This is a genomic window from Burkholderia sp. Bp9015 (genome assembly GCF_003853505.1).
In the GTDB taxonomy this organism is placed as follows: Bacteria; Pseudomonadota; Gammaproteobacteria; order Burkholderiales; family Burkholderiaceae; genus Burkholderia.
Genome location: NZ_QTPZ01000007.1, coordinates 1 through 57,671 on the forward strand (window position 1 = coordinate 1; position 57,671 = coordinate 57,671).

General features: G+C 61.0%; 49 protein-coding genes and 1 pseudogene. 4 read left to right on the forward strand and 46 right to left on the reverse strand.

What is annotated here, in order from left to right; genetic code table 11:
- From DIE12_RS09770 to DIE12_RS09860, 19 genes and pseudogenes are all read right to left on the reverse strand, one after another.
- Positions 1-413, reverse strand: a pseudogene (locus DIE12_RS09770) (lipoyl synthase); the annotation flags it as partial.
- A gap of 299 nt (positions 414-712) precedes the next feature.
- The gene (locus DIE12_RS09775) at positions 713-1,606 is read right to left on the reverse strand and encodes a LysR family transcriptional regulator (RefSeq protein ID WP_124551116.1); all 894 of its coding nucleotides are present in this window, start codon (positions 1,604-1,606) and stop codon (positions 713-715) included.
- A 63-nt stretch (positions 1,607-1,669) separates the two neighbouring features.
- Entirely contained in the window at positions 1,670-2,143 is a 474-nt protein-coding gene (locus DIE12_RS09780; protein ID WP_124551117.1) for a RidA family protein, read from the reverse strand.
- Complete coding sequence (locus tag DIE12_RS09785) at positions 2,140-3,207, reverse strand: DUF4392 domain-containing protein (protein ID WP_124551118.1); 1,068 nt, start codon at positions 3,205-3,207, stop codon at positions 2,140-2,142. Before DIE12_RS09785 ends, DIE12_RS09780 begins: the two co-directional genes overlap by 4 nt.
- Positions 3,208-3,256: 49 nt before the next feature.
- Positions 3,257-4,243, reverse strand: coding sequence for a threonine/serine dehydratase (locus DIE12_RS09790; RefSeq protein WP_124551119.1), 987 nt, complete (start codon positions 4,241-4,243; stop codon positions 3,257-3,259).
- A 160-nt stretch (positions 4,244-4,403) separates the two neighbouring features.
- Positions 4,404-5,693, reverse strand: a complete 1,290-nt coding sequence (locus DIE12_RS09795) for an MFS transporter (RefSeq protein WP_221624276.1) — start codon at positions 5,691-5,693, stop codon at positions 4,404-4,406.
- A 54-nt stretch (positions 5,694-5,747) separates the two neighbouring features.
- Positions 5,748-7,199, reverse strand: coding sequence for an APC family permease (locus tag DIE12_RS09800; RefSeq protein WP_185641229.1), 1,452 nt, complete (start codon positions 7,197-7,199; stop codon positions 5,748-5,750).
- 375 nt (positions 7,200-7,574) lie between these two features.
- Positions 7,575-7,844 carry a hypothetical protein gene (locus DIE12_RS09805; protein WP_124551120.1) on the reverse strand — a complete coding sequence of 90 codons (270 nt, stop codon included), beginning with the start codon at positions 7,842-7,844 and terminating at the stop codon, positions 7,575-7,577.
- A 205-nt stretch (positions 7,845-8,049) separates the two neighbouring features.
- The gene (gene ptsP / locus DIE12_RS09810) at positions 8,050-10,026 is read right to left on the reverse strand and encodes a phosphoenolpyruvate--protein phosphotransferase (RefSeq protein ID WP_124551121.1); all 1,977 of its coding nucleotides are present in this window, start codon (positions 10,024-10,026) and stop codon (positions 8,050-8,052) included.
- Positions 10,027-10,077: 51 nt separating this feature from the next.
- The gene (locus DIE12_RS09815; protein WP_124474553.1) at positions 10,078-10,455 is read right to left on the reverse strand and encodes a PTS glucitol/sorbitol transporter subunit IIA; all 378 of its coding nucleotides are present in this window, start codon (positions 10,453-10,455) and stop codon (positions 10,078-10,080) included.
- Positions 10,456-10,474: 19 nt separating this feature from the next.
- A complete protein-coding gene (locus DIE12_RS09820) occupies positions 10,475-11,491 on the reverse strand; it encodes a PTS glucitol/sorbitol transporter subunit IIB (protein WP_124474554.1) in 1,017 nt (338 codons plus the stop codon).
- Between the two features lie 44 nt (positions 11,492-11,535).
- The gene (locus DIE12_RS09825; RefSeq protein ID WP_175761056.1) at positions 11,536-12,090 is read right to left on the reverse strand and encodes a PTS glucitol/sorbitol transporter subunit IIC; all 555 of its coding nucleotides are present in this window, start codon (positions 12,088-12,090) and stop codon (positions 11,536-11,538) included.
- Positions 12,091-12,173: 83 nt separating this feature from the next.
- Positions 12,174-12,590, reverse strand: coding sequence for a transcriptional regulator GutM (locus DIE12_RS09830; RefSeq protein WP_124474555.1), 417 nt, complete (start codon positions 12,588-12,590; stop codon positions 12,174-12,176).
- Positions 12,591-12,750: 160 nt separating this feature from the next.
- Positions 12,751-13,494 carry an SDR family NAD(P)-dependent oxidoreductase gene (locus DIE12_RS09835; protein WP_124551122.1) on the reverse strand — a complete coding sequence of 248 codons (744 nt, stop codon included), beginning with the start codon at positions 13,492-13,494 and terminating at the stop codon, positions 12,751-12,753.
- 12 nt (positions 13,495-13,506) lie between these two features.
- Positions 13,507-14,817, reverse strand: coding sequence for an acetoin dehydrogenase dihydrolipoyllysine-residue acetyltransferase subunit (locus DIE12_RS09840; protein WP_124551123.1), 1,311 nt, complete (start codon positions 14,815-14,817; stop codon positions 13,507-13,509).
- Between the two features lies 1 nt (position 14,818).
- Entirely contained in the window at positions 14,819-15,820 is a 1,002-nt protein-coding gene (locus DIE12_RS09845; RefSeq protein WP_269465695.1) for an alpha-ketoacid dehydrogenase subunit beta, read from the reverse strand.
- On the reverse strand, positions 15,807-16,868 hold the full coding sequence (locus DIE12_RS09850) for a thiamine pyrophosphate-dependent dehydrogenase E1 component subunit alpha (protein ID WP_239668617.1): 1,062 nt from the start codon (positions 16,866-16,868) through the stop codon (positions 15,807-15,809). The genes DIE12_RS09845 and DIE12_RS09850 overlap by 14 nt, the downstream gene beginning before the upstream one ends.
- Entirely contained in the window at positions 16,846-18,174 is a 1,329-nt protein-coding gene (locus DIE12_RS09855) for an NAD(P)H-dependent oxidoreductase (RefSeq protein ID WP_050011230.1), read from the reverse strand. The genes DIE12_RS09850 and DIE12_RS09855 overlap by 23 nt, the downstream gene beginning before the upstream one ends.
- Positions 18,175-18,561: 387 nt before the next feature.
- Positions 18,562-19,443 carry a sugar-binding transcriptional regulator gene (locus DIE12_RS09860; RefSeq protein ID WP_226238130.1) on the reverse strand — a complete coding sequence of 294 codons (882 nt, stop codon included), beginning with the start codon at positions 19,441-19,443 and terminating at the stop codon, positions 18,562-18,564.
- Between the two features lie 185 nt (positions 19,444-19,628).
- Between DIE12_RS09860 and DIE12_RS09865 the strand changes: the two genes are divergently transcribed.
- Together DIE12_RS09865 and DIE12_RS09870 are read left to right on the forward strand one after the other, a co-directional pair.
- Positions 19,629-20,474: a hypothetical protein gene (locus DIE12_RS09865; protein WP_124551124.1), complete on the forward strand. Its 846-nt coding sequence runs from the start codon at positions 19,629-19,631 to the stop codon at positions 20,472-20,474.
- 23 nt (positions 20,475-20,497) lie between these two features.
- Complete coding sequence (locus tag DIE12_RS09870; RefSeq protein WP_124551125.1) at positions 20,498-21,085, forward strand: hypothetical protein; 588 nt, start codon at positions 20,498-20,500, stop codon at positions 21,083-21,085.
- A gap of 178 nt (positions 21,086-21,263) precedes the next feature.
- Here the strand turns inward: DIE12_RS09870 and DIE12_RS09875 are convergent, their stop codons facing one another.
- The 24 genes from DIE12_RS09875 to DIE12_RS09995 all read right to left on the reverse strand — a co-directional run bounded on the left by DIE12_RS09875 (position 21,264) and on the right by DIE12_RS09995 (position 51,918).
- Positions 21,264-21,803, reverse strand: a complete 540-nt coding sequence (locus DIE12_RS09875; protein ID WP_124551126.1) for a gamma carbonic anhydrase family protein — start codon at positions 21,801-21,803, stop codon at positions 21,264-21,266.
- Between the two features lie 34 nt (positions 21,804-21,837).
- Positions 21,838-23,493, reverse strand: coding sequence for an MFS transporter (locus tag DIE12_RS09880; RefSeq protein WP_124551127.1), 1,656 nt, complete (start codon positions 23,491-23,493; stop codon positions 21,838-21,840).
- A 140-nt stretch (positions 23,494-23,633) separates the two neighbouring features.
- Positions 23,634-25,115 carry an NADP-dependent succinate-semialdehyde dehydrogenase gene (gene gabD / locus DIE12_RS09885; protein WP_124551128.1) on the reverse strand — a complete coding sequence of 494 codons (1,482 nt, stop codon included), beginning with the start codon at positions 25,113-25,115 and terminating at the stop codon, positions 23,634-23,636.
- Positions 25,116-25,150: 35 nt separating this feature from the next.
- A complete protein-coding gene (locus DIE12_RS09890) occupies positions 25,151-26,695 on the reverse strand; it encodes a class I adenylate-forming enzyme family protein (protein ID WP_260429004.1) in 1,545 nt (514 codons plus the stop codon).
- A 104-nt stretch (positions 26,696-26,799) separates the two neighbouring features.
- Positions 26,800-27,552 (reverse strand): SDR family NAD(P)-dependent oxidoreductase, encoded by a 753-nt coding sequence (locus tag DIE12_RS09895; RefSeq protein ID WP_124551130.1) that lies wholly within the window; start codon positions 27,550-27,552, stop codon positions 26,800-26,802.
- Complete coding sequence (locus DIE12_RS09900) at positions 27,536-29,980, reverse strand: xanthine dehydrogenase family protein molybdopterin-binding subunit (protein ID WP_124551131.1); 2,445 nt, start codon at positions 29,978-29,980, stop codon at positions 27,536-27,538. The genes DIE12_RS09895 and DIE12_RS09900 overlap by 17 nt, the downstream gene beginning before the upstream one ends.
- The gene (locus DIE12_RS09905; RefSeq protein ID WP_124551132.1) at positions 29,973-30,734 is read right to left on the reverse strand and encodes an N-acyl homoserine lactonase family protein; all 762 of its coding nucleotides are present in this window, start codon (positions 30,732-30,734) and stop codon (positions 29,973-29,975) included. The genes DIE12_RS09900 and DIE12_RS09905 overlap by 8 nt, the downstream gene beginning before the upstream one ends.
- The gene (locus DIE12_RS09910; RefSeq protein WP_124551133.1) at positions 30,731-31,264 is read right to left on the reverse strand and encodes a (2Fe-2S)-binding protein; all 534 of its coding nucleotides are present in this window, start codon (positions 31,262-31,264) and stop codon (positions 30,731-30,733) included. Before DIE12_RS09910 ends, DIE12_RS09905 begins: the two co-directional genes overlap by 4 nt.
- On the reverse strand, positions 31,261-32,139 hold the full coding sequence (locus DIE12_RS09915) for a xanthine dehydrogenase family protein subunit M (protein WP_124551134.1): 879 nt from the start codon (positions 32,137-32,139) through the stop codon (positions 31,261-31,263). The genes DIE12_RS09910 and DIE12_RS09915 overlap by 4 nt, the downstream gene beginning before the upstream one ends.
- An 11-nt stretch (positions 32,140-32,150) precedes the next feature.
- Positions 32,151-33,692, reverse strand: coding sequence for an enoyl-CoA hydratase-related protein (locus DIE12_RS38375; RefSeq protein ID WP_221624277.1), 1,542 nt, complete (start codon positions 33,690-33,692; stop codon positions 32,151-32,153).
- 38 nt (positions 33,693-33,730) lie between these two features.
- Complete coding sequence (locus tag DIE12_RS09930; protein ID WP_124551196.1) at positions 33,731-34,153, reverse strand: thioesterase family protein; 423 nt, start codon at positions 34,151-34,153, stop codon at positions 33,731-33,733.
- 11 nt (positions 34,154-34,164) lie between these two features.
- Complete coding sequence (locus tag DIE12_RS09935; RefSeq protein WP_124551135.1) at positions 34,165-35,316, reverse strand: iron-containing alcohol dehydrogenase; 1,152 nt, start codon at positions 35,314-35,316, stop codon at positions 34,165-34,167.
- A 587-nt stretch (positions 35,317-35,903) separates the two neighbouring features.
- Positions 35,904-36,911, reverse strand: a complete 1,008-nt coding sequence (locus DIE12_RS38935; protein WP_050011244.1) for a helix-turn-helix domain-containing protein — start codon at positions 36,909-36,911, stop codon at positions 35,904-35,906.
- Between the two features lie 58 nt (positions 36,912-36,969).
- A complete protein-coding gene (locus DIE12_RS09945) occupies positions 36,970-37,959 on the reverse strand; it encodes an XdhC family protein (protein WP_260429005.1) in 990 nt (329 codons plus the stop codon).
- 640 nt (positions 37,960-38,599) lie between these two features.
- A complete protein-coding gene (locus tag DIE12_RS09950; protein ID WP_124551137.1) occupies positions 38,600-39,907 on the reverse strand; it encodes a hypothetical protein in 1,308 nt (435 codons plus the stop codon).
- 244 nt (positions 39,908-40,151) lie between these two features.
- The gene (locus DIE12_RS09955) at positions 40,152-42,356 is read right to left on the reverse strand and encodes a phosphoribosyltransferase (protein ID WP_124551138.1); all 2,205 of its coding nucleotides are present in this window, start codon (positions 42,354-42,356) and stop codon (positions 40,152-40,154) included.
- 14 nt (positions 42,357-42,370) lie between these two features.
- Positions 42,371-43,501 (reverse strand): hypothetical protein, encoded by a 1,131-nt coding sequence (locus DIE12_RS09960; protein WP_124551139.1) that lies wholly within the window; start codon positions 43,499-43,501, stop codon positions 42,371-42,373.
- A 222-nt stretch (positions 43,502-43,723) separates the two neighbouring features.
- A complete protein-coding gene (locus tag DIE12_RS09965) occupies positions 43,724-45,742 on the reverse strand; it encodes an ATP-binding protein (RefSeq protein ID WP_185641230.1) in 2,019 nt (672 codons plus the stop codon).
- A gap of 330 nt (positions 45,743-46,072) precedes the next feature.
- Complete coding sequence (locus DIE12_RS09970; protein ID WP_260429006.1) at positions 46,073-46,246, reverse strand: hypothetical protein; 174 nt, start codon at positions 46,244-46,246, stop codon at positions 46,073-46,075.
- 57 nt (positions 46,247-46,303) lie between these two features.
- Positions 46,304-46,591 (reverse strand): HU family DNA-binding protein, encoded by a 288-nt coding sequence (locus DIE12_RS39040; protein WP_124551142.1) that lies wholly within the window; start codon positions 46,589-46,591, stop codon positions 46,304-46,306.
- Between the two features lie 632 nt (positions 46,592-47,223).
- Positions 47,224-47,697 carry an RES family NAD+ phosphorylase gene (locus tag DIE12_RS09980; protein WP_124519119.1) on the reverse strand — a complete coding sequence of 158 codons (474 nt, stop codon included), beginning with the start codon at positions 47,695-47,697 and terminating at the stop codon, positions 47,224-47,226.
- Positions 47,694-48,122, reverse strand: coding sequence for an antitoxin Xre/MbcA/ParS toxin-binding domain-containing protein (locus tag DIE12_RS09985; protein WP_089483142.1), 429 nt, complete (start codon positions 48,120-48,122; stop codon positions 47,694-47,696). The genes DIE12_RS09980 and DIE12_RS09985 overlap by 4 nt, the downstream gene beginning before the upstream one ends.
- 318 nt (positions 48,123-48,440) lie before the next feature.
- Positions 48,441-51,077 carry an AAA family ATPase gene (locus DIE12_RS09990; protein WP_124551143.1) on the reverse strand — a complete coding sequence of 879 codons (2,637 nt, stop codon included), beginning with the start codon at positions 51,075-51,077 and terminating at the stop codon, positions 48,441-48,443.
- Between the two features lie 562 nt (positions 51,078-51,639).
- Positions 51,640-51,918: an HU family DNA-binding protein gene (locus DIE12_RS09995; RefSeq protein WP_124551144.1), complete on the reverse strand. Its 279-nt coding sequence runs from the start codon at positions 51,916-51,918 to the stop codon at positions 51,640-51,642.
- A gap of 450 nt (positions 51,919-52,368) precedes the next feature.
- Between DIE12_RS09995 and DIE12_RS10000 the strand changes: the two genes are divergently transcribed.
- Together DIE12_RS10000 and DIE12_RS10005 are read left to right on the forward strand one after the other, a co-directional pair.
- A complete protein-coding gene (locus tag DIE12_RS10000) occupies positions 52,369-53,202 on the forward strand; it encodes a DUF932 domain-containing protein (RefSeq protein ID WP_124551145.1) in 834 nt (277 codons plus the stop codon).
- 129 nt (positions 53,203-53,331) lie between these two features.
- Complete coding sequence (locus DIE12_RS10005) at positions 53,332-55,536, forward strand: ParB/Srx family N-terminal domain-containing protein (protein ID WP_124551146.1); 2,205 nt, start codon at positions 53,332-53,334, stop codon at positions 55,534-55,536.
- A gap of 47 nt (positions 55,537-55,583) precedes the next feature.
- Here DIE12_RS10005 and DIE12_RS10010 read toward each other — a convergent pair whose 3' ends face one another.
- Genes DIE12_RS10010 through DIE12_RS10020 form a run of 3 tightly spaced genes read right to left on the reverse strand, consistent with a single transcriptional unit; the run spans position 55,584 to position 57,486 of the window.
- A complete protein-coding gene (locus DIE12_RS10010) occupies positions 55,584-56,315 on the reverse strand; it encodes a hypothetical protein (RefSeq protein ID WP_185641231.1) in 732 nt (243 codons plus the stop codon).
- A complete protein-coding gene (locus tag DIE12_RS10015; RefSeq protein WP_124551147.1) occupies positions 56,305-57,012 on the reverse strand; it encodes a P-loop NTPase in 708 nt (235 codons plus the stop codon). The genes DIE12_RS10010 and DIE12_RS10015 overlap by 11 nt, the downstream gene beginning before the upstream one ends.
- Positions 57,013-57,021: 9 nt before the next feature.
- The gene (locus DIE12_RS10020) at positions 57,022-57,486 is read right to left on the reverse strand and encodes a hypothetical protein (protein ID WP_124551148.1); all 465 of its coding nucleotides are present in this window, start codon (positions 57,484-57,486) and stop codon (positions 57,022-57,024) included.
- Between the last annotated feature and the right edge of the window lie 185 nt (positions 57,487-57,671).

A 57,671-nucleotide genomic window follows, 5' to 3' on the forward strand; every position in this document is an offset into this window, starting at 1 on the left:
TACTTGAGCTTGAGCGCGGCGATCGTGCGCGCGAGGTTCTTCGGTTCGTCCGCGTCGAGCGGATCGGGACGGCCGTGACCGACGTCGCAGAACGGGCATCGGCGCGTGCACTTGTCGCCCATGATCATGAACGTCGCGGTGCCCTTGCCGAAGCATTCGCCGATGTTCGGGCAGCTCGCTTCCTCGCACACCGTGTGAAGGTTGTGCTCGCGCAGGATCGTCTTGATCTCGAAAAAGCGCGTGTTGGGCGTCGCGACTTTGGCTCGGATCCATCGCGGCTTGCGAAGCGGCTCGATCGGGACGATCTTGATCGGAATGCGCGCCGTCTTCGCGTACGCCTTCTGCTTTTCCGATGCGTCGTAGCGCACCGCCGGGTTTGTCGAGGCCACCCGCTTCTCGCTCGCATCGGTCATTTGCGCCCTCCTGTCCGGCGCTCTTGCGAAAACCGGTGGTCAACAGCCTGTTTGTCGGTCGAAATGATCGCCATGCCGCGCTTCCCTGAAGCCCTGTCGAAAGGCGCGCAACGCGCGCATCGCGTCAAGCCGGACGGTGATATCGCGTGTGCCGGCAATTGATTTCATTCTAGAAATGACGTGTGCATCCCTCGTCCACCCAAAGGATGATAAAAATCTCCAAACCTCGTCAGGCAACGGGCTGCGCGTTGATACAACCCCATTAATCGCGACGCGCTGTCGCACGTCGGAACATGCGTCTAGCGACGCGTCGACGCGGCCGCGTCGTGGGCCAATCCGGTCAGGATTTCGTGGATGCGTACGTCGAGCCCGCGCGCGTACGCCGCGCTGAATACGAAATCGTCCAGCGCGAGCGTCGATTCCTTGACGACGAGTACTCCCGTCTCGATTTCGCGCCGCGCAACCGCACCCGGCATCACGGCGATGCCGATCCTGTCGATCGCCATCTTCACGATCGTCGACAGCGACCCGTTCGAGAAGATGCGCGGAGACGGCTTGTCCCGCGTCGCAATGGCGTCTCTCAGCCTGATGTACGGATGGGTCCGCTTCGGCAGCGTGATAATCGGGAAGCGCGCCAGGGTGTCCGGCGTCAACGGGCTGTCGCCGACATCGAGATCAGGGGAAACGAGGAAGTCGACCGGATATCGGCACAGCTGCACTTCGACGAAATCGGGATCCACCACGGGCCCGGCCAGCAGAAACGCCATGTCGATCTCGCCGGACTTTAGCGCGTCGCGAAGCGTCGGCGTGATGTCGACCACGATGTCAATGACGATCCCCGGATGTTCGCGATGCGCACGCTCGATGAACTCGGTGAGCCACATATGGACGATCGTTTCGGCGACACCCAGCCGAACCACGCCGCACAGCGTCCGAGGGCTCGCGATCGCCGCGATCAGTTCGGACTCAAGCGCGAGGAACCGCTCTGCGTACTCCAGCAGCGTCCGGCCGCGCGGTGTCAATCGGATGGTACGCGCCGCGCGCTCGAACAGCAGCACGCCCAGATCGTCCTCCAGGCCGGAAATCCGGTGCGACACCGCGGACTGCGTCGTGTGCAGCTTGGTCGCCGCCTTGTGAAAGCTGTTGAGCGTTGCGACCCAGTAGAAGGTTTCCAGGCTTCTCAGATTGATCATCGATTCCTTCAGGTTTCGTGCCGCGGTGATTCCGTCGCGCCCGGCAATCCGCGCATGCGGGCATCAAGCGACTTCGACGGTCGCCTCCACCTCCACCGCCATGCCGGACGGCAGGGAATTGGCGCCGGTCGCGATGCGGGCATGCCGCCCCGCTTCGCCCAGCACGGCGAAGAACAGATCGGAAGCGCCATTCAGCACCTGCGCATGCTCGGTAAAGTCGGCATCGCACTGCACGACGCCGGCCACGCGAACGATGCGGACGACGCGCGAAAAATCGCCGCCCAGCATGCGCCCGATGTGGCTCAGGATATTCAGTGCACAGAGCCGAGCGGCACGCTGCCCGTCTTCCACGCTGAGGTCGGTGCCGACCTTTCCCGCATACAGCAGCTCACCGCCCAGACGCGGGCCCTGCCCGGCTATCTGAAGGTAGTTCCCCGACCGCACCGCGGGCAGATAACTGCCGCGCGGCACGCTCGCCGGCGGCAGTTCGAGGCCCAGTTCGGCGAGGCGCGCATCGATCGTGGTTTTCTCCGTCATTTCAGTTGCCTCCAGTCGCCGCGTTCGCCCTGCCAGTTGATCGAGTCCCCAAGCGTGCGTCGAACACTTGCGCGAAGTGTACGAAGCAATCCCTCCCATTCGAGCGCACTGATGCCGTCCACGGCAGGCTCGGGCGCCATGAACATGCCGTCCACGCCTCCCGAATTGACACAGCATTCGATGCAGCGGATCTCGAGTTCGGGATCGTGAAACACGACAGGGTTCTCCAGCAGCGCCGAAAGCGCCGCGATGATGCCCGTCGCGCCCCAGTTCGATACGTTCGCGACGACCAGGTGATCGGCCGCATTGACCGCCGCCACGCCGCCACGCCCCGCAACGCCGGTCGACGCAGCCTTCGGCGAAAACGCGGGCAGATCGGCCGCAATGACACCCATGCCGAGTTCGTTCCCGCCGTCGCCCACGCCGATATGCAGGATGCCGCGCGCCTTGCCCTGATAAAACAGGTAGTCGAGATCGGCGACGAGCCCGTCGAGCGGACGACCGCCCAAGCCGTGGTAGAGCCCCAGCGCATTGCAACCAGGGCGCTCGATCGAAATCATCACGCTGGGCCGGGTGCGCTCGAGCAGGTCGTCCGACACGCGATGACTGCCTTCCTTGTCCTTGGGGACGGTCCGGATGTAGACGGGCCGCAGGTACTCGATTCCTTTGACCACGCCATTGTCCGGGAACGGCATCGGCGCCAGCCCCGCGCCTCGGCAGGTCTGCACCATCATCTCCTCCCAGTCCTCGTCGATCACGATGACGGTCGGCACCCCCAGGCCCAGGAAGAATGCGCGTGCCATCAGCGCGGCGCCCACCGGTCCATCGGTTTCGGGCGCACCGCCGCCCTCCGGGAATCCCGTGGCGATGAGCACCGGCCCCCCTTGTCGCCTTACCGCCTCGACGATTCGTTCGGCCGCGCCCATGCATGCGAAGCCGGGTTGCCGCTTCTGCAGCGCCGCGTAGATGTTGCCGATCAGTCCGACGCCCGTGTAGTCGAGCGTCATGAATGCGTCGATCGTGTGCGCGACGCGTCGATACTGTTTGCTGTCTGGCTGCAGCATGGCAATTGCCTCCTGGCAGGAATGCGCTCTGGGTAGACGTGCGGGATGATCAAACCAGCGCACTGACGAACACGTCGTGGTCCACGTTACCGCCGCTCAGCACCAGCACGACGGTCTTTCCGGCTACGTCGAGCTTGCCGGCAAGGACCGCCGCGAGCGGCACCGCGCCACCGGGTTCCACGACGAGCTTCAGCGTCTCGAACGCCGCTCGCATCGCCCGACGCACCTCGTCATCGTCGACGACGAGACTCCCGGCCAGCAGCCGCTTGTTGACCGGAAACGTCAGCTTGCCGGGAGACGCGACCTGCAGCGAATCACAGATGGATCTGGTGCCCGCGGCATTGGCGACCTGCTCGCCCTTCGCCAGCGATCGTGCGTGATCGTCGAACCCCTTCGGCTCGACAGCGTAGATGCGCGCTTGCCGGCAGTACGCGTTGATCGCTGTCGCGACCCCGGCGACCAGCCCGCCGCCGCTGGCTGCCGCAAGCACCACATCCGGGACCACGGAGATGGCTTGCGTCTGCTGCACGATCTCGAGACCAACGGTGCCCTGGCCGGCCATCACCTGGCGATCGTCGTAGGGGGGAACGGTCACCGCGCCGGTGCGCTCCGCGATATCCCGGCCGATTGCTTCCCGGTCGTCCGTTTGTCGGTCATAGAGACGTACGGTCGCACCGTAGGCCCGCGCGCCTTCGATTTTTGCCTTTGGTGCGTCCGCCGGCATGATGATCGTGGCCGGCATGCCGAACCGCGCGCAAACCGCCGAGATCGCCAGCGCGTGATTTCCCGACGAGAAGGCGACAACGCCGCGCGGCCGCAGGGCTGCCGGAATTTGCAGCACGCGATTGCATGCGCCCCGGAACTTGAAGGACCCCGTCTTCTGAAGGCTTTCCGCCTTGACGAGTACACGGGCGCCCGCCGCACGGTTGAGCGCCTCGCTCTCGAGCAGAGGCGTTCGCACGACGAACGGCAGGATGCGCACGGAGGCGGCTTCGATGTCGGCGACCGAGAAATCGCCGGATGAGAGATCGGTCATGGCATTCGCTCACGATGAAAGACGTCAGCGCATTACATCAACCTGGACCGATTCAATCCAATGAAGAACAAAAATGCTCGCTGATCGAAATTCGTAATCAATCGACAACGCATGCCTGACGTTCGATCGCGTGCCGCGACTCATTCGCGGCGCGCATACGTCACGACTCGATCTTCCGGCCGCCGAACGCGGCGAGCAGCAGCAACCCGGCGAGCAACGCAAATGCTAGATGCAGACCGATCGCATGCGCGAAGAAGCCGACAATCGCCGGTCCGACCAGATTGCCGCCATAGCCCAATGTCGTGATCGATGAAATCGCGGCGGATGGATCCATGGCCGTTTGCCGCCCGGCAGCGGCAAACAGGATAGGTACGATGTTCGCGCACCCGGCTCCGCATACGGCAAACCCGACGATCGCGCCCATGCCCGACGGCGAAGCAATCGCGATGCACATCCCGACTGCGCCGAGGGTCCCGCCCGAGACGATCACCGTGCGCGAGCCGAACCGGGTAATCAACATGTCGCCGAAGAGTCGACCGATCGCCATCGTCATCGCGAACGCGGTATAGCCGAAGCCTGCGCGATCCTGCGCGTAAGACTTCACGGATGTCAGAAACAATGCGCTCCAGTCGAGCATCGCGCCTTCGACGAGAAAGCATCCGATTGCAATGGCGCCCATCAGGACCACGATCCCCTGCGGCAGGATCAACGCCGACGCCGTGCGCTCGCCGGGCCCTGCCGACTCCAGGTATCGCGCGTAGCGAAACATGAGCACGGCGATGACGGCGACCATCGCACCCGCTACCCCAAGCGGATTCGCGCCGGCCGACAGCAGTGATCCGCCGACCAGCGAGCCCGCGATTCCGCCGACGCTGAACAGGCCGTGGAAGCCGGACATGAGTTGCTCGCCGCTTTGCCGCTCGATGAGCGTGGCCTGAATATTCATCGCGACGTCGACGAATCCCAGGCCGGCGCCGAAGATCAACAGCGTGATCGCCATCGCGGGCATGCCGGACAGCGTCGCCAGGAGCGGAAGCGATGCGCAGATCATCGCGGCGCCCGCGCCGATGACCTTGCGGCAACCGAATCGCTCGACCGCGCGCTGACAGAGCGGCATGCATCCGACGGCGCCGATTCCCAGGAACAGCAGCAGGAAGCCGAATTTCGCTTCGTCGACGTCAAGCCGCGCCTTCGCATACGGCACCAGCGGCGCCCACGTCGCGACGCTTATTCCAGCGAGAAAGAATGATGCGCGTGTTGCAGCCCGTTTGTTGTTTTCGCTTGCAGTCTCGACGACCATGGTTTGGGATGCGTCCGACAAATCGGACATCTTCTGGATGAACGGATGATCCGGTCGTGACGTTTCCGCACCGGCCGTGACTGGCAGCCGGGCGCATCTGATGCAACGAGCCGGAAAATAAAAAAAGATCCCGAAATTGCTCGGGATCAAAGGAGAAACGACCCGGGATGAGGCAGAACGTGTCCGCCCCGGTCGTTCAACGATTCAGTCCTTGTGGCTGCGGCCGAGTCTTTCGAAAATTTCCGGGCGCAGGTACTTGAAGTATTGCGCCAGTGCGATGCCGACGAGCAGCACACCAATCAGGCAATAGAACATCCACACGTACTGCCCCGGATCGCCACCTGCCAGAACATCGAAGTGCTGCGCGATCAGCACGACGAGCGCGATGAAGAACACCGACGAAATGGCGGGCGCGACCGCCGACTTGAAGAAGCTGACGCCCTGGTGCCTACCGCTCCGGCCATACCACACCAGCGACGAGATGCTGACGATGGCCATCAGAACGACGATCCCCGACGTACCGACTCCGGAGAGTTGCCCGTAGAGCAGATCGGGCTTGGCGCCCATCGCGATGAAGGGGATCAGCACGCAGAGCACCATCACCGACACCGTGATCGACGCGAGATAAGGCGACTCGTGCTTCGGATGAACCTTGCCGAGGAATCGCGGCAGCGCGCCGTCGGTGCCGAGGTTGTGCATGTAGCGAGCCAGCACGTTCTGCGTGGACAGCGCCGATGCGAACGCCGACGTCAGCACCAGCAGCGAGATCACGACATGGAGACGGCCGCTGACGAACTTCGAGAATGCGTCGGGAAACATTGCGGCAGGGGTCTTGGTAGCGATGTCCTGGACATGCGACCCATAGGCCATGATCAGCGCATACGCACAAATGGTATAGACGACGCCGATGAAGATGACCGCACCATACGTGGCTACCGGAATCGTCCGGTCGGGCATCCGGACTTCATCCCGGAACAGCGCGGTCGCCTCGAATCCCATGAAGAAACCGACGATGAACAGCACCGAGAACGGCACGCTCGCGCTCTTCGACAGCTGGCTCGGCGCAAACGGCGCGGTTGCCGAGATGTCCGCCGCCCCGCCCTTCGCCAGCACGAAGAACGAGAAGATGAGACATACCGCGATCTCGAGCAGCATGATCCACGTCAGCACCTTCGCCGACAACTCGACATGCAGGTAGCTGAGGATCCCGCACGCCATCCAGCATGCGATCGTCGGGATGTACCACGGGAGCACGGCGCCAGTCGTTTCATGAAGGAGATCGGAACAGGACACGCCGAAGAACGACGTCACCCCGGCGAGCAGCAGAAAATACGACACCGCCGCGAGGATGCCTGAACCGAGGCCAGTCGACTTCCCGATGCCGAAACTGACGAACGCGTAGAAGTCGCCCGGGCGCTTGACGATGTTGTTGAGCGTCACGTAGCCGACGGAAAAGAACAGCAGAACGATCGTGACGACGACGAACAGGATCGGACTGCTGACGCCTCCGAACATCAGCGCGAACGGGATGTAACCGGATACCGTTGTCAAAGGTGCCGAGAACGCGAGCACCATCAGCGCCAGGCCGATCGGCCCCATGTTTCCGGACAACTTTTTGGGTGCAGATTCGCTTATGCGAATCTCTTGCATGTTCATCTCCATCTCCGTCCCACCTCCGTCATTATGTGAATCTTCGCCGTACGAAAACACCTGGAAATGCAGCAACGACTGGTATTTGTCGGTTTATTTCGCTACATTTGTCTCACGATTTCGCCTCTAGAAGCTTTTTGTTCACGGCAAGTGAAACGATCGTCCACCTCCAAATTGAAGCGGTCCAATTGCGATTCGCGATTTGCACTGATCGCCAAAATTTATCAGTGCGACAGTAGGCCTGCCCTGCGTCCGAAACTTGGCCGCGCCGTTCGTCGCAATCGCCGCGAATCTGTTACGCATGCCGTCACCCGCTGTCAGACAGGGCTGTAGCGATAGCAACCGTCCGGCAGGTAATACAAGGCAAATGATGATCAGGGATCACGCGGACATCGCCCGGTATGCCTGGGTGAAACGCAGCTGGGGTGAGACCGCACGCGCCGGACGCTGCAAAACCGATTCAGCGCGACGAGCAGCCTCGCTGCAGGTGGGTGCGGCCTGACGTTTCACCTCGCGGTTCATCACGCGTTCTTGATGCAGACGCCCGACTGGACGAGCCGTGGAAGGAAACCAGGCAATTTTTGGGAAAGCTCGAACGGCTTTCGGGTGTGAAGGCTGCGCGTGTTCGAGAAGACCGGACGGCAGTTCCATCCGGCAAAATCGCCTCCTCGAATCGCGCGGTGTCGGCCGGTAAGCAGCTCGGGAGGCATAGTGAAATAGCCCGACAAGACCGGATACCTGCGCGGCGAGACAGGTCGCCCGCCCCTCCGTGTATCAAACCGGGCCCGCGAAGCAGTGGCAAATACGAATCTTGTGGATCGTCGATGCCACGCCTCTGTCGTTTCCCGATCGGAAGTCAGATTTCCGTCACGAGTTTCTTTGCGCGCAGTACCGAGCTGGGGCTCATACTGAGTTCGTCGACCCCGAGGTTCACGAACACCGGAATCATGTTTGGCCGTGACGCAGCTTCACCGCACACGCCGACACTGATGTGCGCCCGCTTCGCCGCGTCGCATACCATCTTGATCGCCTGAATGACAGCCGGGTGCTCGGTCCTGTAGAGCGAGGCAAGGCTGGGATTCATGCGATCGACGGCCATGATGTATTGCGTAAGGTCGTTGGTGCCGATCGAGAAGAACTCGACTTCCTGCGCCAGCAGATCGGCCGTGAGAACTGCAGCCGGCGTCTCGATCATGATGCCGAGCTTCGGAACCGCAAACGGCACCCCCGCTTCGGTCAGTTCCACAGCGATGCGCTCGATGATCGCCTTCGTGCGGCGAACCTCGTCGACATCGTCGACCATTGGCAGCATCACGCAGATGTTTCCGTGGGCAGCAGCACGCAGTAGCGCCCGCAGTTGCGGCTCGAACACTTCGGGGCAGTCGAGACACATCCGGATGCCTCGCCACCCCAGAAATGGATTCTCCTCCTTCGGGAAGCGAATGCCCGGCAGCGGCTTGTCGCCGCCAGCATCGAGCGTCCGAATGATGACAGGCCACGGGTGAAAGCGCTGTGCGAGCGTGGCATAAACTTCGTATTGCTCGTCCTCCGTAGGCACGCGCTGATGGTCCATGAACAAAAGCTCGGTACGGAATAGTCCCACGCCCATCGCGCCGGCTTGCAGGGCCGAGTCAAGTTCCGACAGAGAACCCATGTTCGCGGCGATCAGTATCTTGCGTCCGTCGCGCGTGGAGGGCTCGACGTCCCGGTAAGCAAGGAGCGCCGATTGCTGTTCGCGCTGCGCGTCGATACGGCGCGACAGTTCCTTTTCATGCGCGTCGGAATGGTCGAGCCAGACCTCCCCGGTCGTACCGTCAATCGATACACGTGCGACCGATCGCAGTCTGTCCTTGTCGATCGGCAGACCCAGAACTGCCGGAATGCCATGCGAGCGTGCGATGATCGCAACATGAGACGTCGCGCTGCCGGATGTGCAGACGATTCCGAGGATATTGGCGAGGTTCGCGCGCGCGAGATCCGGCGCGGACAGTTCTTCGGCAAGGATAATGCTCGGCACCTCCAGTTCCCGCAGCGACTTCTGCTGCTTGCCAAGAAGCACGGCCACGATCTCGCGCGTCAGGCCGCGAATGTCGTCGGCGCGGCTGCGAAGATACTCGTCCGTCATCGATTCGAACGCGAACGCCAGATCCTGCCCGCATTTCAGCGTAGCCGCCGCCGCGCTCCACCGCGTTGCGATGAGCTCGCGAATCGTGCCCGCATAGTCGTCGCTCCTTGCGACATCGGCGATCGCCTCGATGATCTCGTTTCCCATCGTCCCGTCGCCCGGCTCGAGCATCGCAGCCAAAGTGGACTCGAGCGTCGCGGTGAATCGCGCGGCCTCGTCTGTTACCTCGTGTTCCGACACGAACTGGCGATCGACCACGAGCTCGTCACGAACATACGCGAGCGCACTGCCGAACGCCAGGCCTTCACTCGCCGGAACACCTATCAATGCGCCCGAAGAATCGGCATCGTCAGCGGATCGCGCCGCGGCCGTGTGCTCGAACGCTCGCGGAGCCGTCGCTGAGCCGTCGGACCCTTGATGGCCGTCCGGCGCGGTGGCGCCCTGCACGATTGCGCTGACATTCGACAGAAATTGCGTCAACCTGTCGAGCGCCTCGCATTCATCTTCGCCGTCCGCTCGGAGAAGTATCTGCTCGTCCTGCTTCACACCTAGCAACATGAGCTTCACAGCGCTCTTCGCGTCCGCCCATGCATCGCCTCTCCCGATTTTCAGCGCGCTATTGAACTCCTTCGCAAGCTTGGCGAATTGCGTCGCGGGGCGCGCGTGCAGACCCTCGTGTACCTTGACAACAACCTGAGTTTCCAACATGACGATGCCTTTTCGTATTCCGTGGGTGACGACGATTGACGTCGGCGCGATTCAGGCGTCAACGATCTCGATGACGGTCCCTTTCTGCATGCTCTTGAAGAGCCGTTCACAATCGACCGTCGATGCGCAGATCTCGCCGGGGCGCTCTGCCGAATGGGCTCCATTGAACGTGATGACGACATGGCCCAGTTCGCTCACCTTGTTCCAGGCCGTCGGTCCCACAGCGGTCACGACCGCGGAAATTTCGCCGATGCGCAGCACGGAACCGATACGCGGCGCGTGGCTGTGCGCCTGCTCTACGCGGTGAAGGACCGACACCTCTGCCAGTTCGGGAGGCGCTCCATCCGAATACAAAATCAGCACGCCACCTTCGAGAAGGGACTCCACCTCTTCGCCGATACTGGAAATGATTGTCTTGTAGTAATGCATGCGTGACCTCAAGATGTTTTTAGAGAGCAAAACTGACCACCCAGGCGATCAACACCGAGATCGGCCCCATGATCTGTCGACTGATCAGTACGGCCGGCACGCCGACGCGAATCGTCTCCGGTTTCGCTTCGCCGAGTGCCATCCCGACTGGCACGAAATCACAACCGACCTGGGTGTCATACGCGAACAGCGCCGGCAGCGCCATATGCGGCGGAATCGTGCCATTGCCGATGGCCGGCCCGATGATTGCCGCGCCGATGACCTGCGCGATCACGGCACCCGGTCCGAGTACGGGCGACAGGAACGGAAGACCGCAGATCGCCGACAGGATCACGAGCCCGACGATATTACCGGCCAGCGGCGAAAGCAGATGGGCGAGCCCGGTCCCCACCCCGGTCGAATTGATCACGCCGATCAGCATCGTCACGAACGCCATGAAAGGCAGCACGTTGCGAATGACGGTGTCGATCGACTTGCGCCCACTCGTGAACAGCACATTCACGACGCCGCCCATGCCGCGGCCAACCGACGTGATCATCCCAACGAAGCCGCCGTGGCTTGCCCCGGTTCGCGGTTGCGCCGGCGACGGCGTTGCGGCGGATGATGTGTCGCCGTTCGTCAAGGCGGCGCGATGCGCGTCGACGTTCGACGCGTCGTCGTCGACCGACCGCAAGCTGTTCAATTCGACACCGGACACGTAGATATCCTCGGTAATGAACTGCGCAAGCGGGCCCGACTGCCCGACCGGACTCAGATTGACTGTCGGGATGCGCTTTCGCGGATATACGCCGCACCGCGCGGTTCCCCCACAATCGATGACGACAGCCGCGATTTCCGATTCGAGCGGCGGATTGCGAAAGCCGTCCACAACCGTTGCTCCGGTCAGATCGGCCAACCGCTGTGCCACCTTCGGAATATCTCCTCCGGTCACGGCTACGATCTTGTTGCGCTCCACCGTCGGTGCGATGACGAGTGGGCCGCCCCAGCCGTTGGCCCCCTTTCGAACCTCAACCGCCTTGTACGTACGCGCATCCATTTCCTTCTCCTCCAGATGATTTCTCGTGTTTTATCGTGTCGAGTTCAGAGCGTCAGACCTTCGCGCTTCGCGAGCATGCGGGTGATCGCTTCGGTCAGTACCCCTTTCAGGAGATTGACGAAAAGGCCGACGCCCAGGTAGAAGAGCGCGAGTTTCGGCAATGAAAACGGTGCGGCATGGGTTTCAGCAAGCTTCGTGATACCTGCTGCCACACCAAGCCAGACGAAAAGCTCGCCGGGATTGCAGTGCGGAAACAAGCCCGTAATCGGATGACACAAGGACACTGCTGAATCGTAGAACGCGGGTTTGTGACGCTCTTCAAGGAAGACGCCGAACGTGTAGGCCATCGGATTGGTCAGAAAGAACATCGCGAGCAACGGCAACAGCGAATATCGCGTCACGATGTTCTTCGAAAGGAAACGAGCCAATCCCTGAATCCGCTGCTCGCCCACCAGCGCGATGATCGTGTAGACCGCGGTGAGCAGCACGATCAGTGTCGGCAAAATACCTGTAACAAAGCCGACGAACGTCTTTCCGCCTGCGTTGAATACACCGATAAATGCCTCGGCGGCATGAGTAAGAAAATCCAGCGGATTCATGGTTGTCTCCTGATGAAGTTGTGATGTGCGACAGATGCGTCAATCAAAACAGTGCTGCGACCTGCGTGCTGTACGGCGTTCGTCTACTCAATCACGGCACCGATAGGACGGTTAGCGTTCGCGGTTCTGCAAGCCATGTCGAGTGCGTTGTGAAGCGCGTGCCTAAGACGAGGTGCAAGCGCCAAGGACTCCAAATTGTGTTGAAACTCGCCGATCGACCCGCCATTGAATCCGGAAAGCGCCTCGAAACGAGCGAACACAGTCAGTCCAGACATGGCCAATACTTGTCTGACAATGCAATCGTCACCGATGACGACGATCGCAACTGCGCCGCGCCCGATCCGCGGCTTGAACGTCCCCACGCCGAGAAAGCCGTCGCCCCACGTTCGCGCAGTTTTTCTGAGCGTGTCCCGGTAGTAGCGCATATGGGCCCACCCGGCGATGAGCTGCAGCGCCCACGTAACAGCCAATGCCAGTAAACCGAACCGAACGAGTTCCATTGCATGTCTCCTGCCTCGCACGAACTGCTTTAACAAACGAGACGAATCCGGCGGTTATTTCGTGCCGCCATTTTGAACAAATGTTTATCACAATAATACAATTGTTCATTTTCAGGTAAATACGGGAAAACGCGACACGAAGCCCGCAGCAACGATTCTTCTAACAAAAACCCGAATTGACCTCAATCGGGAACACGAGACCCGAAATGTAGTGTGACGCCTCCGAAGCCAGGAATAGAGCGGCACGCACTGCGGCGGACATGCCGTCATCTCGCCTCGGGATCGACGGCAGCGGGGTCGGCTGCAGCGTCACACCATGTGAGGCGCGGCGAAACTCGTCATATGAGGGTACCGTTGGACAGACGGCATTGACACGGATCCCGTCACCTTTCAATCGTTGCCCCATTGCTTGGGACAGCTGACAGAGCGCCGCGGCACAGGCGCTCTGCCACGGCACGCACCAGGAATCTGCTTCGGCAGTTGGCGCGATATTGACGATCACGCCTCGCTTGACTCGCCGATACTGCAAAGCTGCGGCATGGGCGATGTAAAACGCAGCCTTGACGCACTCGGCGTACGCGTGATCGATCTCTCGTTCGTGAATCTCGAAATCGTTTCCCGCATCCAGGCGCGCGCAGCCGTTATGGACGACGATATCGAGTCTCCCGAATTCAAGCACGGTGCGTTCAACCAGTTCAACCGCACGTCGCGCCGTGAAGATTTCCGCCGGCGTACTGTCGACATTGGCTTGACCGTCTCCCGTTTCACCCACCAGTTCGAGAACGCGTGCCCGCTGCGTAAGCACCGTTGCGCCGGCGGTACGCAACGCACGGACCACCTCGTCGCCGACGGGGGACGATAGCCCCGTTACCAGCGCGATCTTGCCGTCAAGCTCCAGGTTCATGAATGGCTCCGCCTACCGTGACAGTTGCTCGCCGACGATACCGACCACATCAGCCAGCGCTTCGACGTGCGGCAAATGACCGACGTCTGCGAAGCGGTGCTGCGCAATCCGGCCAGGCAGGCCGTTCGCGTGCGTAATCGGAATGATCTTATCCGACGCCCCCCAGACGACGCGAACAGGCATCGTCAGCGACGCGATGGCTTCTCGCAGATCGATCTTCTGCCGGCCGCCCGGAAAGAACGTCTCCGCGATTGACGCAAGCGTCACACGTTTTGCCTCACTCAACAATTGCTGCTCCGCCGTCGCGATGAACGCTTCGTCGATCACACCGGGACGCGCGACCAATTCCCGCAGCCATGGCGTAAGACTGATTCGATCGGCAGCTTGCGTCAGCCCGCGCAAGAACGCACCGTTGCATTCGGTACCCAGCCCGGCCGGTGCGGCCAGCGTCAACGACGACACACGCACCTGGCGCGACGCGCTCAACGCGATCGCGACAGCCGCGCCGAAAGAATGCCCGACGAGATGGCAGTTTGCGACATCTTCGGCCGCCAGCGTAGCGCCGATCGCGTCGACGATTTTCTCCAGTGATGCGGCAGCGTCAGCCGGCGATTTTCCATGTCCGGGCAAATCGATCGACAGGACACCGAGATTCTTGGCAAGGCCGGCGTCGCGCAATGCATTGAAGAACGGGCGCCAGCTGTTCGCCTCGGCCCCGAATCCATGCAGAAGCACCAGCGTCGCCGGACCGCCGCGCTGCAGCCAGACCCGATTGAGCGCGCCTTGCTGGCTCGCGCCGGCCGGCACTTCACGTGAACCACCGTTGCCGATGGCGACGGCGCGCACGTCATTCTCGACGATCCGGCCATGCGGACCGGATCCGTGCAGGCTGCCCAGGTCGATTTCGCTTTCGCGAGCAGCCCGACGAGCGGCGGGCGTTGCACGAATCCGGCTATCGCCGATATCGCCCGACGATGCCGCGGCTGCGACGTCCGCGCGACGATGGACCGAGGGTGCAGCCTCGGCGTCAAGCTCGGCAACGCCTGATGCGGTTGTGCCGGCGTCCTGCTCGATGACGGTCTCGCCATTGGCATAGATCCATGCGATCACGGTTCCGACGGGGACCGTATCGCCGACGCTGGCGGTAATCTGCCGGACCGTGCCACTCGCCGGGGCCTCCACTTCCATCGTGGCCTTGCTGGTCTCGATGTCGAAGATCGGCTCGCCCTGCCTGATCGTGTCGCCATCCTTGACATACCAGGCGGTAATCGTGCCCTCGGTCATGTCCATGTCGACGCGGGGAAGGATCACTTCGGTCGCCATCTCAGCCCCTCCGACCGACAATATGCCGAACCGCCTCGACGATGTCGGGCACCTGCGGCACGGCAGCCTTCTCGAGCTGCGGGTTGTAAGGCAGCGGACAATCCGAGCCGCCCAGCCGGACGATCGGTGCGTCCAGATAATCGAAGGCGTCGCTTTCGCATACGATCGACGCGATCTCGGCGCCTATGCCCAGTTGCTGAACACCTTCGTACACACATACCAGACGCGAAGTCTTGCGTACGCTGGCGATGATCGCCTCGCGGTCGATCGGCCGGATGCTGCGCAGATCGATCACTTCCACGTCGATGCCTTCCTGCTGCAGCGCGTCTGCCGCTTCCAGCGAACGCACGGTCATGATCGAAGTCGCGACGATCGTGACATCCCGCCCCTCGCGGCGAACGACGGCCTTGCCGATCGGCTCGACATAGTATCCCTCCGGCACGATGCCCTTGCTCTTGTACAGGAGCTTGTGTTCGAAGATCATCACCGGATCGGGATCCTCGAGCGCAGCAAGCAGTAATCCCTTCGCGTCATGGGGCGTACTGGGTTGCACCACCTTCAACCCAGGAACGTGCGCGAACCAAGCCTCGAGGCTCTGGCTGTGCTGGGCTGCAGCACCTGTCCCCGAACCGGCCGGAAAGCGCATCACAACCGGCACCGAGACTTCTCCGCCCAGCATGTAACGCATCTTCGCGGCCTGGTTCACGATTTGTTCCATCGCAAGCGTTGCGAAGTCCGAAAACTGGAATTCGTAGATCGGCCGGCAGCCGGTCATGGCCGCGCCGACCGCAATGCCGGCGCCTGCCAGCTCCGCGATGGGCGTGTCCATGACACGTTCCGCACCAAAGCGCTGAAACAGGTCACCGGTCACCTGGAACGCACCGCCGTAGACTCCGATATCCTCGCCCATCAGGAACACGCGCTCGTCTCGCTCCATTGCGATGCCCATTGCCTCATGAATCGCCTGAGCATAAGTCAGTTCGCGCTGGTCACTCATGGTCATTCCCCCCGTTCTCCGTATATACATAGCGCGTCAACTCGGCGATGTCCGGTGCCGGGCTGTTCTGCGCGTAGTCCAGCCCCGCCTTGATTTCTTCCTCGACTTCCGCGTGGATTGCTTGCACCGCTGCGGCGTCGATCAGTCCAAGCTCCACCAACTGCCGCTCGAATTTCGCAATGGGATCCCTTGCGCCCCAGGACTCGATCTCTTCGCGGGTGCGATAGCGGTTCCGGTCGCTCTTGGAGTGGCCGCGAATGCGGTATGTCTCGCACTCGATGAGTGTCGGCCCCTCGCCTTTTCGCGCACGCTCGATCGCGCCTTCAGCCGCCGTCAGCACGTCGCCGAAGCTGTTGCCGTCGACAGTTACGCCGGGCATGTCATACGCAGCCGCGCGCTGCGAGATCCGACTGACGGCCGTCGAACGTTCGACCGACATCGACATGCCGTACCGGTTATTTTCACAGACGAAAATCACCGGCAGCTTCCAGATCGCGGCGAAATTCAGCGATTCATGGAACGCACCTTCATTGTTCGCGCCATCGCCGAAAAAACACACGACAACCGAGTCCTTGCGCCGCTTCTTGATCGACAGCGCCGCGCCGACCGCGATAGGCAAGCCCCCGCCCACGATACCGTTGGCGCCGAGATTTCCGCGGCTCACATCCGCGATGTGCATCGAACCGCCCCGCCCCCGGCAATACCCCGTCTCCTTACCGAAGAATTCGGCGAACATGCGTTTCGGATCCGCACCTTTGCCGATACAGTGGCCGTGTCCCCGATGCGTCGACGTGATGTAGTCCTCATCGGTGAGGAGCATCGTCATCGCGATCGCGGAGGCTTCCTGCCCGATGGACAGGTGCATCGTGCCGTGAATCAGGCCGCGCATGTACGCCTGTTCCGCACTCTCCTCGAATCGACGCACGAGTTGCATCTTTTTCAGCGCGTCACGCAACGCTTGCGCGGAGACGTGCCGATAGACTTCGGGCATTCCTTCGATCTTCTCTGCAACGAATCCCATCATCCTCTCCTCAAGCGGCGGCACGCGCGCCACGGACCATCTCGTCCTGACGCTGGCGCAGTTTGACAATCGGTGCGTTCGCGTCGACCGCGGCGTTCTGGTACGTCAGCAATTCGCCCTTTCGGATTGCTTGGGTGACGATGCCGCCTTCCAGCAAGCCGCATGGAACCGCGCGCTCCGCAAGCGCGTCGTCCGCCGCGATGGCCCACGCGCGGTACGTGAATTCGCCGATCGCGTCGAGGCGGTCACCGACTTTCAGGTCTCGCTTCGCCACCGCGCAAACCTCGACCACCGGAACGGGGAGCGGCCGCATGTCGGCTTTGCCGTACAGGACAGCGCGCGCGCAGCTGAGCGGTACTTCGAGGCTCGTCAGGTGATACGGGCGATAGAACGTGTAATACGGCCCCTTGCCGAGCTTGAGGTCTGCCATGCGCTCGCGCAGGCGAGGATGTGCAAGTTCGGCAACGACGAACACCCCGGGCGCGACGCCCTTTCCGATGGTGTAATCGACTACGCCCTTTTGGGTGAGGATCCCGCCGTCCGCCACCGGACAAAGCACCTCATGCAGTTGGTCGAGCGTGGCCGCGGGACCGTGCATGCCTGCCACATCCGGAATCAGCCCGGTCGCATTTCCGATCGCCGCCATTTCGACCGCGGTCTTCGAACCGTCGACAAACTCCACCAGCATGCGCGGATTCATGTTGCGCGCCTTGGCTTCCGCCATGTAGTCGTCCGGTGTCGCGTCGATATTCAGCGGGTTGTTCTTGCCCTTACCCGCGGCGACGATCGGATAACCGAGCGCGCTGACGAAATCGATCAACTCGATCGTCGAGCTCGGCTCGTCGCCGGCGCCGAGCGTGTACACCACGCCCAGCCGCTCCGCTTCACGACGCAGGTATGCGCCGATGGTCACATCGGCTTCGACGTTCATCATCACGAGATGCTTGCCATGCTCCATGGCCAGCAGCCCGATCTGCGCGCCCACCGCCGGTTTGCCGGTCGCATCGATAACCACGTCGATTTGATCGTTGGTACAGATCGCATTCGAGTCTTGCGTGATGGCGATCGATCCGGCCTCGATCGCCTGCGAAATCCCCGAGCCAGTCTCGACGACGCGATAGCCGTCGTCCGCCTGATTGGCGACTCGAACCGCTTCGCATGCGGCGTCGACACGGAGGTCCGCGATCGCGCCGATCTCGAGACCTTCCATTTGCCGGACCTGGGTCACGATGTCCGTGCCCATTTCGCCGGAGCCGATCAAGCCGATTCGGATAGGTCTGCCCGATTGGGCGCGGGCTTTGAGGTCGGCCGCCAGGCCGCTGGGAATGATGTTGAGCATCGACGATGTCTCCTGGGTAGTGACGCGCGCTTGCGCAGGCATGTGCCCTTAACCCGCGTCTGCAACCTGGATCGCCGCGACGTTAAGTGCACATTTGTTTTTTACAGTATCACTTTGTTCACCAAAGGTACAAGCAACCGAGCGGCAAAAAGAGCGCATCTAGGGTTATTCCTAGCGCATGGAAATTTGGGGACGGAAAGAGGAGGAGCCGCGCCAAGGGCTCGTTGACGCGAGCGACAACCCAGCGGCGGGCACGGATACAGAAATTGATGCGACGCAGCATCACTGCCGTCGCTGCGAATGGGGGAGGTGCGAGAGCGCGCTTCTCTCGGCAGCGGGGTCGAGCGCGGAGTACGGAAAGGTGACGGGGACCTTTCCGCGCGAAGGTCAGTCCGCTAGTTTCAGCAAGTCCGCTGCGGCGTATTGATCGGTGATCAATACGGACGGTCGCAATAACCTCAGAGCGCCCCCAAGCGCCGGCACCTTGCTGACGCCGCCCGCTGCAAGCACGCGCACCGGTACTTGCTTGACGATGTCGAGCGGCACGGACATCACACGCTCGTTAATGGGATGGTCAACAAGTTGTCCGTTGGCGTCGAAAAAGTTGAAGAGCAGATCGCCCACGGCACCCGCCTTGATCACTGATTCGCGATCAGCATCGCTGATGAACCGCGATCGGTGCGCCGTTGCCTCCGGGCCAGTGCCCGCAGCGCCGAGCACGACCGCATCCAGGGATCTCGCGAGATCGAAAATATCCCGGAGGCCGCAGCGCTCGATGAGCGTGCGCCGGGTCTCCGGGCTGTCGACCACCAACGGCGCGGTCATCAGGTAGCAGTCCGCCTGATACAACGTCGCGAAACGCCAAGCGAACTCCGCCGGGTTGAAATGTCGGGCTTTCATGATGCCGCCCAGCAGTGAAACCACCGAGACGTTTTCGACGGGACGCTCACCCATGTACGACAGCGAACTGACAAGGGTGCGCCCCCAACCGACGCCGATTTTCATGTTCGACCGCACCATCGACGACACATATTCGCCAGCGGCGGCGCTCACTGGCGCGGTGGCATCCGCGTCTCGCGCTGACAGCGGGACGACGATCGCTTCCGCGATCCCGAATCGCTCCTCGAGTTGCCGTTCGAGATCCACGCATTCGACCAGGCGATCCCCAATCGAAATTTTTACCTCGTTTCGCTCGCGCGCAGCGGCCAGCAGGCGCACGACCGTCACCCGACCGATGCCGAGTTTCTGTGCGATCTCGTGTTGCGTCATCTCCTCCACGAAGTACATCCACGCCGCGCGCAGCCGCAGTCTGCGCGCTGGGCTTCGTTCGTCGATGGCCTCTTCTCGGTGCTTGGTTCGGGCTCTCGGCACGCTTCCTCCCCTAAATTAACGTGATCAATGACACTGAACAAATGTGCTATCTTAACTTCAAATGTTTCAGTCTCGAGGCAGCCATGGAACCCAAGTCATTGACGCCATCGCACATCGTCCAGGATCTCAGTCAGGTTCGCCTTGCATTGATGGATTGTGCGCGGCAACTTCGATACGCGGCGCGAAACGTCCCCGGCTCTGGGTCCGATTCTCAGCGAACCGCTGCCCGCCGCGCGAACTTGCCGCCGTTGCCGCAATTTCTTGGCTCCGTCGGCCATATCGCGGACACACTGCTCGAAACGGCCGAAACGTATGCAGGTCATGCGATTCCCCCACTGCAGGATCATTGGAAAGCCCCTGTCAGCTTCGACGGCGGCCTGGAACGCATCATTCGCGAATCCGCGGATACAAAGCTGATCCGCCACTGCTCGACACTTTATTACGCAGCCGCGAAGCGATTCATCCTGCACGCGGGTGCGACGGACGTCCTTATATTTGAACACCGCATCAATGACGCATTCAGCAGCCTGCGCGGCGCGCACAACATGTTGAAAGGCATATCGGAAATCCAGGCCGAGGCGTCGCTGGATGAATTTTCCGACGATATCTGTCGCGCGTATTCCCGGCTCACGTTATCGCTCATCGACCGCCATCCGATCCGAAGCGCACGATTCGATGAATTGCCTGATGTCGTCGCGCCGTGGTGGCTGGTATCCGAGCCGAACGTATATGTTTTTCTATTACTCGGTATCACCGGGTGCGCAAGAATTGTTCAGCCTGCAGCGCTTCCGTCCAATCCCGACACGCTGCTTCGCTTCGCGGCCGATCTCGTAGGCGCGTCCGAGTCGCGAATTCGAGCGGCATTGCGATCGAAAAATCCGGACGACGCGATGCAGCGCGAGTTTTCCAGAATTGTCAGCTACCTGTGAAGTCAATGCGCCGGAGAAGCATCTTGGTAGACGAACACGAACCGATCGCAAGGTCCATACATCGCGTATGGCCGGCTCTCACCAAACTGTCATCTTGCAGACTGCTTCTTCAGCAGTATTGCAACGACTACTCAAAAAATTCCGGCGTGTTGCTCGAGCTCGATAATCGACAGTTCACACAAGCGTTCGTCGCGTGGACTCAAATCCTCGAAGATAGCGAGTTTTACCTACACAAGAACGCGGCTGACTATTTCCAGTTCTGCATCGGCGCGCTGCTCGCCGAACTATTGAAACTCAAAGCCGTCCGAGACACATCGGTGACCGTCATTCCACATAAGAAACCGAGCAGCGAAATTGCAGACTGGTGGCCGACCGGATTCGCACTGACTCATTTTTGCGTTGAGCTCGTCAAAAAAGTATCACGGCAGGAATGTGGAAAAGTCGTCGAACCGTCCGAAAAAATCGGACAGCTCAAGATCTGGCAATCGTATCGCGAGAATTTGCTCGAAGAACCGATGCTGGCCATTGCATATTTCGACGACTTCATGGGCATAACGCCAAACTGGCGCACCCCGTACTATGCTGGTCACCGCACGGCAGGGATCAATTGATTCGTATGTGAATCGTGCAGTGCGCGCACGTCTACGGCGCACTGCACGGCTACGTCGGTAGTGCCGACAATGAACGATTGCGGCGCTCCGCCGCAAAAGCCGATCGCGACAATCGTCGATCGCCGTATTCCATTCGCGACGGTCGGGGGTCTGTCGAATTCCGGCAATATCACTCGGCTCAGCCACCGATCGACATATCGATCCGGCGTATCGTTGCCAAACTCGCTGCCGCGAGTTCGCAGTATCGGTTCGTCGCTTCGACCTTCTCACGCAGTTCTGCGTCGGTCAGTACGCGGACGATACGGGCCGGCACGCCCATGACCAGCGTTTGTGCCGGCACTTGCATCCCTGACTTGACGAAAGCGCACGCCGCCACGATGGCGGAACCTCCGACTATAGCGTCGTCCATCACGATGGCGTTCATCCCGATCAGCGCATTGTGCTCCAGACGTGCGCCGTGTACCACGGCGCCGTGGCCGACATGAGACCGTTCGCCAAGCAAACATGTCATTCCGTGCCCGACATGCAACGTACAGTTGTCCTGTACGTTGCTGCCCTCGCCGACACGAATAGCGCCAAAATCCCCACGTAGCGAGGCTCCGGGCCCAATATAGCAACCGGCGCCGACGATCACGTCACCGATGATGCTCGCACTCGGGTGTACGTAAGCGGTCGCATGAACGCGCGGGGCCACGCCTCGATATTCGTATAACGCCATGATCCGCTCGACTCCGTATCGATATGTTGTCTGGTCAATTTGCGCAGATATCGGTGCCGCGCGTCTCGCGCACGCACAAGATCCCGACGATCAGCGAAGCGGTCGCAATGACGATCGGATACCAGAGGCCGGAATAGATGTTCCCGTTTGCCGCGACGATCGCGAATGCGGAAGCCGGCAGGAATCCACCGAACCATCCGTTGCCGATGTGATATGGCAACGACATCGACGTGTAGCGGATCCGTGTCGGAAAATACTCGACGAGCATGGCCGCTATCGGACCGTAGGCCATCGTGCCGTAGATCATCAGGATCGCCAGCAGAAGGATCGCCATCGGCCAATTGATCTTGCCCGGATCGGCCTTCGCCGGATAGCCGTTATCATGCAGCGCACGCTGCAGCGCCCGATCGAAATCACGCCCTTGCATGGCTGCGTCGGCGGATTTTCCATCGTATGACGAAATGACGCTGCCGCCGACGACGATCGCTGCCCTCTCGCCCGGCGCCGCCGGTTCGTTACGGTAGCTCAGCCCAGCTTTCGAGAGCGCACTCTTGGCGATATCGCATGAACTGGTAAAGGTCGCCGTACCGACGGGATTAAACTGGAACGAACACTCGCGAGGAAATGCCTTCACCACAATCGGCGCATTCCGTTGTGCCGTCTCCAGCGCGGGATTGATAAAGTGCGTGAGCCCCTTGAACAGCGGAAAATACGTGGCGGCCGCCAGCGCGAAACCGATCAGGATGATCGGCTTGCGTCCGATTCGGTCGGACAATGAACCGAACACGACATAGAACGGCGCCGAGATCACGAGTGCGATGGCAAGGATCACATTCGACGTCGAACCCTCGAGCTTGAGCGTCTGCGTCAGAAAGAACAGCGTGTAGAACTGCCCCGTGTACCAGACCACTGCCTGCCCCGCCGTCAGCCCGAACAACACGACCAACACCAGTTTGAGGTTCTTCCATTGCCCGAATGCCTCGGCTACGGGTGCCTTCGAGCGACTGCCCTCCGCCTTCATGCGCTCGAATGCCGGCGACTCGTGCAACTGAAGGCGGATCCACACCGATATCCCGAGCAGGACGATGGACATCAGGAATGGCACTCGCCATCCCCACGATGCGAACGGACCTTCGCCTGTCGTGGTTCGCACACCCAGAATGACCACCAGCGACAGGAACAGCCCGAGCGTCGCGGTCATCTGAATCCAGGCGGTCCATGCACCGCGCCGGTCATTCGGCGCATGCTCCGCGACATAGGTCGCCGCGCCGCCATATTCGCCGCCAAGCGCGAGCCCTTGAATCATCCGCATCGCGACAAACAGGATCGGCGAAGCGATCCCGATAGTGGCAAAGCCCGGCAGCAACCCGATGAGAAACGTCGAGCCGCCCATCAGGACGATCGTCACGAGAAACGTGTACTTGCGGCCTACCAGGTCGCCCAGACGTCCAAATACGATCGCCCCGAGAGGTCGCACCGCGAAACCCGCAGCAAAGCTCAGCAGCGTAAAGATGAATCCCGCGGTCGGGTTGACACCGGAGAAAATGTGCCTGCCAATGAACGTCGCCAGCGAGCCAGCGAGAAAGAAGTCGTACCACTCGAACACCGTACCTAATGAAGATGCGAAAACCACCCGTTTTTCGTCACGGGACATCCGCGACGCAGGCACTGCCACATTGACCGTTGACATGTCTAGCTCCTCCAAACCAATGGATTCATCGTTGTTGTTTAACTTTCATTACTGGACTTTATTGCGCGAGATACCTCCATCGAAGAATTCACGATAACCCGGCACCGAAGCGTCGATGCACACAGGTGCCGCCCCGAGTGTCAGGCGATTCCGCCCACGCACAGATACTTGAGCTCGAGGTAGTCCTCGATGCCGTACTTCGATCCCTCGCGTCCGAGCCCGCTCTCCTTGACACCGCCGAACGGTGCGACTTCGGTCGAGATCAGGCCTTCGTTGATGCCTACGATGCCGTACTCGAGCGCCTCGGCCACTTTGAGCACGCGGCCGATATCTCGGCTGTAGAAATAAGAAGCGAGACCAAATTCGGTGTCGTTCGCGAGCGCGATTGCCTCGTCATCGGTACTGAACCGGAAAATGGGGGCGACGGGACCGAATGTCTCCTCGCGAAAGATCCGCATCGACGGAGTCACATCGGCAAGAATCGTCGGCTCGTAGTAGTTGCCGCCCTTCTGATGCCGCTTTCCGCCGACTACGACACGCGCGCCCTTCGATATCGCGTCGTCGACGTGCTCCATAACCTTCGCGACGGCATGCTCATCGATCAGAGGACCAATCGCGACACCTTCCTCGAATCCGTCGCCGACACGCATGGATTGCACGGCCACCGACAGTTTTTCGATGAATGTGTCATACACGCTGTCCTGAACCAGCAGCCGGTTCGCACATACGCAGGTCTGTCCGGCATTGCGATACTTCGATGCGATGGCACCTTTCACCGCCGCGTCGAGATCGGCATCGTCGAATACGATGAACGGCGCGTTGCCGCCCAGTTCCATCGATGCCTTCTTGACGGTCGACGCGCATTGCGCCAGCAGAACCTTGCCGATTTCCGTCGATCCGGTGAACGAGACCTTGCGGACGATCGGGCTGGCCGTCAACGTTTCGCCGATCTCCGCCGCCGCGCCAGTCACGCACGAGATCACCCCCTTTGGTACGCCGGCACGCTCCGCCAGCACGCAGAGCGCAAGCGCGGAGAATGGCGTCTGGCTCGCCGGTTTCAATACTATCGTGCAACCAGCGGCGAGCGCCGGCCCGATCTTGCGCGTCAACATCGCCGCCGGGAAATTCCACGGCGTGATCGCAGCGCACACGCCGATGGGTTGCTTCAGCACGACGATGCGCTTGTCGCGCGCATGCCCCGGAATCGTATCGCCATAGACGCGCTTGGCTTCCTCGCCGAACCATTCCAGAAACGACGCGGCATAGCCGATCTCCGCGCGGCTTTCCGCAAGCGGCTTGCCCTGCTCAGCCGTCATGATCGCCGCCAGATCATCCTGATTCTCGATCATCAATTCATACCAGCGACGCAAAACCACCGCACGTTCCTTCCCAGTACGCGCGCGCCATTCGGCCAGCGCGGCATTGGCGCCGTCGATCGCGCGCAATGTTTCATCTCGCCCCATGCGCGGCACGGTCCCAAGCGACTGCCCCGTCGACGGATTGCGCACGTCGATAGTTCCCCCTTGGTCAGCGTGAATCCATTCACCTGCGATGAGGCACACATGCCTTAGCAGTTCAGGATTCCGAATCGTTACCTGCCCGTTCAATGAAATTGTCGACATCAATACTTCTCCAGTCAGAGGATAGGCGTAACGTGTCAGACGTCACCGTGCTCGGCCGGTTGTACGGCTTCGCGCAATTTGAACCGCATGACCTTCCCAGATCCGGTCCGCGGAATTTCCGTCGTCACATGAATCGCGAACGGTACCTTGTAAGCCGACAGATGGAGACTGCAGTGCGCGAGCAGCGCCGCGACATCCACAGCGCCCTCGGCTCGCTCGACGACGAACACCACCGGCACCTCGCCGAGATGCGCATGCGGCATGCCGACGACTGCGCAATCGTGAACGCCGTCGTACTCGCAGACCACCTCTTCGATTTCGGCCGGTGAGATGTTCTGGCCGCCCCGAATGATTACTTCCTTGAGGCGCCCCGTGATGGTGATATAGCCGTTCGCATCAAAGCGTGCCAAGTCGCCCGTGCGATACCAGCCGTTGATCAATGCCGCATCGGTTTCCGTTGGCTTGTTCAGGTATCCCTTCATCACATTGGGGCCGCGGACGAGTAACTCGCCTTCTTCCCCGACCCGAACATCGCGCAGCGCAACAGGATCGACGACGCGCGCCGCTACGCCCGGCAGCGGCAGGCCGCACGAGCCGAATACGCGCGCACCGGTCGGCCAGTTCATCGTGACCATCGTCGAGGTTTCGGTAATGCCGTAGCCATCGAGCAGCTTCAGGCCGAACATGTTTTCGAATTCGCGATTCGTCGTGCCCGGCAGTATCGCGCCGGCCGACACGCATAATCGCAGCCCGGGCAGCGAGCCGCGCCCGTTCGCCCGCGCAGATTCGAGCAGGTAGTGGAACATCGTCGGCACGCCCGGCATGACCGTGAAGCGCCCGTCCGACAGCAGCCGCGGGATTTCGCTCGACGAATACTTCTCCATCAGATACGCGGTCGCACCAACTGCAAGCACGCTCAGCACGGAGAAGTTCAGCGCATACGAGTGATACAGCGGAAGTGCGCTCAGCACGCGATCGCTGCCCGTCAGGCCGGCAATCGGGGCCCAGCATGCGGCGGCGACCCACAGCATGCCGTGCGTCGACAGTAGCACGCCTTTGGGCTTGCCGGTCGTTCCCGACGTGTAGATCACGAATGCGGGATCGTCGATCGCGTCCGGATCCAACGGCTCGCTCGGGACACCGCGCGCCGTCGCGACCGCAAACGGCGTCCCGACAACGGGCTGCGACGACCACGACACGGTCACGTATTCCCTGACCGTGCCGACTGAAGCACCGACCGCACGCAATTCCCGCTCGCGCGCGTCGCTCGTCACGAGTGCCGTGCAGCTTGCATCATCGAGCCGATACTCGATCTCCGGCGAGGTGGCCTCGTGGCTGATCGGCACGGCAATCGCGCCCGCGCGAACACAGGCTAGGCAGCTCACGGCCCACTCGATCGAATTCGGCAGCACGACGGCGACGCGATCGCCGACTTGTACGCCAGCCCGCTGGAAGTGCGTCGCCAGGCGCGCCGTCATCGCCTCCAGTTCCGCATAGGTGATGGACGTCCGTGCGTCCTCGAATGCCGCCTTGTCCGGATTGCACTCCTTATGGCGCTTGAGCAATTCGTGGACAGGCACAATAAGCTCCGTATGAATCACGTTTGTCTCCTGGAGCGCTGCCGTCGGATTCGGTCGGCGGCGCTGATATGTCAGTTGTCGGAAGGAAGCCGTGGGTTGCGCCGTCAGACCATACTGAAGCCGCCGCTGATGCTGATCACCTGACCGGTAATCCAGCTTCCCTTTTCCGATGCAAGCAGGACCGCCATGGGCGCAACATCATGCGGCTGACCGAGGCGTCGAAGCGGATAGAGCTTGACCAGCCGTTCCAGATTCGCCTCGAGAAATTCCGGATCGTGTGCAGTCTCGATCAGCCCGAGCGCGAGCGCATTTGCTGTCGTGCCCGAGCGGGTTTCCCGTGCGATCGACTTCATCAGCGCAATATTGGCCGCGCGGGCGGCCGCGCCGATCGCCAGGCCGGATTCACCTACCCGCGACGAATCTCCTGTGATTGTGATGATTCGGCCGCTGCCTTTCTGCCGTTCGAGATGAGGCAGCGCCGCATGCGTGCAGTTCAGCGTGCCGTAGAGGCAGACGTCGATCTGCTTGCGCCATTCGTCCGGCTGGGAATCGAGAAAGCGCTTGCGGATGACGAGCCCGGCGTTGTTGACAAGGATGTTGAGACCGCCAAAAACCTCGACGGTCTCGTCAATCATCTGATCCACGGCCCGACGGTCCGAGATGTCACAGCCGATCGCCATCCCTCGCCCGCCTTGCACGCGGATCTCGTCCACGACAGCTTCGGCCGCGGCCTTCGATCCGTGATAGTTGACGACAACGCTCGCGCCCTCGGCAGCCAGGCCCAGTGCGATTTCACGCCCGACGTCCCGGGCGCCGCCGGTGACGAGCGCGACCTTTCCGTCAAGTCTGAATTCCATCTTGTTGCTCCTTGATTGATTCAATGAGGGATGACTGAATGAGGCGATACAGACGTTCGGGCGTCACCGGCAGCTCCGATATGTCGACGTTCAACGGCGACAGGGCATCGGCAATCGCATTCGCGATGGCCGCGGGCGAGCCGATCGTCCCGCCCTCGCCCATGCCGCGAAAGCCGCCCAGCGTGTTGGGTGCCAGTTTCTCGAGGTGCACGAGATCCAACGTCGGGACTTCCGATGCCGAAGGCAGCAGGTAATCGACCAGGCTCGCGGTCAGCAGTTGGCCGTCGGCGTCGTACACGACTTCTTCGAGCAGTGCCGCACCGATGCCCTGCGCCACGGCGCCACGCGTCTGCCCCGCGACGATCAACGGATTGATCACCCGTCCGCAGTCCTCCGCGATCACATATCGCTGAACATGAACGCCATACGTGTCGGGATCGATTTCCACCTGAACGAGATGCGTCGACGAACTGGTCGTGCCTACCACCGGGTCGTACACCCGACTGACGCAAAGGTCCTCCCGGAACTCCAGCGGTACGCGTCCCATTTGCGAATAGAGCGCCTTTGCCAGCTCAGCGAACGTGAGACGGGCGTCGCGCCAGCGCACGCGAATGACGCTCTCGACCACGTCGAGATCGTCCGGCGAAACGTCGAGCAGGTGGCCTGCGACGCGCAGCATCCGTGCACGCAGCTCGCGCGCTGCCAGCATTCCCGCCCCGCTGCTGATGACGGCCGTCCGGCTGGCATAACTGCCGGTACCGTGCGGTACGGCGGCACTATTGCCGGTGATCACGCGCAGATCTTCGATGCGCGCGCCGAGTTCGTCGGCCAGCACCTGAGCGAGTGTCGTCTCGTGCCCCTGACCATGCGATGCGCAGCCGAACGATGCCGTGACCGCTCCGGTCGAATCGAGCTGGATCACGCACGTATCGGTGCCGGTGTTGATCGGCATGCCTGGTGATGCCGAAATGCGCGAACCGATGCCGGACAGTTCCGCATAGCAGGCGACGCCGATACCGACCCAGCGCCCTTCGGCACGCGCCTGCGCCTGTGCCTGCCTCGCGGCGGAGTAGTCGAACCGCTCCTTGGCTGCCTCGAGTCCCTCGATGAACGCCGATTGATCCCACACGATGCCGACTGGCGTCCGATACGGGAACTCCTCGGGACGCACAAGGTTGCGCAACCGCAACTCCGTCGGGTCCACTCCGAGACGCTTTGCCGCCAGATCCATCAGGCGCTCCATCGCGAATGTCGAGGTCGGGCGTCCGACGCCGCGATAGGGTCCGGTCGGCGCCTTGGGTGTCGTCACCCCGCGAACGTGTCCTTGATACGCGGGGACCCGGTACGGCCCGGGCAGAAAACTGATGACCTGTACCGGCTCGATGCCGGCGGTCCATGGATAGATCGAATACGCGCCCACGTCGCCGATCACTTCGGCACGCAGCCCCAGAATCCGGCCATCGCTATCCAGTGCGAGTTCGGCATCGACCCGTTCGTCGAAGGCCTGGCTCGTCGACAGCATGTCCTCGAGCCGATCACCGCTCCAGCGCACCGGGCGCCCGACCTTTCGCGCGAGCACGCATACGAGCATCTCCTCCTGATAGACCGAGGTCTTGCCGCCGAATCCGCCCCCGACATCGGGCGCGATGACCGTCAGCCGGTTGCCCGGCATGTCGAGCAGATCCGCCATCGCGTCGCGCACGATGCCCGGTATCTGGCTCGACGTGTAGAGCGTCAGGGCGTCCCGGCCCGGATCCACTTCCGCGATATAGGTGCGCGGCTCCATCGCGGTCGGCATCTTCCGGTGAAACCGGAACCGGCCGCCAACGGTGACGGGCGCGTTCGCGAATGCTTCGTCGATCTCACCGCGCACGAACCGTCGTTCGACCAGCACGTTGCTCGTCAACCCGTCGTGCAGCAGTGGCGCGCCGGGCTGTGCCGCCGCCTCGGCATCGGTCTCGACCGGCAGCGGTTCGTATTCGATCTCGATCGCATCCCGCGCATCCTCGGCGAGATAGCGGCTCTCAGCGAGCACCGCGATGACCGGTTCGCCAACGAAGTGCACGACACCGTCCGCCAGCGCATGAATCGGCGTGGGTTGATAATCCGCCATGCGCGATACCGCGACAGCCGGCTTGACGAGGCCAGCCAGATCGGCCCACGCATAGATGCCGAATACACCTTCCATGCCGCGTGCAGCGTCGGCACGCACGGCGCGGATGCGCGCATGCGCCTGGTCGCTGCGCACGATCGCGAGATGAAGTGCATTTCCGGCCGGCCGATCGTCGACATAACGGCCTAGTCCGGTGAGCAGTCTCGCGTCCTCGAATCGGCGCACCGGCTGCCCGACAAAACCGCCGCGCGGCTGTTCGTCGATGCCGACATCGGCGTCCGGCGGCGCGCCAGGATCACGACGCGGCTTACTCATACGCGTGAGCCCCCTTGCGAAGCGTCTCCCACTGTTGCGGATCGTGGCCGAAGATCACGCTCGCGCCATCTCGTTCGAGCCTCCGGACTTCGTTGAGAGATGACAACGCGGCATCCGAGTCCCACGTGTTGCGCGGCATCACTTCGCGCGTCAGATTCTCGCGCAGCGCAACGGCGTCGGCAGCAAGCAGGAAGGCGCCGTCACGCTCCAGCGTCGCGAGCATGCCCATGCTCCCTGGCGTATGCCCCGGCAACGGGACCAGCAGCATCTTTCCATCGCCGAAGACGTCGCGCTCCCCGTCGATGAGTTCGGTCGGCATCGGATGCTGCCAGTCGGCGGGAATATAGCCGCGTTGCAGTGCCTCCTCTCCCTGGGCGGCCGCCAGCTCCTTTGCATGACAGAAGAACGTCGCTCTCTTGAAGAACGCATTGCAGCCGCAATGATCGGAGTGCAGATGGGAGTTGACGACTACATCGACATCGTCCGGCCCGAGCCCGAGCGTTTTCAACTCCGAGATGACGTTGTCTTCCGGTCCGGCGATCGGCGTCATGGCCTTCGCCATCGCCCCCCAGCGAGCGGCGGCATCGTCGACGACCTGCGGATGGCATCCGGTGTCGAACAATACGTTTCCCTGACCATGCCGAAACAGCATGCATGCCACCGGCAGATCGATCGTTTCGCTTCGCTCGGCTTGCGGCAGATAGACACTCTTGCGCATCCGGAGCCGGCCGCCATTCAGAACATGCATTTTCATCGTTGGTTATCCTCGGTTGGCTCGGATCCGGCGGCCTGCCGCAATGCGTCGCGCGCCGTTACGCAAACACGGACGGCTTCGACGATGCCCTGGTAGCCGGTACAGCGGCAAAGATTTCCGGACAGCGCGTCGCGAATCTCGTCATCGCTGTCGAGCGGGTATTTCTGCAACGCATCGGTGCAGGTCGCCAGCATGCCGGGCGTACAGAACCCGCACTGAAGGCCATGATGTTCACGGAACGCCTCCTGCAGCGGGCTCAGCGAATCGGGCGTGCCCATGCTCTCCACGGTACTCACGTCGCAACCGTCGGCCGAAATCGCCAGCATCAGGCAGGACCGCACGCTATCGCCGTCGACGATCACCGTGCAAGCCCCGCATACGCCGTGCTCGCAACCGACGTGCGTGCCGGTCAGCGACAGGTCGTGTCGCAAGAAATCGGACAGAAGCAGGCGCGGTTCGACGCTGCGCTCGACGACCGTGCCATTGACGATCATCCAGACGGGCTTGCGGGCAATGTCACGTTCGGTCATTGCGCGACTCCTGAAGCACGGCACCATGCGCTGCGTATCGCGCGCCGCGCCAGCACGCCCGCGAGATGGCGGCGGTACGCCGGCGAAGCATGCAGATCCATGGCGGGAGACAGTCCGTCACACGCGATTTCCGCCGCCTCCTCCACGAGCGCGTCGGACAACGGCTTGCCGCGCAGGATCGCTTCCGAGTCACTGCGCCGCAACGGCGTGTCGCCTACTCCCATCATCGCGACGCGCGCATCGTGAATGACGCCGTCGCGGACATCTAGCAGCACGCCCACGGCGGCCAGCGCAAAGTCGCCTGCGCGACGCGAGAATTCCTCGAAACACCAGCCGGTCCCGGGCTTCACGCCCGGAAAATCGACGCGAACGACCATCTCGTCATCGTCGAGCCTCGTCGTGAGTGGCGCGATGAAGAAATCGGCCGCCGCAATCCTGCGCTCGCCGCGGGGCGAACGCGTGACGATCGTCGCATCCAGCAATCGCACCAGCATCGGCAACTCCGCAGCCGGATCGGCATGCGACAGGCTTCCGCCGATCGTGCCGCGATTCCGGATCGCGAGGTGGGCGACATGGCGCATCGTGTCAGGAATGATCGGAAAACGTCGGGCGACCTGGCGCGACGTCTCGAGCACGCGGTGACGCGTCAGCGCACCCACCGCGAGTCCGCCGTCATCACGCTCGCGCACGTAGTCGAGTTCAACCAGTTTGCGGATGTCGACGATCATCGCGGGACGAACGACCCGAAAATTCAGCATCGGCATCAGGCTTTGGCCGCCGGCCATCAATTTCGCATCGCCGCGGCAGGCCACCAACACGGCGATCGCCTCGTCGACGGAGTCCGGGCAACAATAGTCAAACGGTGCCGGTTTCATCGTTTCCTCCGTCAACGTCCCTGGAATTTCGCTGAGCGCTTTTCCGCGAACGCGGCCCGGCCTTCCCGATAGTCGTCGCTGCTGGCTGCCGCCGCGATCATTGCTTCGGCTCTATCGAGATCCAGCGCGCCCGTGCCCATTGCCATCCCGTTCAGCTGGTATTTCGCTCCCGCCAGGCTCAGCGGCGCGTTGGCCGCCATCGTTCTCGCGAACGCGCGCGCATCGGCCATCGGATCGCTCGTCCTTGCGCGCGACTTGCCGCCGGTCACACGCTGCCACCACGAGAGCGGCGCGACCTGCGCGTCGTCTCCGGCAATCCGGTCCACGAATCCGATGTCGCGTGCCGCACGCGCATCAAATCGCTCTGCGCCGTAGAGAATCTTCTTTGCTTGCGACACCCCCACCAGCGACAACAGCTTGCGCGTCCCACGCACGCCGTAGATGATGGACAGGCGCGCCGCAGGAATGCCGAACGTGGCGTCGGGAGCCGCGAAGCGGAAGTCGCACGACATCGCCAGATGCGCGCCTCCGCCCAGGCAGTAGCCCCGCAATACGGCGATGGTCGGCTTCGAGATGTTCGCGATCGCATCGCAGCACGCATCCACCGCAATCTCGTACGCGTTCGCCTGGCCAGCGTCGGCGCGCACTTTCTCGAACTCGGAAATGTCGGCGCCGGCACAGAAGTCGTCGCCCGCGCCTGTCAGCAACACAGCCCGCACCTCGGGATTTCGTTCGAGCGCGGCCATAATCGACGGCATCGCAAGCCACATCCCGTATGTCATCGCGTTGCGACTGCGCGGCCGGTTCAAGATGACGACCGCAATCTGATCGGAGATCCACACCTTGATCTTCTCGGTCATCAACGCATCCGTCACCTCCGCCTGAAGATCGGCCAACGAGACCGCGGGTGCGCCGTCCGACCCAGAGGAGCGAGCCTGCGGCGCAGCGCTGCCGACGGATTCCACGCGTTGCCGCGCCGCCGCGGGTTCGGCGGCGACGGCCAATTCCGCGTGAGCCGGCGCAACGAGCGGACGCTCGATCGACACAGCCGCCATCAGTGCATCGACGCTCATGGTTGATGACGACGTCTCCTGTTCGCCATTGGCCATTTTCGTGCCGACCTGCCTCGCGAACAGATCGAAGAAATCGTCCGCCGACTTGCGCGCCGCCGCATCGATCATTCGCGAGCCCAACTGCGCCAGCTTGCCGCCGACGTTTGCCTTGACGCCGTATCGAAGCAGCGTGACATCCTGCTCCAGCGCTTCGAGCGCCACGTCGATGTCCGCACGCGCGAAGCCTGCCGCGCCGCCAGACCCTTCACCCGTCAGCGTGTAACTGACGGGCGCAGTGATATTCGACAACGTCACCTTGCCGGCGAACCGCGCCTTGATCGGCCCGACCTTCGACACCACCGTCGCGGTAAATTCGTTGTCGGCGCTCTTCTCGAGCACTTCGCACCCTGGGATGCTGGCCTGCAGCACCGCCGGATCGTTGAGCGCGTTCCACACGGTCTCGCGGGATGCCTGCAACCGTGCCTCTCCTGCCATTTCCATTTGTTCTCTCCTCCAGGACACCTGTCGTGACCGGCGCATCAGGCCATCAACGACCGCAAGACTTGCCGGACATCGTGCGGAATCGACACCGGACCGTTCGTTGCCCGATCGACATAGACGTGTACGAACTCGCCGATCGCCGAAGCCGTATCAGCATCGTTGCGAAACAGCGCGACCTCGTAGCGCACGCTACTGTTGCCGAGATGCACGACCTTCATGCCGACGTGGACGACGTCGGGAAAGCCGATCGACGAGAAGTACGTGCAACGCGTGTCGACCACGAGCCCGATGACGGGACTGGTTGCAATATCGAGCACGCCACGTTCGATCAAATGCCGATTGACCGCCGTATCGAAGTACGCGTAGTAGACGACGTTGTTCACGTGCCCGTAGGAATCGTTGTCTGACCAGCGCGTCTGGATAGCGCTGAAGTGCGGATATTGGGCGCGACTCGACGGCATTTTTTTCTGGGTCACAGAACCTCCTCGTAGAGCGCAGCCGCATCCTGAAGGGAAATCTCGCGCGGGTTGTTCACGAGCAGACGGGTTTGACGCATCGCGTCTTCCGCCAGTGTCGCGATATCGCCGCGGCTGATACCGACGTCCGACAGCCGCGTCGGCAAGCCGAGCGCCTTCGGCAGTGCAGTCAATCGCTCGACCAGTGCGTTCGCACGCGCACCGGTATTTCCCGTGACGTCGGGCATCAGAACGGCGGAAAGCTCCGCATACCGGTCGGCCGCAGCATCGAGATTGAAACGCATGACCGCCGGCAGAACGAGCGAGTTCGACAGCCCGTGCGGAACATGAAAACGTGCGCCCACCGGATAGGCCAGCGCGTGCACCCCTGCTACGGGCGCATTGGCGAACGCCAGGCCGGCCAGCATTGCGCCGAGCAGCATTGCCTGGCGTGCGTCGCGATTGGTGCCGTTGGCACAAGCCTCGCCGATGTTGGCGCCGAGCAAGCGAAGCGCTTCCTTCGCGAGGCAATCGGAGACCGGATTCTTCAGGCGCTTGCTGGTATACGCCTCGATCGCATGAACCATCGCGTCGATGCCCGTCGCCGCTGTGACGGCGGGCGGCAGGCTCAACGTCAGATCCGCATCGAGCACGGCGATGTCCGGCAGCAGAACGGGCGAGACAACGCCCTTCTTTTCTCCGTCTCCGGTCGTCACGATAGAAATCGGCGTGACCTCGGATCCCGTTCCCGCAGTCGTGGGCAGCAATACCAGCGGGAGCCGCGGCCCCTTCGCGACGCCCACGCCGTAGACGGCGTCGAGCTTTTCCGTCCGGTGCGCGAGAAGCGCCACCAGTTTCGCGACGTCGAGTGAGCTGCCGCCGCCGATACCGACCACGCAGTCAGCCCGGGCGGACACCGCCGCATCGGCCGCACTGTTCACAACGTCAGCCGGCGGATCGGCCTGCACGTCCGCATACACCGTAACGGCCGTGCCGGCTGCCTCGAGGCTATCAAGAGCCGGTTTCAGCAGACCGTTATCGACGATACCGCGATCGGTCACGAGAAAGACCGCGCGACAGCCCAGCCGGCCGACGATTTCTCCAAGGCGGGCCGAGGCGCCGGCCTCGACGATCGTAGACCTGTTCGACTGAAACTCAAATGCGTTCAATTTTGCTCCTCCACCCGATCACGGAATCACGGAATCGACGACGATGTCGTGACGACAAACTAACTTGCATAAATGGACTATAGTGAGCGAAATTCTGATTTGCAAGTCCCTTGTTCGACAACTTGTCATGTAGACGCCGCGCGGCTATCCAGCCGCGATTTACCGATTTATTGAAGCATTCCGCGCGGATGCGGCCGTCGCTTTCGTGGGGAGCGCAGCCGTTCCAATATGAAATCGCGAACGTAGAGATCGCTTGCATTTCCGATACGTTCCCAGTTGTTGCGTACCGGACATGCCTACACGGTTAACGTCCGCTGAGAGGTCGAATCGGGATGCGGCAAGTCCGCGCGGGCGACTGGATGCACGTGGCGACACGTGCAGTCGATCCGGCGCACCAAACCATGAGGAAGGGGAAAAAAGGAGATGCCGAGGCAAATCGTCACGCGCGCGGTCCGCCTGCGCGATTTGAACGAGACGCCCAGCCGGCCGCCAGGCCCACCGGGCGAGAAGACAGCCGCCGCCATCCTGATGAATCGATCTGCCGCCGTACGCGCGCTCGGGCGCCACGCGGCACCAAGAAGCGCGAGTCAGGCGACGTCGAGCTCTACCGGCAACGCATACCGCAGCACGTATGACATTTCACGCGGATCGAGTTCGGTGCCGCATTTGTCGCATACGACGATTGCATGAAAATCGTGGTCACACTCTCGGTGCCGGAGTTTCAACGGTGCTTTTCCCCCAGACAGCCACTTGTCACCCCAGGCCATCATCACCAGCAGCGGCCCATACAAGTCGCGGCCCATTTCGGTCAGCCGGTACTCGTAACGCTTCGGCTTCTCCTGATACAGCCGCTTCTCCGCGATACCCTGCTCGACGAGTCGCTGCAGTCGGTCCGACAGGATGTTGGTAGCGATACCCAGGCGCGACTGAAACTCGTCGAAGCGTCGAACACCGTAAAAGAATTCCCGGATCACGAGGAAACTCCAGCGGTCACCGATGATCTGCAACGTTCGCGCGACCGAGCATGGGCGAATGCGCTCGAGAACGCTCACGTCCGAATTCCGGCGCGAGCGCTTGCGTTCGACGCTACGCTCCTCGCCACCCGCCCCCGGCCCGTCGCGATAGTGGACGGACCTCGGGTCAATGCCGGCGTGGCAGTGTGAGCATGCGACGCGGGGCGTGCAATCGCATTTGCAGGTCTTGTGAATCAGTTTCAACGGAGGCTGCGCGCCGCCCGCAAGCCAACGGTCGCCAAAGGCGAGCAACGCAATCATCGTCGCGTATAAGTCGCGACCCTGCTCCGTGAAACGGTACTCGTAGCGGGCACCGCCCGTCGACGGAAGCTGTTTCCTCAGTATGCCCAGAGTCGTGAATTTCTTGAGCCGCTCCACCAGCGTGGTACGCGGCACCTGCAGGATGCTCTGGAACTGCTCGAATCGCCGGACGCCAAAAAAGCACTCTCGCAGCACCAAAAATCCCCACGCATCCGACAGTATCTCGACTGTTCTCGCAACTGATGAATAGCGCTCGATCGATGCAAAACGTGCATCCGACGCACTGTGGCTCGACGATTCGAGCATGGTGGGTTTAGCCATAAGTTCATCGAAAAATTTTATCTGCCATTCACACAACGCCACACAGGTATGCGCGTGCCTATTCGCTCCGTTGCGGCACCGACGGCGCATCGCGCAGCGCGTGCGACTGCACGACCGGCACACCGTACCGGTGCGAAGTCATCTCCGCCATGATAGCCACCGCGATCTCCGGCGGCGTTCTGGCACCGACGTGAAGCCCGATCGGACCATGAAGCGCTGCAACCTGTGTGTCGGTCAAGTCAAACAGCTTGAGCCGTTCCCGACGCTTCGCGTTATTCGCACGCGAGCCGACCGCTCCCACATAGAATGCCGGGGATTTGAGCGCCTCTATCAACGCCAGGTCGTCGATCTTCGGATCATGCGTCAGCGCAACCACGGCCGTGTTCGGATCCAGGCCGACTCGCTCGATCAGGTCGTCGGGCATTTCGCGAAATACTTCGGTATGAGCCACAGACCATTCCCCGAGGTACTCTTCACGCGGTTCGCAAACGATGACGCGATAGCCCAGCGCCACCGCTATCCGCGCAACATATTCGGACAGTTGCCCCGCACCGATGATCAGCAGGCGATGGCTCGGTCCGTAACATGCGCGCAACGACACGCCGTCGAACGAGGTCGGGGCCGCCGAATCGGTCGGCCTCACGTCGGCTTCGCCGGTATTGGCATTCACGTTGCGGATCACTACCCGGCCACGCCTGACCCATTCCAGCGCCTCGTCAAGGCGCGACGATACCCGGACCGGTTCCACGAGAATCATCAGCGTGCCGCCGCACGGAAGGCCGAAGCGATGCGCGTCGTCCGCCGAGAGGCCGTAGGTTACGACAGTCGGCGTCGAGCCCGAAAATCCGACGCGCCACACGCGCTCGATCAGATCGTCCTCGAGACACCCGCCCGATACGGAACCCTTCACTGCACCGTCGTCACGCAGCACGACCATCGCGCCGATCGGGCGAGGCGCCGAGCCCCACGTCTTCAGAACCGTGCCGAGCATCACCGCGCGCCCGGCGCGATGCCACATGACGGCAGTTTCCAGTACGTCTCGATCCATGCTATCCAACGCAGTTTCCCTCCACGGCCCTTCCACAGTACGCCAATTAGTTCATTTATGCAAGTAACTCACGCCTGACACACGTGAGAAGGTTTGCCGCTGGTTTCGACTTTGATAGCCCTTGGCACGGAGGGACAGGCTTCGAGTTGCTGCGACAGTTCGGGCAACCGTAGGCCAAAATAAAGTCGTCACCGTTTATGAAGTAAAGATGTCACTTCGCCAGTCTCGGTCGACCGAAAGATGCGAAATCCTTGTGAATCAAGGGATCGCACGCCGCGAACTAAAGTTCTAACCGAGCCCGGCGTCGCGAAGACCAATGTCAATCCCTCTGGAGCGGTGACAGCCGCCGGCCACGCGTTGCGCGGAACCTCCGTTTGAACGGACGATCGTGGCGTAGTGGTAAGGTTCCCTATCTCGTTAACGCGCCTTGCGGCAATGTGTCTGGATGAAAGGCTGCGACATCAAATGACCGATGTCGCGAGACGCGAACCGCTGCTTGCTCCCAACGCGGTAATCGAGATGTCGGCCGTCGGCTGGCAGCTTCCCGGCGCGTTGGTGTCATCTCCATTAGCACAATCTGCAAACACGATTTGCAGTCTCTACGGACTGCAACATTTGATCTCGGTCGGGAACGACATGATCAGTCTATTGGAAGACCAATATCGTCGAGGAGATCCGCCGCATTCTGATGATGCAGCCAGATCAGAAAACCCTTGTCGACGACGTAGAGAGTCTTGCTCGACTGATCATAGTCAATGACGATCGGCATGATGTTGCGCTTTACCTGAAGAGACGCGCTCGACTGAAGCGACTGGGTAATATTCCCGGAATTCAGCTCACCCTCCCGGGGATGCTTTTCGCGTAAAATGTTTTTGATGTCTCTATATTTGAGGCCTTGCTTCAGGCGATCCGCATTGGTCGTCAACAGCGGGTAAAGGAGCCATTTGTGCATCTGCAGTTCGGTCTCTTGGAACCCGGCCGCAAAGGTAGATAGAAACCCGTCATAACGGGCTGACTGCTCGTCGACCACCTGCTTGACCAGCGCATCGACATCGACATCGGCGCCGATGATGGGATTGTCGTTGACCGTACGTCGAATGTCTGCGCCCAGACAGGCCCGGCGACAGACCTCCTGTACGACATAAATACTTTCACGCGCAAGGACGAGCAGCGCCGCCTTAAAGATGTCAGCGAAGCTGACGCCGAGCAAGGCCCCACCCGTGTCGATGACTTCACGCAACTCGTCCATGCTCCATCGATCTGCATTGATCGAAACAACTCGCCCTGTTAGATCGCCGTTATAGACGATGAGACGGTTGTCCTCCAACCAGACGCCAACGATGACGAAGGTGATATCGGACGCTTCGTGAAACGCCTTGAGTTCGACGGCGAAGTCACGCTGCACCTGAAAGTCAAGGTAGTGAAAATCCTCCAGTACGATCTTTTTATGAAAGCCGATACCCTGCAACGCGGCGATCACGTCGTTGACATCGTCGATGTCCAATTCAAGCGCGGCTGTCGTATGCTCGGTCCCTGTCGTCGTCTCCCGTTCCGCTCCCGCGGTCGCCTCTGTCTGCACTCCCTGTCCAAACAAAGTCGCTTTCACTGCAGCCTTCAGGCTGGCGACGACCTTGTGTCGTCCCGAGGAACTGCGTTTCTGGGACAGGGTGATCTCGAAGCCTGCACGTTTCAGAATATTCGAATGCAGATCTGCGATATCGCTGCGGTTCGAGCACTGGACCAGGATGTACTCGCTGCTGTCCATACAGCGCTTGCGAAGCGACGTCTTTCCTTGTTTTGAGCTGCCGTAGATCACGACATGGTGCGCAGCCGCCAGCTCATCGCGCAACCTGCCGTCGACGTCGGAACGTTCGGCATAGTTCAGCGGAAGGTTGCGCGTAATGCCAAAAACTTCATCAACAGTATGAATGGTTGCGCTGCTCGTCATGGGGTAAACAGAAGGTTGACCGGCTCACGGAAAGCTTACCCGAGCTCTCCGCTACCGCAAATGGGGAAGGCCGCCTTAACCGGCGCGTTCTTCCAAAAGAATCGTACATCGGGGTTTCCTCGCATGGTCCGCTCAAGCCAATCTGCATGCACAAGTGGCGGCCGCAGCGATCGGTCTCAAAGCAAGGCTACACCTCGGGGACTCATCGCTGAACGCCGCAAACAGCATTGCAGAAGCTCGACCACTACCGATCGACCAACGCTTTTGCGTACAGCGCCTCCCACGAGATGCCAACACCCGAAAAGAATTCACGGCTGACGTCCGAGACAGGTATAGCCCCAAGTTTGCCCGTGAGCCAAGCGATCCCAAGCTCTCCGGACACGATGCCGTGTTGCCCATCCTGCATATTTAACGCAGACACCGCGAGAAATGCCTTCAGCGCTGGCTCTAACTCTTTGCCTTTCAACGAACGCAACATTGCCAACCATATGAGTCGTTCGGTGTAGTTGGTTTCAAACACGCGTCTTGCCATATATCTTGGAGTCGGGAACTGATCTGCGTTCAGCGCGTTCTTGGATGCGTTACGCAGTTGTTGAACAGCACTGGCATATGCAAAGAGAACTTGCATCGCACTGGAACCCTCTGCAAGCGCTACTGCGTTTGCACCGAGCAAAGGGATAGGCGTGCCACTGTGTGCCGCAAAAAAAGGATCAGAAACGACACCTTGAGCGGTTGAAGACAACCATGCAAGTCGGTCAACGATCTGGCCGTCAAACTCCACGACAGACTGCGCCAGACCGGACAGAACATTCGTCTCCATGCACCATGGACAGTGATTTGCGTCGTGCCAGTCCGGTAGAGGGATCGAATGCATATGCGTTACGTCAGATGACCAAGCGTGGTTCGCTGTCATGCCTCTCACAACGCGCTGACGCGTGGCTGGAGACGCCGGAGTTGCCAATACGGTCCAGTAGTGGATGTTTTTGAGGTTGGGTGCCCGTTTAGCAAATTGCTCCCGCAGAAATCGATTCATACTCTGAAGACGAGAACCTGTGATGAATACGTCATCAACGATCAACGCACACCGCGAACCGTACAGGTTTTCGTCGATAGGGCCGTCTCCTCTTGCGATCAGCTTTTCATCGAGAACTACAAGCGGCAGAGCGAGGAAGTTCCTCAAAATCTCGCCAAGCTTCCGAGCCGTCGGGTGATCGGCAATGACGATCACGTCTGGTTTAGGATCGAATTGTGCGCAGGCAGCGCGAACTTCATGCTGAAACCCGGGAGCGTTCAGCAGGGTACCGACATCAATGTAGAATGCGTGGTGACGACCTGTCGCCTCGTTCGGGTCGTCGTAGTGCACCCGAAGCACCCCTGGGACGTTTCCCCAACGTTGCAAAAAGTCTCGCTGTTGATCAAAGTACTCTGGAGTAAGAGGAACAGCCTCCTCAGGCTGTAAGCCTATTAGGTAGCTGGACGTGTGAATTTGTACCGCGGAAACGTGCGCTGCGCAGAGTTCGCATCCGCCTTGATCGGAAAAGTGTTTGTAGCCATCCAGTGTCAATTGGCAGAGCACGGAACTGACCGGGATTTCCTGCAACGCGTAAAGGACGATGACGTTCACCGCGTCGGGATACTCTGCTTTTCCCCAACGTTCAATGAAGTCGGCAAGACGGCCAGTCGACGCGACACCTATCACAACGGATACAGACGCACATCCAGCCGCGGATTTCCGCAGCAAATCAAACGATGCGTTTCTCGCCTGAACATCTGACGGATATGTCGGAAACGCCAATATCTCTACAGGAACATCCACCAGTTGCTGAACCCGCGCAGCCAGAATGAGCATGCTCGGATGGTCGACAAACACAGTATGGCGCCCGTTTTTTGTCAGAATCGCACATCGAGACTGAATCTCCATGGCGACCCAATATGCGATTCGGTCAACGGTCTCGATTGCGGCAAACGCATCACCTAGCCGTATGAACTGCGTCGCGTGTGCACCTGAGGGCAGCGCGAAGTGGTAGTTCTCGCTTGCACATATAACGCAGCGCTGCCGAAACGATGCGAACATTCCTTTCAATTCTGCAATGCGGATGCGGTTTAAACATCCCATATCGACGGCCTGCATCGGCATCGCACACGTGGCACCCTGAATCAGCTGGATAGGCGGCTGCACCCCCGACTCGACCGCCCAGTGTTCAGCGAGGCTGTGTGCATCGGGGAGCAAATAAACGTCAAGCCCGGGTGCTCGCTGCAGCACGGAGTCAAGGTCCCGATGAAACGCAGTAATGTCGTAATCATTTTTCATGATCCGGCGCCAGAGCGAAGCGTGGGCGCGAAGCACGATTCCGTCGCTTTGCCGCAGATTTGCGCTTTCGATTTGTGCTACGGCGTGCTCGAAGTCGGCGGATGTCTCGGCGATGATGTCGCTAAAAGCGAAAGTCATGATTTATTATGGCATCAACGGATAAACAGGCTGCGCTGGTCGAGATCGAACGCAAATTCCGGTATAAAAAGCGACACGCACGTACCGCGCGGCGCCTTGTCCGGCATCTGATGAATTGAATCAAGCTTGAACTGAGGGTACTTGTCATCACCGTGCGAGAAATCCTGAGTCGCGACAAGGTCGCCCGAGGTGATGCGAAGCAGTGCCTGAAGGCTGTGTGCGGCCGAGATTATATTGGGCAGCCCGAGTCCACGCTGAACTACGCCGGCCGGTTTTCGACTTTGTCCAGGGATAAATGCTCTTGCCAGCCGTGCCGCGCGTGTTTCGTCGGGATCTTCCGAATCGACCGGGAGCGTTGCCTGGATACTGTCTCCTTGGTCTGCCACCGAAAAACACATAACACCGAGCCCAAGCTCGTCGCGGTTAGCTTCAACAATCCGTGCCAAATAATCTTTCAGCTCGGGTGAGACTTGGCGTGACGCCAGGTCCGCTCTCTGTAACACAATTTTTTCAATGATCAACGCCCGCGTACTACGCGCACGCCGATGTGGATCTAGCGAAATGCCGTGCTCCCAACTGTTGCGAAGCGCTTCGTACACAAACGATACGATGGCCGATTCGCTTGTGGAACCCAGCATGCGGCGGAACCCCATATTCTCAACTTCAGCATTCAATAGAGCCGAAAAAGTAGACGGCGTTGGGAAGGATGTCGTCGTCGAGGCCTCGGACGCAAGACAAGGCGGGACGGGAAAGACAGGATCAGCACACACGATTGCCCGGCTTCGTCCGGACCCCAAGCTGCCGCGTCTGACCTTATAAAGCTCGGCTAGCAGTCGCTTGAATCCGGGTGATGCCTGTGCTCTCTGAAACCGGATATCGGATACCAAACGCGGCAACGCGAAGCCAACCGCACTTCCAAAAAAAGTTGATTCGAGAGCCTCGAGTGTGCCCGGCTCCTCAAAATCACACTCGAGACTGGGTGCATCCTGACCCGGCCGAACCGACGCAAGCGCAGCAAGAGCCAGTCCTTGCGCTCCCGGCTCGAAGCCGCTTCTTCTGCTCACAGAGATTGCGTCGCACTGAGCGATTCTCCATGCAAGCACGTCGTCGATGGATGTTTTCTCTTGGACCCGGATGGAAGTCATGTGTGTCCCTTCAGTGGTCGAATGTCGGCGGCCGCTTTTGCCCTTTCGACCCGCCTATACAAGTATGGATTGCACCGTCACCAGCTTCGTGACCGAGCTCGAACTATTGAATGTGCCCACAACCATCGCCTCGTTCAGCAGGACGTTCAGGGGGTTTAGGCGCACTACTTCGAAGTTCTCAACGACAGCAGCCAGGCCGGCTGGCCTCTAGGCCGAGTGTGGTCAGGCCGTGGAATCTTCCGCGTCAGCTTCGGGATCTGCGTCAGCCTCTGCATCTTCCGAATCGTCCACTGCAAACACACCTTCCAGGTAGGCGGCGTATTGCTCCTGCAAGTATTTCAGAGCCGCGGGTTTGTCCACCTCCACTTGCAGGCTGTCCTGGAAGAACTTCATGCGCGCACGGTTCTCGTCGAGAAGCTGCCCCCACGTCTTTGCGTAAATTGTGAGATTGCTGTCCAGGTTCTTGTGCAAGATGCCTGACCCACCCACCAACTTTTCGACGTAAGGTGTCAGTTCATCGCTGATTACCCAGAAGTTCCACGTTACGCCGACCTTTGAAAAACGCGCGTCTTCCATCACGGAAAACGCGTAACCCTGGATCTGCGTCACCTCGTCGGGACCGATCTTGACCTTCGGTGCTTTCAGCTCCACAACCAGATGTGTCAACTGATTGGCGCGATGTCCCTTGGTCGCCTTCGACAGCATCAGGTCTAGAATGCCCTGCTTCTGATAGATGTGCTTCACCGGCTCATCGATCACGACCTCGGTGCGCAGTAGCTTCTGGTGCTCGACCAGAGCTGACGTCAGCGACTGATCGTTCACCGACAGGCTGAACTCCTCGCCGAAGAGCCATGCGTTCTTAGCAATGATCTTGTGCAACTGTGCGCGCTCTTTGAAACGCTTTTTGGGCTCGGGGTCAAACAGCACCGCGTCGAGGCCATTGAGAAACTTCAAGCGGTCCGCTACAACCTTGGCGGCACTGATGACCGACGTGAGGGAGGTTTCGCGCAGCAGTTGTGCCAGTTCTTCACGTTGCCTTTTGGGCAGCAGCAGAACCTCTTCCATGATGACCTGCAAGTCTTCCGGACTGCGCTCGATCGCCTGCCGAAGCATCCGCAGTTGAAACTTGCGGTTCTTTGGCTGCGTGGTTGTGAAATCTGGCAGGTGCCGTGCGACGTTGGTTGCCACAATGTCGAACACCTGGCGCTCAACCTTCTCAACGGCAGTCTCCGGTTCACCGGGGAACGGATAGACGTTCTGCTCCTTCCATTCCTCAACGACTGACCGAGCTTCCTCAGCCGCTCGGGTGCGGAAGTGATCCTTGATCGTCTGTTGGGCTTCGCTGATGGCCGCGATGATCGCTGGCTGCATTTCGGCGAGATCGACGGTACCATCCTTTTGCGCCTGATCAAGGTAAGGCGAGTAGAGGTAGCCTGAGAACTGGAAGCGCCCAAGGATGTGAAAGCGCCGTTCCACTTGCAAGAGTGGGAATCGCTTCTCATTGCACAAGTAAAGCGCACGTTCGCCTGCCGTCTTCCATTCGACGACGTGCAATCGCACCCAATATTCCTTGTTGTTGATTACCAAGTCAGCCAGGCTAAATGACTTGCTTCCTGCGATCGCGCTTCCAGGGTCGATGGCCGCGCCGTCAAGCACGATCTTCGCTCCTTCGTAGTCGGACAGGTACAGCGCGAAAATCTCGGTCAACTCCTGACGTCCGTCCTCTGCCGTGAAGGTCCGGAAATCTTTGATCGGATCGCTGATGACCAGGCTCACGCCGGTGGGCGAATTGTCGCTTGCCTCTTCCTCGTCGCTGATGTTGACGTGTCCAAGGTCGATCGCCGTCATGCGGATGGAGTAGGACCAGCGTTTGCCGTCTCGCTCATAACAGACCAACCATTCGGCGATGTTGCCCAGCGAGAACGCCTTGAACCGCCCGCGACCTTCCTGACCGTGTAGCAATCTGCCGCTTGCGGTGTGCGTCTTGAACTTCTTCCAAGATCCGCCGAGCGACGTGAAGCAGGCCTCTGCACTGGCGTGGGGAATACCTTCGCCATTGTCCCGCACGGTGATGGTATCCAGGGTTCCGAGTACGTTGTACCCGAACTCGACCAGGACAGTCGTGGCGTCGGCGTCGAACGCGTTCCAGATCAGCTCGGAGAGTGCGGGGACGGGTTTTGCACGCGTGATCTGTTTCAAAAAATCCGGTCGGACCTCGACCGGATACTGTTTCGCTTCCATCGCGCCACTCTCCCGTTCTATGGTCGGTGCCGACCCATCGCTTTTCCGTTGTCGCAGCATTCTACAACCGGCGCGGGCCAAACACCTGATCTATCGCGGTGCGATGATGTGCTGGTGGATATTGCTCATGCCCATGCAATAAGGTCGATCGCTGCATTCAGTGCATGAACACCGGGAACGCTGTTGATCATTGAACGGCCATTGATGCCCCTGCCGTGTCGTGACAACGCTTCCGAAAACGGAAGGCCACCCATCGTTGGCGTATGCGATGCGGGACAGCGTCACGTATAGCGGTTGGCCCCACACCTCCACTCACGAGAAACTCGCCTGTTAGAATGGTCTGGCATCAGCGACCCACAGCAGCGCACCCTTACGCTCGCTGCCGGCGATGGTCATCCACGTGCGCTCCTCTTCATCGATCGATCCGCATTCCGGTTGCCAGTGCCCCGGATCGCGGAGCGGGTTCACCCCGTTCTGCACCTCATCGCAAAACAGCACGACCATCCCGCGGGGCCAGCGTATCCGTTCTCTTCCGCCAACGCCGTGCTGTCTCGAAAACCGTCACGATGATCTGCGCCTCAGTAGTTGTCCATCGGGCCCGCCCGACCCCGAAGGATGAAGCGGGCGTGCGGCCGGTGCTTTGCTGATTGGCGAAGCATAAGATGTCGGGAGGTATCGGTAACGAGGTCGGCCCGCTCTTGGTGCCCCGAACCCGATCAGCCGGACCATTTCGCCCTGCATAACAGCGGCAGCGAACGCGCCGATGAGCGCCTCGAGCATATCGGCGGCGGCCGCGTTGCTCAAGCCGGTTTCAGAGGCGACGGCGTCAGTGAGGTGCCGCTTGTTCATGGGTGCCCCCTGCTGGTCATGATGGAGGCCATCAACCTACCCGATGCGTGGATCCTCGCAATCGGCGCACGCGGTTCGCGAGGCGGAACTTGCCGGACGCGCGTGGCCCCCACCCGCCCGGCGGCCTGTTAATGGAGTCGCTCACGCAACTAAATGTGTAACCATCCGCCGGCTTCGCGAAATGTCCGCAAGCTCAGGCTTGGCAGGGCTCAGCGGGAAATTCCGTTTCAACTAAAGATCTGTCTGGCGGCGCCATCACGTCAACTAAAGTTGCAATCCGATGGGCGATTTCAACCAAAGTTGTGTCGCATTCGTCGACCGACAAGGCTGACGAGCCGGTGCCGGCTGGACAAAGGCTTTTACGCTGGCTCGGTTCGGCCGCGAAACTCTGCTCGAAAGACGGTCTGAAGCGGCTCCGCGAGGAGCTAGGGGTAGCGGGATGCCGCCAACGAACCCTGCCGCACATTTCTTTGACCTGGCGTTGCGCGAGCAATTTGTTGCTGTTGCGCGGCAGGCAGAGGTAGCGATGGGTCCGAATGTGTCACTTGACGAGCGACGTAGCTTGAATGACCGGCTACAGGAGACGTCGATACCATCGTAAAACGCTCGGCAAGCAGATCACCATCGAGGCGCTATGACTGCCCGGCCGGTGGCATGATAAAGAGGCGCTCGTCCCACACCACGGGTTGAGGATCTGTCACGACGATTCGCGCCGCGTCAGGATGTGCCGGATTCACCAGCACGTTGGACTCTGCCCGGACGACGACTGAAGGGATGATCAGGAGCGCTGTCCTCGATTCGGTCAGCCATGCGTCGCCGAACTGCCGTGCTACTTGCAGTGCCGCCGCGTCCCATTCTCTCGGCAACGTTTCTGCCGTATGGTGTTCGACGCTGACATCGTCGGGAACAGTTGCTTCGACCCAACCGTGCGTTTTCGGCACCTTCCCGATTCGCGCATGCACGAGTACCTCGAGCATTGCACCTGCGAAGGTCGACGCCGCATAGATGACGGGCCGCCCCGGACTATTAAAGCGGCCACCGACGAGCATCGCGCCGGTGCCGCTCCAGATCGTGTGTCGCGTATCAGCGATGCGAAACAACTTCATGCCGGCAGCCCGTAGAACAGCTTCCAGAGCAGTTCTTCGACCCGGCGCGCACCGAGTTCGGTCAGCGCGACCTCGAGCGGTGCCCGTCCCTCCAGTTCAGGGTGGGGCGTCGACAGAAATTCACGTGCATCCTCTTCGTCGTTCCAGACGTAGGTGGTCGTCGCAACGATCCGGGCCAGGCGCTCGGTTTTCTCGGATTCGTCTTGCGTCAGCCGATCACGGCGCCGCTTGTAAGTCGCCTCGGGGATGATGCGGGCAAGCAGCGCGCGGCGAGCGTCGGCACCTTGCGTCGCATGTTCGACGCCGGCGCGCAGCGCAGACTTCGGCAGGCCGTCGCGCACGAGCGCCTCTAATTCCGCCAGCGTGTGCGGGACCGGTCGCAGTTCCATGACCGCAGCCACGGCTTCAGGGGTAACGAGTGACATGGCGGCTCCCAACCAGGTATCATATGATACGTGATTATAGACCATTTGATACCTTGACGGAGCGGATTCGCCAACGGCAGGTTAAATTGAGCACTTCAAGCCCCGTGCCGCCCTTTAAGTCGCTCGGCACGCCTCCACGTGGTCAGGCGCCCAGATCCTGCCCCGCCTCGCCCACCGGCTCGTAGTGGGTTTTGCGTGCGGGCATGGTTCGCCGGCAGCACGCGGACTGCGGACACGGTCAACTGCTTCCCGCCTGACGTTGCGTGAGTCTAGGCGTTCATGCCGGACGCCCTTCTGATGGCTGAGTGAAATGGCAAATCAGGCAGTAAAAAGGGCTGACCTACTGGCCGTACCTTTAGCAATGCCGTCCACTCGTTTATTGAGCTCTTCGCGCCACTTTGCCAAGCGCTCGATGTCGTCGCTGAGTTCGTCGGGATCCGGTATAGGAAGCCTGCCAACAGCCGCTGCGGGGTCGTGCTCGAATTTCGAGGACTTTGTCATGCCGGCGTCGATCTCGTGATAGTCATCGTCCGTGACCGTCACCCCTTTGAGGCGTTGGGTCGACACACCCTCGCCGAAACGCTGCACGGCCCCGTTGAGCAGCACCTCCTCGATGCAGCGCTCCCATGCGAGTCGGAGCTGGCCATAGCACTTAGCCGTCAGCTGGCGCTGCAGGTCTTCGTCACCCTCCTTCGCCGCCTTGCGCACACCGACCAGAAGCTGCCTCAGGCGACCCAGGCGGTCTTTCGTGCCCAGCACGTCGAAGGGCAAATCCTCGGAATGGACACCATAGCCATCTGCCGTCCTCCGAATGTAGTTCTTGGTCAGCGTTGCGCCGACCTCCTCTGCCTTCTGCTCCAAGATGAGAAGAAAGTAGATGTCGTGGGTGAAGACGATCACCTGCCGCGTCAGCGACTCTCTCGCCAAGCGCTCAGCGACCTCCCAGCGCCGCCGATGGTCCAACGACGAGACGGGGTCATCGAGGACGATGCCGCCGCGCCCCTTGCCAAGTCGAATCTCCGCCATAAACGATGCAATCGCTATGGCCCGCTGCTCGCCTTCGCTGAGGATGGCTGCTGGCGTCCCGCCGCCCGGCAACTGTAGGGTGAGCTTGAACTGTGTTTTGCCGCCTGGCGACTCGGGCTTCATCACGACACGGAGGTGATTGACCTTAAGGAGCTTGAGTTCAGCGTTGAGGGCGTCGGCCAGTTCTTGGCTGGCCGTCGTGCGAGAGAGCTCCGTGGACTTCCTGGAAATGCCCCGCGTTTCCATGCCATCGATGCAGGCCTGTAGCCTATGGCAGAGTTCGTGTTTGGTCATCGCCTCAAGCACCGCAGCCTTGACTTCAGCTAGCCTACGGCGAGCATCGAGTTCCGTCCGCTCCGCGACCATGGCAGCTTTGAGTTTCTCGTCAGCGGTGGCATCGAGCGCCTTGGACTGTTCCAGCAGGCGGTTTATGAGATCGGCCAAGGCGGGCTGCGGATCGTCGGAGAGTTTGCGAAGTTCACCCCAGTCCAATTTACCGGCGGCGGCTTGGAGAATGCCCGATTGGCGCGCCTTGAGGGCTTGCTGAAGGGCCGTACAGGCTGCGGCAACGTCCGGCCCGATCTCGGTCACCTCCTCGACCAACGCGCCGTGAAACATCAAGTCAACGCTCGCCTGCTGAATCACCCTGAAGGGGATGGCAGCGGCCTCACGCGCATCCTTCGCTACCTTCTCGGCAGTCGCCTTGATGAATGCATCGAATCGATGCAGCCGCACCGCTCCCTCCTGCCCGAGGGCGTTCTGGCAGAGGGGACAGACTGCTTCCGGGGGAAGTTCAGCGAAATCGTGTCCCGCGTGGCTGAGTTCGGCAAACGTTCGGGCCGCCTCAAAGAGGGCCTTCCATGCCTCCCCGCCCGTGCCGACCAGTTGGCCGGGCGTCGCCTTGAAGTCGGTGGCCGCGAGCTCTGCCGCTGCCTTGGCCGCATTCGACTTGCCAATCAACGCCTGAAGCGAATCGACCTTCTCGTCGTTCACGACGGCAATCGCCGCGGCGACACGCTCCTTCAGCGAGGTCAGGCGGCTGGCCTTCTGCCGCAGGGCCAAGGCCTTTTGCTTCGGATCGGCTTCAGCCAAGGTCTTGTTCAGCAAGGCGAGCCGCTCCTGTTCGACTTCGCTGAGCGTGGCCAGTAGCTCAATGTCCTCTGCCTTCGTCGTGGCAGGGATGCCGAGCAGCCTTCTGGCAACTTCGGTTTGCTCCCCGGCGAGGCCAGCATAGGCGGCATTGCTCGGGGCATTCGCAGCCTTATCCGCCGCGGCTCGAGCCTTTAGCTTGTTGCACGCGCCGACCAATCCCTCCAGGATGTCCAACCCATACGGAGCGTAGGCGAAGTCACCTTGGTTGTCGATGTAGGCGCGAGCGCAGTGCGAGTCGAAAATGGCCATATCCGACATAGGCTCTGGCGGCTCAGCGCCGTCTTTCCACGGCAGATCGCTCGCGACGCCGTCGATCTCCGTCTCGAACGTGGCCTGGGCCGGTCCGCTCTTCCCGGGTTCCAGGTTCGCGTTGGGCAGGATGGGTTCGCGCCGGTCGCGCGCCCGGCATGCCTTCTTGAGTACCCGGGAGTATCCCGACTTCCCGACGCCATTCTCACCGTAGATGCCCGTGATACCTGCCCGGGCAACGGGCAGGCACGCACCATTGGCCAACGCATTGACGTTGGCCAACATTTTGATGGCCGTCAGCAGAACGACGCGTGTCGAATTCGCCGGCGGCGCCACTTGGGCATCGTGGAGCTTTTTGGCCACGCGTCCTTCCGGATCCGGGATACCCACCTCGGCTTTGGCCAACGCGTAGAGGTCGTCCAGGTCGGCCGCGTTAAGCGTCCGGTCGGCATAGAGCCTGGCGATGGCGTCTTGTTGCCAGACGGCGAGAGCCTTGGACCACGCATGGATTTCTTGGAGGATCGTCACGGGCTTCTCCCCTATCAGCCAGTTGCGACGTATACCGGGATACGACTGTGAAATCAGGCTCTTACAGACGGGCTCCGAAATCCAGTACGCGAAGTGACAAATTTAATTCGAACGGAGCCGAAGTGACAGCATTACTTTGGACAGGTCGCCGACGAACTCGTCAATTCAGGCAGCGCTCGCCTTTGATGGCGGCTATCCCGAGCTGGAATCTTTCCTTGCCCGGCGACTGGCCGACAATCAACACAATTTTCGTGTGAGCGAGCTGTTCCAAGCGTCAGGGTTTAGTGTCCCGAAATGAAGGGTAACATAGCCCTTAATATGTTCCCCTTCATTTCTTGCGCTTCAGAACGCGACGTCAACGAGGGGACTCTTTCGCAGGCGGCCAAAGCGAAAATTCTGGTCCGCGCAGTAACGTCACCACGCACGCCGATGTGGCCGATATTCTGGCGATGTTCAACGACTGCGGCATCCAACTAATGGTCAGCCGATCGCGCAATTGTGTAGACATCTGCACTTTCCGCCCGCAAATCCGCTTTTCCCGCCTAGCCTCCCCTATACTGCCTCAAGACGCGTTCACTGCATCCTTGAACGCCTTCCCGGCACTGAACTTCACCGTCTTCGCTGCGGCGATCGCAATCTCCGCCCCGGTAGTCGGATTTCTACCAGTCCGAGCCGCACGCTCTCCTTGCGAGAACGAGCCAAAACCGGCGAGTTGCACGCTGTCGCCCGCGCTAACTGCATGCGTGATGACGTCGAGTACGGCCTGGATGGCTTCGCTCGCGGCGGCTTTGCTAAGACCGGCATCAGCCGCGACAGCGTCAATGAGTTCCTGCCTATTCATGAGTCAACCTTGTTCGATGAATCGAGCTTGCACCCTACCGCATTAAGCCACACCCGGCAAATCGAGCACGCATAGTCAAAGTTAGCGCTGCGTGCGGATCGGCAGTTTCCGCTGAACGTTCTTTGAGCGATATCCCGCGCACGCCTCTCCTCAGGACTCGGTCAACTCGCGGCATGGCATGCACCCGTCTCCCGGCTTCCCGCCCTTGACCCGCGACCGTAGCCGATAGCGGGCAGGCATCAAGGGGCGCGGGACCGTGTTGCCCGCACCCCTCCCTCGCCTTTTTCCTTGACGCCTGCCCGCTATCGGCTCGTTCAGTCGCACGGGCGGGAATCCGGGAGCCAGGCGGCAGCAAAGCCAACCCCGAGTTCCACCGGGAGGTGTCCAGCCGCGATGGCAAAGCACGCCTTCTCGCCCGGTTCAGGTCCCGAACCTTGACTGGAGAACGTCATGCAACTCGCTTCCTCATTCCACTACAGCGCCCCGATGCTGCGCGCGGATTCGCCGCTATCGGACGATCAAATTCGCCGCGTCGCACCGTCCATTTTCGCCGACGGCAAACACGAAAGCCGCTCCGAGCGCTACACCTACATTCCCACCATCGACGTGCTGCGTGGCCTGCGCAACGAAGGCTTCCAGCCGTTCATGATCTGTCAGACCCGCGTGCGTGATTCCAGCAAGCGCGAATTCACCAAGCACATGCTCCGGCTGCGCCATGCCGACCAGATCACCGGCGACGAAGCCGACGAGATCGTACTGTTGAACTCGCACGATGGCACCAGCAGTTACCAGATGCTGGCCGGCACATTCCGGTTCGTGTGCCAGAACGGCATGGTCGCCGGCGAGAACATCGCCGATATCCGCGTGCCGCACAAAGGCAACGTGGTGCAGCACGTGATCAACGGCGCGTTCGACGTGCTCGACGGTTTCGATCTGATCCGCGAGCAGAAGGAAGGCATGCGTGCGGTGACACTCGATCGTGATGAACAGCATGCGTTCGCCCGCTCCGCGCTCGTGCTGCGCTATGACCCGACCGAGGTCGACGCCCCGGCTCCCATCAGCGAAAGCCAGTTATTGGCCCCACGCCGTTTCGAGGACCGCCGCGACGACCTCTGGACCGTCTTTAACCGTGTACAGGAGAACCTGACCAAGGGTGGCCTGCACGGCCGGTCCCGCTCGGGCCGCGCGATATCTACACGCCCCATCACCGGCATCGACCAGAACGTGAAGCTCAACCGCGCACTGTGGATGCTCGCGGATGCCATGCGCCAGTTGAAGGTGTGACGGCTTCCGGGCGGCGCGCTTGCGTCGCCCTGCTGTCCGGCTTTGCGCCATGACGCCTGTCGGGTCACGTCCTGACGCATCCGTACCTTACTGGCCCGGCATCTTCTTTCCTACTCTCAGGAGTCGATCATGCAAGCCCAATCTGTTGAGACCTCCACCGTCATCGTTAGCGCTACGGAACCTGCCGCAATGCTCGAAACGAACTTCGGCAACGAGCAACCGATCGTGACCGTACCGTATTCCTGCCTGCAACGCTCGCCGCTGAACGTGCGGACCAAACCGCCATCTGGCATCGCCGGACTCGCGGCGAACGTCCGCGCCAAAGGGTTGCTGCAAAACCTCGTGGTCCATGAGATCAAGGGGGCACGCGGGAAGCACCGAAAGTACGGCGTCTGCGCCGGCCGGCGACGCGAAGCCGCGCTCGATCTATTGTTCGAGCAGAAACACATCGCCGCCGACTATCCGGTCCCGGTGCGCATCGTCAGCGAAGGTGAAGCGCTCGCCATTTCGCTGATCGAGAACAGCGAACGCGAAGGACTCGATCCGTTCGACGTGCTGCGTGCCTATCGGATGCTGGCTGAGGAAGGCCGTAGCATCGACTACATTGCGGCTCTTTTTTCCGCCTCGCCTCTCACCGTCAAACGGCGCATGAAGCTCGCCAATGTGTCGCCCAAGCTGCTGGCACTGCTGCGCGAAGATGCCATCACGCTCGACCAGCTTGCCGCGCTTGCGCTGGCGGACGATCACGACGCGCAGGAACGCCTGTGGTTCGACGCCAACGAGTGGCAGCGTCAGCCGCACTATCTCCGGCAGGCGATCACGCACGCCGAGATCGATGCGAGCCGCAATCGCCTCGTGCGCTTCGTTGGCCTCGCCGCCTACGAGGCAGCGGGCGGCTATGTGCGGCGTGACCTTTTCAGCAACGACGAGCACGCGGGGTACATCGCCGATGCCGATCTGCTGCAGCGCCTCGCCGCGCAGAAACTCGATACAGCCGCAGACACTGTGCACGCCGAAGGCTGGGGCTGGGTCGAAACGCGCATCGAGCGCGACATGCTTGAACTGAACCGTTACGGCCGACTGCGTCCGAGTCGGCGTCCCTATACCGACGATGAGCAGCGCGAACTCGATACGCTCACCACGGAGCGCGACGAACTGGCCGACAAGCTCGACGCGCTACAAGAGGACGACGATGCCGATGACGAAGCAGAACGCCTCGACGATCAAATCGAGCAAGCAGAAGCCGCGATCCGCGCGATCGAGAGCCGTGCCATCGAATGGGGCACACCGCAGATGGCGGAAGCGGGTGCGTTCGTGATCGTCGGCGCTCAGGGCGAACTCGTCATCGAGCGCGGCCTCGTGCGCCGCGATAACAGCGCCGCGCTCGATGCGGCAGGTGCGACTGTGACCGCCACCGCCGAACTCGATGGCCCGGATACGGTAGACGCTCCGGCCAAGGTCAAACCCGTTCATAGTGCGATGCTGTGCCAGCGGCTCACCGCGCATCGCACCGCCGCCATCCATGCCGAACTAGTCACACAGCCCACCGTGGCACTCGCGGCCCTGTTGCAACACCTGATTCCGCAAGCGCTGCCCGAGCACTACGGTCACATCTGCGCACCGCGCTATCTGACGCTCTCTGGAAACCACAATCGCGATAGTCTTCTGCGGGCGGCGGACGACCTACCGGACAGCCCGGCGTGGAATACCATCGAGACGCAGCGAACGCGCTGGATTGGCGAGTTGCCGACGAACCGAACCGATCTGCTGCCGTGGTTGCTTGGGCAGGATGCGCATACAACGCTGCTCGACCTACTCGCATTCTGTACCGGTACCCTGCTCGACGGGATCGCGCCATCGGAAGCGCCGCATGCAATCAACGCGCTGGCCGATGCACTGCGTCTCGACATGACCCGGTACTGGACGCCCACGCGCACCGCGTACTTCGACCATGTCAGCAAGGCGCGCATCGCGGAAGTTGTATCCGGCGCAGTCTCGCCCAAGGTAGCGGCCAATCTCGACAAGATGAAAAAGGGTGATGCTGCTGCCGCAGCGGAACTTCGCCTCGCCAAGGTCGCGTGGCTGCCGGAAATCCTTACCGATCGCGAAGTTCCGGCATCGCCCTCATGGGCCATCCACGACGACGAGGATGACACCGATGACGAAGGGGTTGAGCCTGATGAAGCCGATGAGGACCGCGGGAATGACGGCAACCGCATCAACCATACGTCGCACGATGCCGAGCCGTCCGCCGGAACCACAGAACCGCCGCCGTGGCCGTTCCCGACTACCGAGTCGGTAGCCGCTGCACCAACTGACCCGGACGTCGCGTAACGACCGATCCTTATCCACGGACGCGACACAGTAGACGGCAAGATGGTTCACGGCCTGCCGTCTACTGGCCTGCCGTGCACCGCTCGCCCTACCAAGCCCGACGGGTGGTGCCCCCACCATCCGTCCATCCAACCGTCTGCCACCAGCACGATCAAACAGAGGACGACTCCGCCCGCCAGCCATAGACAGCGCATGGCACGCTCAATGCGCCGCTCCATCGCCGTGGACATTGCATCGATCCGCGCCGCCGCCACGTCCACCGCCCGCGCGAATCTGTCGACCACCTCGTCCAGCCGTTCCCGCTGCTCGCGCCCTGAAACTGCCACTGCACCAATCAGCCGATTACCCGCCGAATGTGCGACTTGAGCGGTCAATCTTGTGCTGAGCGTCGTCAGTGCCGCCTCATTGAGGTTTGCCAGCGCGTCCCGGTACCGGGCTTCATGTTCCTGTATCAGCTTTTCGGCCAACGTGATTGTTGCCTTGCACCGCTCCAGCGCGTCGCGGTGCTGCTGCATCAACTCATCGTTCGCGCCGCCGACTTCCCGCCGCGCCGCTTCGAGACTACCCTCGCTCGCCCATCGAATACGCTCCGGCATCGCCTCGTACAGGCGCGCGTAGTATTCAAGCACCGCGATGATAGACCAGAGCGCGTCGTTGTCCTGGAGGTTCAGGACGCCAGACACCCGACGCATGCGGGCCAAACTCGCCTCGTCGGGCACCTCGCCGGAGACCTCCTGGAACAGGCGGATCAGTGGCTCGACTGGCCGTTTACGGCTCATCGCCCGTTCCAGCGTTGTCCATCATCGTCGAGAACATCGTGTCGCATAACGCTCGCCAGCGCAGCAGCTCCGCCCGTTCACCGATGTGCATCGCTTCCGACGCGGTGCGAATCGACATCCGCTGACTCCGTAGTTCATCCGCGACGCGATCCGCCAGATCCGGGAAGTCGAGGGTGCATCCTCGTGTTTCGATCGTTTTACGGAGCTGTGACGCCTGATACAGCGTGAACTTGTCCGGCGTACCGAAATGGCCATTTCGCACGACGTGGATCGTTGCATCGGGAAACGTCGGACTGAACGCACGCAGTAGCTCCAGACTGTCGCGCTGCCGATTGATCACCCACAGTACGACGAGTTCGCGCCGCAATTCGCCGAGCGTACTGGCCAGTGTCGCGCCAAACCGCGCGACACCCGTTTGACTGCGCGCCGCCGTGTTGACGACGATCGCCGCATCCCGGCGTTCATCGCAAAAGTTGACCAGACCGATCCAGCCCTCGGCTTCGTCCAGGCTATAGGCAATGCAAGGTGCCTCGTCCTGAATCGCTTTCATCACGTCGGGATTGGACGTATCGGTTTCCACCAGCGCGACGGGGAGATCGCTGCGCTGCAAGTAGTCGGCCAGCGCGAGCGAAACAAAGCTCTTGCCCACACCGCCCTTGCTGCCACCCACCAGATAGATCGGGTAAGTCGTCGCCATACTTGTCCTCTACAGGTTCTCGGTGTCCGGCGCGATCGCGAATGAGAAAGCGTCCTGAATCACCATGGCCCCCGGTTTGGTCGTCGCTCGGCCGTTATCCTGGCGATCGCGATTCTCTACGTGGTCAACGCTCGGTGATTTCGTGTTCTGCGGTTTCCTGATTCGCGGTGATGCAGTAGGTTGGCCCGCCGGGATGGCCCTTTCCGCACACCCGGCCTTATGATCTTTCGTAACGCGTCGCATCGCGTAGCGCAATGTGCTGGCGCTGATGTCGACGCCCTCTTCAGCCAGCTGCCGAACGATTTCTTCGAACGTGTAGCCTTTCTGTTGCGCGCCGTTGATATGCGGCCGCATCGCGCTTACCGCGTCACGCACCGTGACGTGATGCTCGTTCGCAGGCTTCGGTGGCAGCGAGTCGAGACGGCGAGCGACCGCGTCCCATTGCGCTTGGGTAAAGTGCTTTATGACCGGCATGATCCGCCTCGACACACTGCCTTGATGCCATCTTGCTGATGAGACCGATGGCCGTCAACGCCAGAAAACAAGCCGATCTTTGCGCATTGGATCGCATGGGAACGGGCCGGAATTGCACGGCATCTAATATTTTTTTTCGTCGCGTAGAAGCAACGCGATCCAGCGATCGATCCACGCACCAAGTA

Coding starts and splice junctions, on each gene's coding strand:
- DIE12_RS09865 (WP_124551124.1), top strand. CDS start 19,629: ATGGAACCCAAGTCATTGACGCCATCGCACATCGTCCAGGATCTCAGT.
- DIE12_RS09820 (WP_124474554.1), bottom strand. CDS start 11,491: ATGGATGCGCGTACGTACAAGGCGGTTGAGGTTCGAAAGGGGGCCAAC.
- DIE12_RS09965 (WP_185641230.1), bottom strand. CDS start 45,742: ATGGAAGCGAAACAGTATCCGGTCGAGGTCCGACCGGATTTTTTGAAA.
- DIE12_RS09995 (WP_124551144.1), bottom strand. CDS start 51,918: ATGAATAGGCAGGAACTCATTGACGCTGTCGCGGCTGATGCCGGTCTT.
- DIE12_RS09880 (WP_124551127.1), bottom strand. CDS start 23,493: ATGTCAACGGTCAATGTGGCAGTGCCTGCGTCGCGGATGTCCCGTGAC.
- DIE12_RS09800 (WP_185641229.1), bottom strand. CDS start 7,199: ATGAACATGCAAGAGATTCGCATAAGCGAATCTGCACCCAAAAAGTTG.
- DIE12_RS09905 (WP_124551132.1), bottom strand. CDS start 30,734: ATGAAAATGCATGTTCTGAATGGCGGCCGGCTCCGGATGCGCAAGAGT.
- DIE12_RS09855 (WP_050011230.1), bottom strand. CDS start 18,174: ATGCTCAACATCATTCCCAGCGGCCTGGCGGCCGACCTCAAAGCCCGC.
- DIE12_RS09790 (WP_124551119.1), bottom strand. CDS start 4,243: ATGACCGATCTCTCATCCGGCGATTTCTCGGTCGCCGACATCGAAGCC.
- DIE12_RS09805 (WP_124551120.1), bottom strand. CDS start 7,844: ATGGAACTGCCGTCCGGTCTTCTCGAACACGCGCAGCCTTCACACCCG.
- DIE12_RS09815 (WP_124474553.1), bottom strand. CDS start 10,455: ATGCATTACTACAAGACAATCATTTCCAGTATCGGCGAAGAGGTGGAG.
- DIE12_RS09840 (WP_124551123.1), bottom strand. CDS start 14,817: ATGGCGACCGAAGTGATCCTTCCCCGCGTCGACATGGACATGACCGAG.
- DIE12_RS10020 (WP_124551148.1), bottom strand. CDS start 57,486: ATGCCGGTCATAAAGCACTTTACCCAAGCGCAATGGGACGCGGTCGCT.
- DIE12_RS38935 (WP_050011244.1), bottom strand. CDS start 36,911: ATGGCTAAACCCACCATGCTCGAATCGTCGAGCCACAGTGCGTCGGAT.
- ptsP (WP_124551121.1), bottom strand. CDS start 10,026: ATGTTGGAAACTCAGGTTGTTGTCAAGGTACACGAGGGTCTGCACGCG.
- gabD (WP_124551128.1), bottom strand. CDS start 25,115: ATGTCGACAATTTCATTGAACGGGCAGGTAACGATTCGGAATCCTGAA.
- DIE12_RS09960 (WP_124551139.1), bottom strand. CDS start 43,501: ATGACTTCCATCCGGGTCCAAGAGAAAACATCCATCGACGACGTGCTT.
- DIE12_RS09875 (WP_124551126.1), bottom strand. CDS start 21,803: ATGGCGTTATACGAATATCGAGGCGTGGCCCCGCGCGTTCATGCGACC.
- DIE12_RS09785 (WP_124551118.1), bottom strand. CDS start 3,207: ATGCTGCAGCCAGACAGCAAACAGTATCGACGCGTCGCGCACACGATC.
- DIE12_RS09900 (WP_124551131.1), bottom strand. CDS start 29,980: ATGAGTAAGCCGCGTCGTGATCCTGGCGCGCCGCCGGACGCCGATGTC.
- DIE12_RS10015 (WP_124551147.1), bottom strand. CDS start 57,012: ATGGCGACGACTTACCCGATCTATCTGGTGGGTGGCAGCAAGGGCGGT.
- DIE12_RS09845 (WP_269465695.1), bottom strand. CDS start 15,820: ATGACCATGAGTGACCAGCGCGAACTGACTTATGCTCAGGCGATTCAT.
- DIE12_RS10005 (WP_124551146.1), top strand. CDS start 53,332: ATGCAAGCCCAATCTGTTGAGACCTCCACCGTCATCGTTAGCGCTACG.
- DIE12_RS09950 (WP_124551137.1), bottom strand. CDS start 39,907: ATGACGAGCAGCGCAACCATTCATACTGTTGATGAAGTTTTTGGCATT.
- DIE12_RS09930 (WP_124551196.1), bottom strand. CDS start 34,153: ATGCCGTCGAGTCGCGCCCAATATCCGCACTTCAGCGCTATCCAGACG.
- DIE12_RS09945 (WP_260429005.1), bottom strand. CDS start 37,959: ATGGATCGAGACGTACTGGAAACTGCCGTCATGTGGCATCGCGCCGGG.
- DIE12_RS09980 (WP_124519119.1), bottom strand. CDS start 47,697: ATGAAGTTGTTTCGCATCGCTGATACGCGACACACGATCTGGAGCGGC.
- DIE12_RS09910 (WP_124551133.1), bottom strand. CDS start 31,264: ATGACCGAACGTGACATTGCCCGCAAGCCCGTCTGGATGATCGTCAAT.
- DIE12_RS09970 (WP_260429006.1), bottom strand. CDS start 46,246: ATGGTCGTGCTGTTTTGCGATGAGGTGCAGAACGGGGTGAACCCGCTC.
- DIE12_RS09775 (WP_124551116.1), bottom strand. CDS start 1,606: ATGATCAATCTGAGAAGCCTGGAAACCTTCTACTGGGTCGCAACGCTC.
- DIE12_RS09985 (WP_089483142.1), bottom strand. CDS start 48,122: ATGTCACTCGTTACCCCTGAAGCCGTGGCTGCGGTCATGGAACTGCGA.
- DIE12_RS10010 (WP_185641231.1), bottom strand. CDS start 56,315: ATGAGCCGTAAACGGCCAGTCGAGCCACTGATCCGCCTGTTCCAGGAG.
- DIE12_RS10000 (WP_124551145.1), top strand. CDS start 52,369: ATGCAACTCGCTTCCTCATTCCACTACAGCGCCCCGATGCTGCGCGCG.
- DIE12_RS09915 (WP_124551134.1), bottom strand. CDS start 32,139: ATGAAACCGGCACCGTTTGACTATTGTTGCCCGGACTCCGTCGACGAG.
- DIE12_RS09835 (WP_124551122.1), bottom strand. CDS start 13,494: ATGAACCTGGAGCTTGACGGCAAGATCGCGCTGGTAACGGGGCTATCG.
- DIE12_RS09830 (WP_124474555.1), bottom strand. CDS start 12,590: ATGGAACTCGTTCGGTTCGGTTTACTGGCATTGGCTGTTACGTGGGCG.
- DIE12_RS09860 (WP_226238130.1), bottom strand. CDS start 19,443: ATGACGCAACACGAGATCGCACAGAAACTCGGCATCGGTCGGGTGACG.
- DIE12_RS38375 (WP_221624277.1), bottom strand. CDS start 33,692: ATGGAAATGGCAGGAGAGGCACGGTTGCAGGCATCCCGCGAGACCGTG.
- DIE12_RS09955 (WP_124551138.1), bottom strand. CDS start 42,356: ATGACTTTCGCTTTTAGCGACATCATCGCCGAGACATCCGCCGACTTC.
- DIE12_RS09825 (WP_175761056.1), bottom strand. CDS start 12,090: ATGAATCCGCTGGATTTTCTTACTCATGCCGCCGAGGCATTTATCGGT.
- DIE12_RS09780 (WP_124551117.1), bottom strand. CDS start 2,143: ATGACGGAGAAAACCACGATCGATGCGCGCCTCGCCGAACTGGGCCTC.
- DIE12_RS09895 (WP_124551130.1), bottom strand. CDS start 27,552: ATGGAATTCAGACTTGACGGAAAGGTCGCGCTCGTCACCGGCGGCGCC.
- DIE12_RS39040 (WP_124551142.1), bottom strand. CDS start 46,591: ATGAACAAGCGGCACCTCACTGACGCCGTCGCCTCTGAAACCGGCTTG.